Source organism: Accumulibacter sp. (assembly GCF_031732815.1).
In the GTDB taxonomy this organism is placed as follows: Bacteria; Pseudomonadota; Gammaproteobacteria; order Burkholderiales; family Rhodocyclaceae; genus Accumulibacter.
Genome location: NZ_JAVMKF010000045.1, coordinates 1 through 44,102 on the forward strand (window position 1 = coordinate 1; position 44,102 = coordinate 44,102).

Consider the following 44,102-nt stretch of genomic DNA (forward strand, 5'->3'; position numbering starts at 1 on the left):
ACTGGCCAGGCGCTATCTCGACGATCCGGCTCGATCGGTCACCGAAATCACCTTCCTGCTCGGTTTTTCGGAGCAGAGCGCGTTCACTCGCGCGTTCCGGCGCTGGAGCGGCATGACACCGTCGGCGTATCGCGGGCCAACAACAGGCTGAAGACTGCCGGCGGCGCGTCTCCGCCATCGCCGGACGCCAGTGGACTACCATTGCGATTTGCGGGCACCGCGGCCGACTGGCCGCCGCGCACGATCAGCGCCTGGTCATCGAGCTCCGACCTCAGACGTTGAGCGTGGAGTTCCGGAGCAAGCGTGCGCACGACTGTTCGCCCGTCTTGCCGGAGCGCCACCGCTGGCGACGACCGACGGGTCGTGCCGACTGGCAGGAAGCCGCGCGCCCGGTGCGTCGGCCAGGCAAATCGATCAACGTGAGGAGACAAGCATGCATAAGACGGTAACCGTGTTAGGCCTGATCAGCGCTTTGCTGAGCGCTGCGCTGCCCGTATCGGCGCAGGACTCGCAACGCATCGACAACCGTCAGGTAAATCAGCAGATGCGCATCGACCAGGGCGTCAACTCGGGCGCCCTGACCGGCCGCGAGGCAGCACGCCTGGAGCGCGGACAGCAACGCGTCGAGAACATGGAAAACCGGGCCGAGACCGATGGCCGGCTGACACACCGCGAGCGCCAGCGCATCGAGCGGGCTCAGAACGTGCAGAGTCGTCACATTGCCCGGCAGAAACATGACCGACAGCGTCGCTGAAGCGCCCGAGCGCGCCGCGCCTGGCCTTCGTCGGTTCAGTTCGGGTGGCCGCTGGTGCGCCGCCAGCGGGCCGCACTGAGTGCGCGACGGTATGTCTTCTGCCGGCTACCTGCTGACGCCCGAGTTGCACGATGCCTTGTCGGCCAGCATCGGTGCCGGTGTCACGCGTAACAGCCTGCGGCCGATCGCTGGCGGCTCGATCTCGCGCGCCTTGCGGCTCGCTGGCACCGACGGTCGACAGTGGTTCGTCAAACTGAACGAGGGCGGCCTGGCCGAGATGTTCGCCGCCGAAGCCGACGGTCTGCAGGCGCTTGCCGCCTGCCCGGCGCTGCGCGTTCCCGAGGTCTGCGGCTACGGCGTCGCTGGCACTCAGGCCTATCTCGTGCTCGCCTACCTCGACCTGCAGCCGCTGCGCGAGCACGCCGCAACGGCCGGCACGGCGCTTGCCGAACTGCACCGGATGAGCGCCCCGAACTTCGGTTGGCGGCGCGACAATTTCATTGGCAGCAGCCCGCAGGCGAATACCGCGAGCACCGATTGGCCGTATTTTTTCGCCCGTCGCCGTCTGCAACCGCAACTCGAACGCGCCGAGCGCCAGGGCTACGCCGGCCGCCTGCTTGCCGACGGCGAACGCCTGGTGGACTCCTTGGCCGTACTGTTCGCCGACGAGCAGCCGCCTCCCAGTCTGCTGCACGGCGACCTATGGTCGGGCAATGTGGCCTCAGACGCCGCCGGCCGGTTCGTTCTCTTCGACCCCGCCGTCTACTTCGGTGATCGTGAAGCCGATCTGGCAATGAGCGAACTCTTCGGTGGCTTCCCCGCCGCCTTTTACGCCGCCTATCGCGCTGCCTGGCCACTCGCCGCCGGCTACGCCGTGCGCAAGACGCTCTACAACCTCTATCACGTGCTCAACCACCTCAATCTGTTCGGTCGTGCCTACCTGGCGCAAGCCGAGGCGATGATCGGGCAACTGCTGGCCGAGATCAAGCGCTGAGACGCGCTTCCCGTGGGTGGCGACGAGCGGCCGCGGACAAGCGATTGCCCCGGCACCCTGAAGTCGACTCGCGCACGGCGGTAGCTGTCTTCCATTACGTTACTGCCGCCATTCGTAATCGTCGTCCAGTCTTCCTGCCGAAAGCAGGATGAGCTCGATTTCCTCGGTGATGTCTTCCTGGCGCTGGGCGTTGCAGGCCTGCTGCAGATGCTCGCTGTCTTCTTCCAGCTTTTTCAGCGATCGGTCCATATGGGCGTGCCGCTGCCGATTCTCGGCCATCAACGAACTGTAGAGCACTTCGGTCAGCGCCGCGTAGAGGTAATATCCGGTCAGGGCTGTGAGTAGCTCCCCGTCAGGCAGATTGGTTTCCGGCGGATAGGGAGAGGCATCCGGCGCCGGCAGGTCACGCAGTGGCAGCAGGTAGCGCAGGCGGATATCGCCGGTGGCATCGCAATGGTAGAGGACCGACAGACCACAACCGGCGCGTTCACCGGTGGTGAGCAGCCGATTCAGTTCGCGGGTCAGGCGCAACAGCACCGCCGGCACCTCGTCGGCAACGCTGGCGCCGGGGAGTCGCAGCACTGCGAGTTCGCTATCACCAACGAGCCGACTGGCCAGGCGATGGCCCAGGGTCAGGAGGTATCCGGGGGCTGCTTTGTTGTTGCAATGCGCTTCGCGGTAACGCAGCAACGCCTCGTTGAAGTCACCGCAAAAGCCCTGCTCCGAGCCGATCAGGATACATATTTCGCAAGCGGGCTCGGCAACCGGCAGCAGTTCTGGATGCCAGGCGAGGAAGGTGGCCGCTGTCGTTTCAATACTGGCCACCATCCTTCGTTGCGTCAGCAGAGACTCCTGCAGGATGTGCGTTTCCATCAGTGCGACGCCGCGCATGGCGGACATGATTCCAGAAATTTCCGCCAAGGCGTCCAGGCGTCTCGACAGTTCACGCCGCCGGCTCATCTCGCGTGCCTTGTAGCGCGGCACGAACCGCCTGCCGCCACTCCTCCCGGCTGTTTTCCAGGCGCAAAGACGAGAGCCGCGGGTCTGCGATCAGCGAGGAAAGGGTCGTCGCAAGCTGATCCCTCGCCAGTCCGTCGAACCAGCCCTCGTTGTAAGCAAGCAACCAGGCCATGTGCTGTTCGGGCGCCAGAGGGGCCAGGCGTTCCTGCTTCAGTAACTCCCGCAGCAAGCTGCCACGCCGGATCTTGGCTGCGACGCCGGCCTCCAGTCGCGAGCCGAAACGCGTAAAGATCTCCAGCTCCTGAAACTGCAGGTAGTCGAGTTTTATTCGCCCAGCCTCGGCCTTGATCGCCGGATGCTGGGCTTTGCCGCCAATACGCGAGACTGAACGGGTGATGTCGATCGCCGGCAGAAACCCTGCTGCAAACAAGCGCGGGTCGAGATAAACCTGGCCATCGGTAATCGAAATCAGGTTGGTGGGAATGTAGGCGGAGAGTTCCCCCTGCTCGGTTTCGATCAAGGGTAATGCCGTCATGCTGCCGCCGCCGCTAGCCGCGGCCAAACAGGTGGAGCGCTCAAGCAGGCGCGAATGCAGGTAGAAAATATCGCCCGGATAGGCTTCACGCCCGGGCGGGCGGCGCAAGAGCAACGACAGCTCGCGGTATGCCTTGGCGTGCGTCGTCAGATCGTCATAGACCACCAGCACATCCCGCCCGGCCGCCATCCAGCCTTCTGCGAGGGCGCAGCCGGCAAACGGCGCAATGTATTTGAGCCCCGGCATGGCAGTCGCTTCGGCGACCACCACACAGGTGTATTCCAGCGCGCTTGTCCGCCGCAGCGTTTCAATCGTCGCCACGACACTGGAGCGTTTCTGGCTGATCAGCACATAAACACACAGCACCTTGCGCCCCTTCTGGGCAATCACGGTATCCAGGGCGAGCGCGCTTTTTCCGACTCCCGCATCGCCGATGATCAGTTGGCGCTGCCCCTTGCCAATCGGAATCATCGTATCGATCATTTTGCAGCCGGAAACCAGCGGGCGTTCAACAAAATCCCGTGCCTGAATGGGTGGTGAAGGCGTCTCCAGCGGTCGACGTGAGGTCGCCGGTATCGGTGCTCCGCCATCGAGCGGACTACCCGTCGGGTCAACCACACGACCAAGGTAGGCATCGCCGACCCCGATATCCAGCGTTCGACCGGTCAAACAGGCGGCCGCCCCTGCCTTCAGTTCCAGCTCGCCACCACCCTGATTCAGCAGAATGGCGCCGATCCGTTTCGCCCCAAGATGAAAGACCAGGCCGCGGCTGCCATTCTCGAAACGCAACACATCCTCCATCGCGGCCGATGGCAAGCCGTCTACCCAGGCTATGCCATCGCCAACCGAGATGACCCGCCCCTGCTCGACCAGCCGCAATTGCGGGTCGTAAGCCTCAAGCCAGACAGCCTGACGCAGGAGCGGCGAAGTCAGCGACTCATCCGTCGACATGATTGGCAGCCGCCGCAAAGCTGGCTGACTCATCAGCGAAATTCAAATGGACTTGCCAGGCGCCCAGGGAGATTCGCAAGCCAGCCAGTAGCCCCGGAGCCACTGCAAAAGTCACGGCTACCGGCCGACCCAGACGCTGGCTCAAGGCCTCGACAACCCGGCCGCGCTGCGCCTCATCCAGCGCAAAGGCGCTGCTTACCTTGGCCTCGAGCGCCGAGTCCCCGGCCGCCGCCCGCAAACCGGAAAGCTGTTGATCGGGAAGCTTCGCCCAATCCGCGAGCAGCAGATCGAGCATGCGCGCTTCCAGCGCGGGGGTCGCCAAGCGGCCGAGCAAGGTCGTGACAAACTGCTGCGCCTGGGCCAGTGCTGCGGTTTCCATTTCGCGCCGCATTTCCTGTTGTCGATGCGCGTCGACCGCCGCATTTCGCGCCCGCTCATCGGCCAGATCCTGCGCCAAGGATTGCATCTGCCGCGAGCGCTCAAGCGCCAGCTCGGTTTCCAGTTCAGCTCTGGCTTGAGCTTTTTCCTTACCCCAGTCAGCCAGCCGACCCTCGTACTGCGCCTGCAGACTGTGTGCCCGCAGTTCGGCTGCATGCGCTTCGCGCAAGGTTTTCTCGATGCCGGCACGTCGCTGGTTCAGCGTCTCCAGCACCGGTTTGTAGAGAAAGCGCTTGAGTATCCAGAGCAGGACCAGGAAGTTGATGATTTCAAGCGCGAAAGTGGTCCAGTCGATGTGCATGACCGGTCCTATTTGAGCAGATATTCAAGAAGTGGATTGCGAAAGAGGATGATGAGGACGATCACGAGCACGTAGATGGCCAGCGACTCGATCATCGCCAGGCCAATGAATAAGGTTCGGGTAATGGACTTCTCCGCTTCCGGCTGCCTGGCAAGCGCCTCCAGCGCCTGGGTGATGGCCTTGCCCATGGCCATTGCCGGAAAAATGATGCCCAGCGCAATGGCCAGTCCGGCCACGATGGTGGATATCAGGGCAAACCAGTGCAGGTCGCTCATGGCTTGTTTCCTTCCTTGTTTGAATGGGTGGATGTCTGTTCGGCTTGGGACTGCATGCCGCCAGCGATGTAGATCAGCACCAGCATGCCGAAGATATAGGCCTGAACCAGCGCCTCGATGACGTGCAGCATCAGGACGGGCACAGGAACCAGCAGCCCGGCAACAAGCAGGACGAGCAGTGCGGCCATCTCCAGGCTCATGATGTTGCCGAAGAGGCGCACAGCGAGGGCCAGGGTGCGCGAGAACTCGCCGAGGATATGGAAGGGCAGAAGCACCGGACTGGGCGAGAGGTAATGGCGCAGATAGGCGCGCAGACCAGCGCTGCGAATACCATACCAATGGACCGACAGAAAGACCAGGACGGCCAGCGCCATCGTCGTCGACAGATCGCCGGTCGGCGCATGCAGCCCCGGGATCAGGCCGATCAGGTTGGCTACAGCAACGAAAATCCACAGCGTCCCGACGAAAGGCAGCAACAGAGTCGAACGTTCCGCCAGGACGGTCGCAATGGCCGAATCAATCGCCTGCACGACCCCCTCCAGCGCGCTCTGCATCATGCCCGGCTGTTCGACGGACAAGCGGCGGGTCGCCAGCCAGCAACCAGACCCGAGCACCAGCAGAATGCCCCAGGTGGTGACGACCGTTCGCGTGATGGCGAAAGGTCCGATGCTGAAAATGACGCTGAGCGCTTCCATCACCAGTTCTTCCGGATGAAGGCACAGACATTGAACACGCCGAACGCCAGACCGAGGACGATCAGATTGATCGTCCACCGCACCGAATACCCTTCGCTCAAGCCATCCAGCCAGCGTCCCAGGTAAGCCCCACCGATCAGCGGCGCCAGGAAGAGCACCGACAAGGTACCGAGAAAGACGCTCTGGGCGAGCAGCGAGCGGCGTTCGTGCTCGGCGCCCTTGAGCCGTTCGCTATCCCGGTGCACCATGCGACGCCACTTTTCGTCGTTCATACCGGCCACCGGTCCAGTTGATGCAAGCGCCGGAACAGCTCATGTTCGAGGCGCTGCAGGTTGTCCTTCACGGACTTGAGTTCAGCCTCTTCGGCGGCCAATTGCCCGGTCAGCAACTCGGACACCCGCTGGCAATCGTCGTCGCGCAGATAGCGGCGGGTGTTCAGAAAAAGCTGGTTATCGGCGAATGACAGCACAGCGCCGGGACAGGCCAGGTAATGCCACTTCCCGTTCGCCAGGCGGAAACGGGCGAGGCCGTAGGCGAGCACGGTGATGAAACGGGCTCGCCCGGACAGAATGCCAAAACTGCCGCTGGCGTCCTGGCCGACAAAACTGCCGACGCCTTCGATGCATTCGTAAAGCGCCGCACTTTGCAGATGCAGGGTAAACCCGCTGCTCACGCCACACCGCCTTTCCCCGCCAGACTACCCTGCATGTAGCAGGCGTCCTCGGGCAAGCCGTCGCAATCGCCACGCAGCAAGGCCTCGCAATCGCTCAGCGTGCGCTCGAGGGGAACCGAGGCACCGGCAATGCCGGTATGGTCAGCCACCACGAAGAAAGGCTGGGTCAGGTAACGTTCCAGCCGCCGCGCCCGGTGCACGATGCGCCGGTCGGCCTCGGACAGTGCTTCCAGGCCGAGCATGGCAATGATGTCTTCGAGGTTGCAGTAACGCGCCAGGTGTTCGCGCACCCTCTGCGCCACCCGGTAATGACGGTCGCCCAGGACGCTGCGATCCATGGCCCGACTGCCCGAGGCGAGCGGATCGACGGCCGGATAGATCCCCCTGGCCGCCTGCTTGCGCGAAAGGATCACTGTGGTATCGAGGTGCGCGAGGATGGCGCCGACCGCCGGGTCGGTCATATCATCGGCCGGCACATAAACGGCCTCGACCGCGGTAATGCTGCCGCGCCTGGTCGACAGGATGCGTTCCTGCAATTCGGCCACTTCGGAAAGCAGGGTCGGCTGATAGCCCACAGTCGCCGGCATCCGCCCGAGCAGGCCGGACAATTCGCTGCCTGCCTGGACAAAGCGAAAGGCGTTGTCCATCAGGAACAAAACCTCCTTGGCGACCGTGTCCCGCAGATACTCGGCATAGGTCAATGCCGATAAGCCAATGCGGAAACGGACGCCTGGCGACTCATCCATTTGCCCAAACACCATCAGCGTGCGCGGCATCACCCCGGCATCCTGCATGTCGTGCCACAGTTCATGGCCTTCCCGGATACGTTCCCCCACACCGGCAAAGACTGAAACCCCCTGGTGCAGACGCACGATGGCATTCATGAATTCCATGATCAGCACGGTCTTGCCCACCCCGGCGCCACCGAACAGGCCGGTCTTGCCACCGCGCACGAAGGGGCAGAGCAAGTCGATGACCTTGATCCCGGTAAGCAGCACGTCGCCGGCACCAGCGACTTCCGACAAAGGAACAGGTGCCGCCACAATCGGGCGCATGGCTTCGGGAACAAGCGGCGGGCCACCATCGAGCGGCCAGCCAAAAATATCCAGCAAGCGCCCGAGGCAATCCGGCGTGACGGGTATCTGCAAACCGCCGCCGCCATCGAAAACCGGCATCTGCCGCTTCAGGCCACTGGTACGGTGCAGTGCAATGGCCCGCACCCGATGTTCATCGAGATGGCGATGCACCTCAAAAGTGAAACGCTCCCCGTTCAGGCAGACATAGATTGCCCGGTGCAACGGTGGCAGGCGGGAACAGCGAACATCGACGACCGGCCCCTGCACCTCCTCGATGACACCCAGAGGCGGCCCAGCCGGCGCCGGGCAACCCGGCACCAGTTCCTCACAGGGAGACGATGGCTCGCATGTCTTCATGGTCAAGATGCTTTCGCCAAAGTCCCGATACGGTGTTTTCCCAGCAACTCGTCAGCATGAGGCGCATACGGAAGACCTTTGGTTAATACATTGTAGGCTTCCGTCGTTCCCTTGGCACAACAGGGCAAGTCAATGTCCGACGCAAAGGCAGCGCCGGCAGGTCGTTCCGCAGTCGGGCGCGCGGTTGTCTCACCACGTCTTGCCGACGGCTTTCGGCAACTGAAGCGCAATTGCCCGAATATGGTCAAGCCCCTTGCCGATGCTGGCGATCATGGCCTTGATCTGATCCCCGGCCGCAGAGGCGAGTATGAGCAGGAGGCGGGACTGGCGGGCGACTCTGGCGGCTTGTCCGACCAACCTGACTCGATTTGAGGCGCTTGCGCAGTACCACGACGCGCCGTTCGCTGTTCCAACCCATCAACCAGAGCTCACCTTCGACAGTGTCAAGACCTTGGCCGAAGCTCTGCCACTCACCTTGTTGCCAGAGCCGCTCGATCTTTCGCTTGACGCCAGGCGTTTGCTTGAGCTTGACGAGATAGCGCTGCCCAATCGCTTCCCTCGCGGCCATCACGCGTCCATTGCCGAAGGCGATGTGGCCGCGCACCAGGACGGGGCGTTCCGCTGGACTGAGCCCATCGCGCAGCTTCCGCAGACGAGCCAGGCCAGGTTTGGCTGCGTTGCCATCGCCGCCCCGGACTTCCACATCGAGCACCGGTCGCAGGTTACTCATCCAACAGGTATGCAGGTATGGCTGGAGCGTCCTGACCGGCTGGGGCTGCACCCGACCTTGGCACCTGCCTGGCGGCCGTCGAGCATCTTGACGCTGGTATCGACGCCAAGAATCCAGGGCCGTACACCGGGCCCCGCGCGTGCTCTCCGATAGCGCGCGGTATCCATCCAGGCCTGACTCCTGGCCGGCTGAGGCGTACGCGCCGCGTTCTGCCTTGCTTGGCAGGCCCGGCCCGCCCGCGCTATGCTTGACGCCAGGCTGAAACGCAGACGCGTGGCCACCGAAGCGAGCATCAACTGCGTCATCCACCTGGTAAAGGAGAGCGGGCGTGCCGAGTAGCCCATCGTTCTGGAACAAGCGACGTGTCCTGGTCACCGGCCATACCGGATTCAAAGGGAGTTGGCTGTCGCTCAGCTTGCAGATGCTCGGCGCCGAAGTCGTCGGCTATGCACTCGCGCCGCCGACGCAGCCTAACCACTTTTTCGTCGCCGACGTCGGCTGCGGCATGACTTCGCTGCTCGGCGACATCCGGAACGCCGACGCGCTGTCCGCCGTCTTCGCCCGCTATCGCCCCGAGGTGGTTTTCCACCTGGCTGCACAGGCGCTGGTCCTGCCCGCCTACGATGATCCGGCAACGACGTATTCGACCAATGTCATGGGAACGGTGAATCTGCTCGAGGCGGTTCGCCGCCAGGCCGACGTGCGTGCTGTGCTCGTCGTCACCAGTGACAAATGCTACGCCGACGGTGCTGCCGCTCGCCCCTGTCGCGAGGACGATCGCCTCGGGGGCAAGGATCCGTACAGCAGCAGCAAGGCCTGTGCCGAACTCGTCTGCGCCGCTTACCGCGCGTCGTACTTCGCTGGCGGCACCGCCGGCGAGCCGCCAACCGCGCTCGCCACGGCACGCGCCGGGAATGCGATCGGCGGCGGCGACTGGTCGGCCAATCGCCTGATCCCGGATGCGCTGCGCGCCTTCAGCGAAAACCGCCCGCTGGCCGTACGCCATCCGGCAGCGGTTCGACCCTGGCAGCACGTCCTCGACGCGCTGGCCGGCTACCTCGTGCTGGCCGAAGGACTGTATGCGCGCGGAGGCAAGCTGGCCGCTGCCTGGAACTTCGGTCCGGCCGAGGCAGCGACGCACAGCGTCGCCGATGTCCTGCACGAACTCGTCCGACTGTGGGGCGGAGCAGCGGCGTGGACGACTGACGCCAGACCTTCCCGGCACGAAGCCGCCGTCCTGCGCCTGGACGCCACGAAAGCCATTGGCCAGCTTGGCTGGCACCCGCGCTGGTCGCTCGGCGAGGCACTGGCGATGACCGTCGAATGGTCGCGTGCGTACGAGGAAGGCCGCGACATGGCGGCCGTTTCGCGTCAGCAGATCGCCCGCCATGGGCTGGTGTCGGACAACCCGATCCAGATTGCTCCAGTGAGTCTCCAATGAGCGCCGACCTGCTGCGCCGACAAATTATCGAGCTGGTCGAAACCTACGCCGCCGGTATGAGCACCGGCAACGCCTTTCGTCCGGGCAGCACGCCAATCCCGCCCGCCGGCAAGCGGATTGGCGCGAGCGAACTGTCCAACATGGTCGATGCCGTGCTCGACGGCTGGCTCACCGGCGGACGCTTCAACAGCGCTTTCGAGCGCGCGCTTGCCGACCATCTGGGGATTGAATACGTCCTCACGACCAACTCGGGTTCTTCAGCCAACCTGCTGGCGTTCAGTGCGCTGGCCTCGCCCAGCCTGGGCGAGCACGCCCTGCGACCTGGCGACGAAGTGATCACGGTCGCGGCGAGCTTTCCGACGACGGTCAACCCCATCCTGCAGAACGGCTGCGTGCCGGTTTTCGTCGATCTTGCGCTGCCCACCTACAACATCGCTGTCGAGCGCATCGCCGAGGCGATTTCTGATCGCACGCGCGCGATCATGCTGGCGCACACGCTGGGCAACCCCTTCGAGGTCGACGAAGTCTGCCGCCTCGCCCGCGAGCACGGCCTGTGGCTGATCGAAGACTGCTGCGACGCGCTCGGCTCGACCTACGACGGCCGTGCGGTCGGCGGCTTCGGCGACATCGGCACGCTCAGTTTCTATCCGGCGCATCATATTACGACCGGCGAGGGCGGCGCCGTATTCACGCGCAACGCCGAACTGAAGCGTATCCTTGAATCGCTGCGCGACTGGGGTCGAGATTGTTACTGCGCGACAGGCTGCGACAACACCTGCGGCCGGCGTTTCGCTCAGCAGCTTGGCGAACTGCCCTATGGCTATGACCACAAATACACCTACGCCCAGCTTGGCTACAATCTGAAAATCACCGACATCCAGGCCGCCTGCGGACTGGCACAGATCGACCGCCTGGCGGAATTCGTCGACGCCCGCCGGCATAACTTCGCGTATCTGGCCGCGCGCCTCGCTCCCTTGCAGGACTTTCTGCTCCTGCCGCAAGCTACGCCGCGCAGCCAACCCGCCTGGTTTGGCTTCCCACTGACCTTGCACGCAGCCGCCGCTTGCGATCGCGTCGACCTGTTGCGCTACCTCGACGAGCACAATATCGGCACCCGCCTGATCTTCGCCGGCAATCTGACCCGGCAACCCTACATGGCAGGACGTCGTTTCCGCGTCGCCGGTCCGCTTACCGCGACTGATCGCGTCATGAACGACAGCTTCTGGCTTGGCGTATGGCCGGGGCTGAGCGAATCAATGCTCGATTACGTTGTCGAGAAACTGGGCCACTTCATGGGGATCGGCTTGTGAGGCCGCCGGCGGCGCGCCGCGATGCCACTCGCCGCCCTGGTGCATCGCTGACCCATTGCCCGGCATCCGACGATCTCTCTCATCTGGGAAGCTCCTTTCCCAGATGGCGGCGCACGAAAGCGACGGTCAAGCGAAAGGCGTACCGCAGCCCCTGATAGCGCACCGCGAGGACAAATTCGCCCGCCAGGCAGTACGCTGCGCCAAGCGCATGGCTGACGTGTATCAGCCAGGACGACATGCCGATGTTGCGTAGATTGATGTACGCCTCAGTCACCACGACTGGCTTGCGCGCCTTGCGGAACTGCGCCGGGCACTTTTCGGGCGGCGGCGGCGGAAAGCGTCCGGTGGCGGGGTCACCGCCGACTACGTTCCGCTGCTGCAACAGGTCGAGCACGACCTGGGCAACAAGGTGTGGCGACGAGAAATTTCGACAATCGCTGCCGCCGTAGCGAACACAGCGATCCCAGCCGAGGCATGGGCAGCAGCGTTCGCCGTTCTGCAGCATGCGGTGCGGCAGCGTCGACGCGGTCCCCGAGTGTACGGGGTGCGTGCTTGAGAACAGGTGAATTGTCGGGATGCCGCGAATCTGCGCGGCGTAATGTGCCGGGAACGAATCCATTCCGACGACCACTTCGACCTCGGCGAGCAGGCTGTCGAAGCTGCGCAAGCTTTCGAAACGCACCGCGCGCGCGCGCGGGAACTCGGCTTTCGCGTCAAGCACGATGACGCGCACGCCCTGCTCGAGAAGCAGATCAACCAGTTGCTCCTGGTAAGGGCGCGGGTATACCTTGAGCGGCCAGCCGGCATCGAAATGGAGCAGGACGCCAGCCTGTCCAGGTTCGTCGCCGCGGCAGGCTGCCCGTGGGCGAACCGCGGGAACCCCGTTGCTCAGTTGCTCCAAGCCGGTCAGCGAATCCCCGAGGCAAAAGCGAAAATGGTCGACGTAGTGGTAGTTCGTAAAGTTGTAGTTGCGCGTCGTGCGGCAATACACGTACAAGCGGTCCGCCGGCAAGCTCGCAGCGACGTCAATGAAGTGGTGGCAATCCTCACGCCGGTAATCCCGGCGGAACGGTACCGGGCCATCGAGCGGCACCAGCGTCAGCGGTGGCGCGACGGCAAGCGCGATCGGCAGGTAATCGCGATGCACGACGAGTTGCTCGAACAGCGGTTCGGCGACCTTGCGTGCGGCGAGCGCCATGAAGAGCACATCACCCGCGTGATGCGGAAAAAACGCGGCCATCGCTGGAGCAGCATCTTCCGCGTCGCCATTCCTCGCCCGCGCACCGAGCACGCGTATGGCATGTGCCGCACACCACTCCATCGGTTGGCGGTAGTCGCCGGGCAGGAAGCCGTTGCCGGTTACCGTCGAGGCCGGGAAGGCGAGATCGTGCAGTTGAAATCGACCCGCGAAAGCGACCGTGAGCAGTTCGCAATCGAGTTTGGCTGACGAGCACGAGAGCAGCAGGAGATAGCGTGAATGCGAACGCCGGCGGTCGAGCACGTACGCCAGGGGGTAGTCGTTGCTGCTGCAGAATATCCCTTCGCCGGAGGCGTTGGCGGCGCCCGCCAGAACCAGGCGGACGAGGACGCGCGAGGGCCGCAAGAGAGGATTGAAAACCAGGACACGATCAAATGGATCAGCCGTATGGGCGGCAACCCGACGCATCAGCTCGAACACGTACCGGCTGGGTGTGGACACGAAGCTGTCCAGAATTTCGAGATCGGACGGGCTATCCTGAGCAATCGAGAAGGTTCCCGGAATGACGAAGCGACCGGTTTCATCGCCGGCCAGAAGCAGATGCGGAAAGGCCGCAGCGATTGCGATGCGCGGCGTAGCAAGCTGAGAGTCAGGCGGCATCTTGCACGTCAGTGTTGTTTGCGGGCAACGACCTGGATTTGGGCCAGGGCGTCGCCGAGCGTCTGGTCTACCAGGTAGCCCAAGCTGTGCAAAAGCACAAAGAGCTGACGCTGCACCTCCCTGCCGATGACTGGGAAGCCTCGCACGCAAATCATCAGACCGGTGACAAACCCCGCCAAGGGTCGGTGGTTCCGGCTGCCGAGCAGCGCGTGATCGTAACCGTTATCCTGGACGACCACCGATACGACTTGACAGCCGGGAAGTCCGGAAAACAGATCATCGATGTTAACTGATCGCGGCGACCAGCTTTTCTCGCTGGTTCGGCAGAAAGTCCACTTGTGATCACCGTTGAAAACGCTTGGCCAGTGATACTGCTCGTAGAGCGTTTCTTCCGGGACGACGATGACCATATGACCGCCGGGTTTGAGCAAGGCCCACCACTCACGCAGTGCTGCGGCTGGATCGTGCATATGTTCCAGGCAATGCGAACTGTGCACGGCGTCGTATGCGGCGCAACTGCGGAAACGCGTAATCACGTTTGCGTCACCATCGGCAAGATCGAAACCCTCTGCCCACGGGCAGACGAGATCATCGCCGGCACCGATATCAATGAGCCGGCCCTGGAGATAGGCTTCGGCGAACCACGCGGGTCGAATGGCATTTGTCTTTGAAGATTCGCGCATGTCCTGTGTCTTCGCGCCACTTTCCCGTTCAGTCTATCGGCAGCGTCGCCAAACGCTCGCGCACGACGCGGCGGTACTGCTGAATGTCGAACCGCGAGCGATTGAGCCTCCATTGTAGCGACGCCGGGACAAGCAGATTGCGCCAGCCGATCTGGCGGACAAGATCGCGCCATGATTCGTGCGGCAAATGCGCGACCGGCAGATATCCACCCCAGCGCCAGCCGATCGGTACGCCGACTTCCTCGGCGGTACGGTAGCGACTATCGACCGGCAAGAGGCAACAGCGCGTTCCCGCCATGAACGCCGGAATGGCAACGTGAATGCGTCCGGTGACCAGCAGCGGGCGGTGTGCAACATAGCGATAGATGCTTTCCCGATCTGCCAGTACGCTGACCTGCGCCAACGGCCGTCGCAGCGCTTTGGCCACCCACTCCGCTTCAGCCGGCAGAATACAGGCAACGTCGACGTTAGATGCGGCGGCGAAATCGATCTGTGCTGCAAGGTAGTCATCGACGAAAGCGCGCGGCAGCGCATCGCGCGAAATGCCGATTTGGGGGAGATAGACGACGATCGCTGGATTCCGTTCGGCGTGCTCCGCTTGCATCCGCGCTGCCATCCGCTCGCCGGCAACGACTGACGGGCAAGGCAGCGCCAAGGTTTCTACTCCGGCTGCGCGCAGAATGCTCCCCGCGAACGAGTCGCGCACCGTAATCAGCGCGAAAAGCCGCCACAGTTCGCGCAGGCGACACAGGGTTGATGGCGCACCGATCAGCAACGACGGATTGCTCATCAAGGGTAAGCACGCTCCGATGCCCAAGGCAATCTTCGTTGCTCTGGGCATGGCCTCGACCAGGTACGACAGGTCGGCGTACTTGCGCGATTCTTCGCAGCGATCCCACAACCACGGCGTGCCACAGACGATCAGCAGCGAGTAGCTGGCGAGCAGCGAACGATCAGCATGCGCCGCCAGGGCGCCATTTGCCGGCACACCGACGCACTCGATATAGTAGAGATCAAGGTCGATTCCGGGAAAACTCTCGTCAAGAAGCTGACGGACGCCGTCTTCGATGACCCCGTCGCCGGCATTCATCTCCGGCATGGGCACGACCAGCAAGCCTCTCATCCGACGCCGCAATCGTCTTCGAGATAGCGCTGCAACAGATTGGAGCTCGCCTCGGCGATTTCGGCAATCTGGCCTCGCCTTAACCAGGCCACGCGCTTGGCGATGCGGTGAAGCCGGGTCACGGAGTGCGAGACAACGATCATCGCAACCCCGTCTTGCAGTTGTCGCTGAAGACTTTGCAAGCACTTCTCTTGAAACTCGGCGTCGCCAACGGCGAGTACCTCGTCGATCAACAGGATGTCGGCTTCGACATGCGCGGCCACGGAATAGGCCAGCCTGACGTACATTCCGCTGGAGTAGTGTTTGACGGGCGTATCCAGGAAGCGCTCGATGCCGGAGAAGGCGACAATACGGTCGAAGCGGCGACTAATCAGCGAGCGGCTGCAACCGAGCATGGCACCGTTCAAGAAGATGTTCTCCCTGCCGGTCAGCTCGGGATGAAAACCGGTGCCGACCTCGAGCAGCGAAACCAGTCGTCCGCGTACGCGCGCCTGCCCTTGCGTCGGCGGAATGACGCGCGAAAGGATCTTGAGCAGCGTCGATTTTCCCGATCCATTTCGCCCAACCAGCGCCAGACACTCGCCTCGATGAAGCTGCAGAGATACATCGTGCAGGGCCCAGAAATCTTCTGTATCCGCGCTACTCGTGCCGCGCAATCCGGCGCGCATCAGATTGCGTGCCCACAGCTTGAGCGAATCCGCGCGTGTCTTGTGGCTCAAGCGATACCGCTTGCCAAGCCCGCTCGCGTCAATGACAATGTCGTCCATGGCGGATATCAGGCGAGGTCTACGAGAAAGCGCTCCACGGCGAGAAACTGGCGAACAGCCAGGACGCTGGCGAGCAGGGTGATTATCGTGGAAAGCGCCCAGGATACGAGCGGAAACCCGCTGGCGCCATCGAGCAGACTCCAGCGCAAACCTTCGATGATGCCGACCAACGGGTTCATTGAACAGAGCAGCTGCCATTCGCTGGGAATCTGGTTCAGCGTGTAGCCAACCGGCGTGACGAAAAAGGCGATTGTCATCAGGAAGGGAACGAGATTTCCCACGTCTCTGAATCGCACATTAAGGACGGACAGCCAGAGGCCGATGGACGCAACCAGCAGAAACAGCTGCAGACAGAGGACGGGGAAGAGGACGACTTGCCAACCGGGCAGGTACCCGTACCAGATACAACCGAGCACGAACAAGAGCCAGGCGACAAAAAACTCGATGCCATCCACGATAACGACCGCCAGGGGAATGATTGCACGAGGAAAATAGGTCTTCTGCATGATGTGCATCTGGCTCAGCAGGGAATTCATCGCGTCGGGTACGGCGTTGGTAAACAGATACCAGGGCAACACGCCGCAGAAGATGGTCAGCGGATAAGGTGCGGCAGAATTCCGATCAAAGCCGGCGAGAAAACCGAAGGCGAAGAACAACACCAGCATCAGCATCAATGGCTTGAACAGCAGCCACGCCAAGCCGAAGAACGTCTGCCGGAAGCGCACGATCAGGTCGCGCTGGATCAGCATGACGGCAACTTGGCGAAATTCCCACAACTCGCAGCAGTACGCGCCAAAACGAGGCGGCAGACCGTCAATCAGCGAAACGTGCGGCCGACCGGAGGTCATGCGCAGTTCGCCTGGACCAGGTAAGCGCTGCGCGCAGTCGTTGTCGCCCTGCGCATAAACAGATCGGGCAAAGTCCAGCCGACAGTGAACACGCTGCTACGCTTCATAGGCTGCGCGGACAAGAGCCGGCCCAGAGTAGAGTACGCCGCAAGGCGTCACGCAAGGGAATGGGATCGGGCAGGGCAAATTCAGCACGGATCTTGTCGATCGATGGCAGGTAAGCGACGGGCTGTGCTGGCGGGGAGCCGTCGGTGATCGTCACGCAGCCTGTGCCAGCAAGCGCAGCAAGCTCGCGCGCCAACTGGCCCAGACTGATCGCTTCAGCAGAACCGACATTGTAAGCCTCCGACGCTTTGCCGCGGACGAGGAGAACCAGCAACCAGAGGGCAAGGTCGGCCGCGTAGAGGTAACTGCGCAACTGCGAACCGTCGCTGCGGATCCGGATGGGCTGGCCAGCAAGCGCGTCGCCCATGAAGCTGCCGACCGCAAATTTGTCCGTCAACGGAAGATACGGCCCCACGAAGGAAAAGCCGCGGGCGATGACCGTTTCCACCGCGGGCGCGAGCGCGCACAGCAATTCGCACATGCGCTTGACCTCACCGTAGGCCGAGCTTGCGTAGCGTGGGTTGGGACTACCGACATAGTTCTCGTCGATTCTTTCGCGGCCCATTGCTGGCCAGCCATACACCGCACCCGAGCTGGCGAGAAGCACGCGGCCGGTCTTGGCGTGCCGCGCAAAATCGAGCAGCCGCTGCATGCCGAACAGGGTGTCTACGGCGAGTCGCGGGCCACCCTGGGCAAGCTCGGCAGCGGGCGGCGTAGCCAAATGGATGATCGCCTCGAACTTGCCGGCCGGAAATCGAAAGGACGCGCAGTCCCCTTGCAGCCATTCGAACTCCGCCCGATCGGCCAGGCGTGGCACCTGCTGCGCGAAGCGCTCGCGGTCGCGCGTCAGCAGCGTCGCCCGGACATTCGCCTTGAGCGAATCGTTCGCGACCGCGATGCTCTCCAGCAACCATTTGCCGAAGAACCCGGTCGCGCCAGTGATGAAGAGCCGCGTACCCCGAAGATCGCGCCACAGATCCTCGGAATGGGCAAGAATGTGCGCAAGATCCGCCGCAGCAGGCGGTGGCAAGGGATCGCTCATCGGCTCACGCCTGGGTATGCGCCGAACCCGAGTACTCGGCGGTCGGAGACATCCTCAAGCGGCAATCGCGCCGCCTGCCGCGCGAGGCGACGGGCTTCGGGCGTAAATGTCGAACCCGTCGACCACGGTCTGCGCCGAGACGATGGCGCGAGCTGCCTGCGAAGTCACCGCGGTGACCGGTCTCTGAACTAGTGTATCCAACGAAGCCTTCGGAAGCGAATTGCGCATGAGCGGGCCGGAATTCCCACCTCGGCGCGCAAGTGTATGAGCCCCCCAGATGGCCGTCAAGCTCGCTTTCAGCGCCCACCACGCTGGCTGCTCGAACGCGCGAGGTTCTTACTGTGGGTGCCGGCCGCTGCTCGACCATTCTGCCAGACACTGCGGACACCCCTGCCCTTGCGGCACCGACCACGCTGCATCGCGCACATCAGCAGGTACGGCGATAAAAAAATCTTATTTGGAAAACGCCAACAGATGTCGCAAGCTCCATCCGGTTTGGCAGGCTCCGCCTGGCCACCGCCGGCGACTCATTCGGGTCTGGATCGAGGAGGAAGATGGGCATGAGGATTCCCGCACCTGCAGCTAAGCTGGTCGAAGTCCGGCTGGCCAACGTGCTTGACCGCGACCGCTTCGGCGAGCGCTGGATGACCTGGCCGCTGGCCGCCAGCCCCGGTGGTTTCTGGGAACTTGATGTCGATCTGCTCGGCCTCGATGACGGAACCTACGAATACGAGTTCATCGTCGACGGCGACACTGCTTCGCCGATCGCCGATCCGTATGCACGCGAGATTACCCGCTTTGGCGGCTACCGCGGCGTTCTGCATGTGGTTGAGGGCGAGGAAGCCTGGCCCGAGTTCGACTGGAGCGACGAGTTGCCGGCCGATGTGACGCTACCGGCGAACAACCGGATCATCATCTACGAGATGCCCCTGCGCTGGATGGACGGCGACCTCTCGCGTCAGGTAGGTCTGGGAACGTTCGACAAGGCCATCTTCGAGCATCTGGATCATCTGGCAAGATCAGGCATCAACTGTATCGAGCTCTTGCCGATTCAGGATTCCCCCGACACGCTGAACTGGGGCTACGGAACGCGCTTCTTTTTTGCACCGGATTTCGACATGGGCGCGCCGGTCGATCTGAAGCTGTTCATCAAGCGCTGCCATCAGCGTGGCATCCGCGTCGTTCTCGACGTCGTCATGAACCACGCGCGCGACTGTCCGCTCGCCCGTCTCGCCGGCCAGCGCCATTTCATCACGAAAAGCGACGGCGAGGCGGGCGAGCGCGGCGAGGACTACGGCGGAACGATGTTCCGCTATCGTGACCGTATCGACGGACAGCACTGGGCACGCCTGTTCCATTTTGACATGGCAAGCTTCTGGATCGAGGAGTACCACGTCGACGGCTTCCGCATCGACGAATTCAAGGGAATCAACAACTGGGAGTTCATTCAAGAGTTTCGTGACAACGCCTGGGAGACGTTCGTCAGCGTTTTCCCTGACCGGCCTTTCATCGTCATCGCAGAGGATTCGTGGTCGCGCACGGTCGCGGTACGCGACGATGAGGCGAACCCGGGTGGCCGCAAGGTTGTTGATGCAATCTGGAATTTCAGCTATCGCGACGAGATACGTCGTTTGCTGCTCAACGAGATGCATACGACTTATGGCCAGCCGGCACGGCGCGAACGCATCGTCGGGATGATTTCTGGGCAGCGGCGCTGGGATGACTGGTCGAAACGTTTCGACGGCGGCTTCGGCGATCTGGCGCAGTCGATCATCTACATCACTTCACACGATGTGGAGAAGGATGGCGAACGCCGCTTCATGAACCACGTACTGTCGTCGCTGTTGCGCTACCACGGCTTGGGCGACGGGAGCTTTGCGCAGGTGCGCGACCTCGCGGACAGCTTGCAGCGTAATTCGGCACCAGTTCCCGAGCTGATACGCAGCTTGTATCGGCGCGCGCTGGCGCGCGTGCGCAGCGCCTACGCGTTGCTCACCACCTCGGTCGGCGTGCCCATGCTGCTGGCTGGCGAAGAGTTTGCCGACATTCACGACACCAACCATTACGACTGGCAGCTCAAGATGTCCGACCCGGTCGACTGGAATCGGCGCGAGCACGCCGGGCATCGCCAGACGGCGGCAGCGGTATCCGACCTCCTCTGGCTACGCGGCGGGCATCCGGCATTGCAGCGCAATGAGGTCGAGTTTCTGCACTTTCATCCGACGATAGACGACAATGACGGAACGCGGGTCTTTGTCTACTGCCGAACGGCAGGCAAGGCCTTGGGATCGGCTGGGCAGGTGGTGACGGTCGCCAACTGCGGGGCGCAGGACTTTCCCGTCTATGAGATCCCCTGGCCGTGGGCGGGGGGCTTCGTCGAGCGCGGCCGCGCGCCGACCGACGCGGCTGCCTGGCAGCGAACTGCCGGCGAACGCGCGGCGCTTGCCTTGCCGGCGTTCACCGTGCGCGTTTTCGAGACCTTCTGAGCAGCCGTTGCGCAACCGGCTGCGACCAGCACGCTGCGCCGCCGCTTGCCAGCAGAATGTCTTCAGGTCTTCGGGCGAGTATAAGGCGCCAGGAGCTCGCTACGCATCTGGTAACCCGAAACACCCATGCCCGTGTCGGCCCGATGTACTTTGAGCCGGCCGCTGACCCACATGGCGTCCATCGTCCGCATTCCCTCGACCGGCTTGTCGACAATGACGTGAATGATCTGATTGGCCGGCGGTGGCGGCACATGAATGCATGCGCCAAAGTACGGAACGAGGAGAAACTCGACGACCTGTTCGCCCTTTCGTTCAAGCGGAACGACGAAACCGGCAATGCGTACTTTCTGCCCGTCGAGCGAGGAGTTGACCGGTGCCTGGTTCCAGGCCGACTTCATCCTGTCGAGCGCTTCCATCGCCTTCGGGTCGCTATCCTGCAGACGCGCCAGGTCGATTCCCTTGAAAGCGGCCATCGGATCCCAGCCTTTCGGCGTGAGATCCTCCCACTCGATCTGGCGAAAGCTGGTCGCGCCGGCTTTCTCGCTCGCCAGGCGCTCGCCGACGCGGTACTTCGCGCTACTCGCTTCCTTGCTCTCGGCGTACGCGATCAGCGCTGGCAGGGCAAGTGCCAGGAGTGTAACGGCGGTGCGGAAAGCGGACATCGGTCGGCCTTTGACATTGAGTTGAAGCAGGTGCACGCGGAGCCGCCGACGATCAGCTTCCGCTTGCCGCGCAATGGTCCACTGGCGACACGAATCGCCCGCCGCTGCCGACCGTCCGCCGCGAGACGCCTAGACTGAGAAAGACGATCCGCAACCGCAGGTCGACGAGGCGTTCGGATTCTTGATGACGAACTGCGAGCCTTCGATGCCCTCGGTGTAGTCGATCTCGGCACCGACCAGATACTGGTAGCTCATCGGATCGATGAGCAGGGTCACGCCGTTCTTCTGCAAGGCAGTATCGTCTTCGCTGGCGACTTCGTCGAAGGTGAAGCCGTACTGGAAGCCGGAACACCCTCCACCGGTGACGAAAACGCGCAGCTTGAGCTCGGGGTTGCCCTCTTCCTCGATCAGCTCCCTTACCTTGTTGGCCGCACTGTCGGTAAAGACGAACGGCATCGGGATTTCATTTGCTGCATTCATTCTGTAATCCTCCGGCAACTTGCTGAAGTTGAGTAATCGATCACACCGACTCGGCTCGAAGCAAGCTGGTTCGAGGCAAGGAGCGTGTTTGCCAAAAAGTTTGTCATGGTGAATCCACCCCGTCTGACCCATGGCCGGGAGCCGAGTTCCAGCACGCCGAGCACACAGCTTTCGTCGTCAGGCGGTCGCCCACGGCCAGCCACTCAGGGCAGGATGGCAGCCTGCCACAGACCTTCCGTTTCGCGCAAGCCGAACATGATATTCATGTTCTGGATCGCCTGTCCGGCAGCGCCCTTGACCAGGTTGTCGATGACCGCGAGAACCACCAGCACGTTTCCCTGTTGTGGTTGATGTACGGCAATGCGGCAGACATTCGCCGCCCGCACCGAGCGCGTGTCCGGATGCGAACCAGCCGGCAGGACATCGACAAACGGCTCGTCGGCGTAGCGTTGTTCGTACAGCGCCTGAAAATCGGCTGCACTGCGGATGCGCGCGTAAAGCGTGGCATGAATGCCACGAATCATCGGCGTCAGATGCGGAACGAAAGTGAGGCCGACCGGCTGGCGGGCCATGCTTGCCAGGCCCTGCCGAATCTCGGGCAGGTGCCGGTGGCCAGGGACGGCATACGCCTTGAAGTTATCGGCGGCTTCCGAGAAGAGCGTGTGGACCTCCGCCTTTCGTCCGGCGCCGGAGACGCCCGACTTGGCGTCGGCGATCAGACTGTCGGGGTCAACCAGCCCGGCTTCCAGCAGAGGCATCAGGCCAAGCTGCACGGCGGTCGGGTAGCAACCGGGGTTGGCTACCAGCAGCGCGTTGCGAATCGCCGAGCGATTGCACTCGGGCAGCCCATAGACGGCCTGTTCAACCCACTGCGGGCTCGCGTGCGGCTGGCCATACCAGTGCTCCCATTCAGCGATATCCTTGAGACGAAAATCGGCCGCCAGGTCGATGACGCGCACACCGGACGCGAGCAGAGCGGGTGCCTGCTCCATCGCCACGCCGTTCGGCGTGGCGAAAAAGACCACATCACAGACGCGCAGGTTGGCGTTCCCGGGATCCTCGAACTTCAGCCTGACGCGTCGTCGCAAGCTGGGGAACATACTGGCGACCGGTGTTCCAGCGTCGGCCCGCGAGGTGATAACGGCAATCTGCGCTTCGGGGTGCTGCGCCAGCAGACGCAGAAGTTCGACCCCGGTGTAGCCGGTGCCGCCGACAATTCCGACCTTGATCATGAAAGCCCTCCGCGTATGCCCGAATTGATGGCCGGCGCTGCGAGGAAACACAAAAGCCGCCCGCAGGCGGCCCTCGCATGGCGCAGATACGCCGTGCTCAGCGTTTCGAGAACTGCTTGCGCCGACGTGCCTTGTGGAAGCCGACCTTCTTACGTTCGACTTCGCGCGCATCGCGCGTGACGAAACCAGCCTTCGACAGCGTTGGCTTGAGCGCCGCGTCGTATTCGATCAGCGCGCGCGTGATACCGTGACGCACCGCGCCGGCTTGACCGGACTCGCCACCGCCACCGACGTTGACCATGATGTCGAAAGCGTTCAACTGGTCGAGTAGCTGCAGAGGCTGGCGGACCACCATGCGCCCAGTGACGCGCGTGAAGAATTCGTCCACCGGCTTGCCGTTGACGACGAAGCTGCCACTGCCGCGCTTCATGAAGACGCGGGCGACGGCGCTCTTGCGCCGGCCCGTGCCATAGAAGTAATTGTCAGCCATGGTGATCCCTTAGAGTTCCAGAACTTTCGGCTGCTGCGCGGCGTGCGGGTGCGCGCTGCCGGCATAGCATTTCAACTTCTTCAGCATGGCGTAGCCCAGAGGACCTTTCGGCAACATACCCTTGACCGCAAGCTCAAGAATACGGGCCGGAAAACGCTGCTGCATCTTGGTGAAGTTGGTTTCGTAGATTCCCCCCGGATAACCCGAGTGGCGGTAATATTTCTTGTCCTGCGCCTTGTTGCCCGTTACGCGCAGACGTTCCACGTTGGTAACGACGATGTAATCGCCCGTGTCGACATGCGGCGTGAACTCGGGCTTGTGCTTACCACGCAGGCGGCGAGCGATCTCGCTCGCCAGGCGACCCAGTACCTTGTCCGTGGCATCGACCACGAGCCACGCGCGCTGAACCTCGTGCGGTTTGGCAGAAAAAGTCTTCATCGGAAACGCCGTCCTTTTTATGGCCTGATCACGGAAAGCCCAGCATGATATTGGATCAAGGCAATGCCTGTCAATCGCCGCGTTGACCAATGTCGCAAGCCAGCGCGCCGCAACCTGGTCGCGGGTACCTGTCGGGTGTCCAGGGTGAACCGTCAGCAACGCGATTGCACTGCCATCGGCGGGCCTGCGACAACGCCGAGCCTGTCTCCTGGCGCCTAGCTCGACCGACCGAGCGGCAGGGCTGGAGTGGCGTTGCGCGCATGGCAGATTTCCGGGCGTCCGCCGCAACAGTTGTCGGTCAGGAAGCCGACGAGGGCGTTGATCCGCGCCATTTCGGCATGGCAGCGCACGAAGCGCCCTTCCTGCACCGTGCTGACCAGCCCGGCGTGCGTCAGTGTTTTCAGGTGGAACGATAGCGTTGGCGCGGGCAGATCGAGTTGTTCGGCGATGAGCCCGACGGTCAGGCCGGCGGGAGCATGCTGCACGAGCAGGCGGAAGATGGCCAGACGACTGTCTTGGGCCAGCGCAGCCAGGGCGGTCACGGCATCGGTCTTGTTCATCCTGCCAACAATACCGAAATAGCGGCCGGGCTGCAAAGCGTTTCAGGTCGTCAAGGCAGCCGGCCAGGGTATTCGCCGCAGCTGCCGGCGGAATTGACGCAGGCCGCAAGCTGCGCTGGCGCAGCCGCGACCGCTGGCATAGGCACACGCCTGCGGTGCCTATGCCGCTTTGCCGGCAAATCAGCCTAGAAGCCAGCCCCCTTGATCGACTTGAGACCCTTATACGCGGCTTTCTTACCCAGTTGCTCTTCGATGCGCAGCAACTGGTTGTACTTGCAGATTCGGTCGGTACGCGAGAGCGAACCGGTCTTGATCTGTCCGGCGCCCGTACCCACCGCCAGATCGGCAATGAACGAGTCCTCGGTTTCGCCGGAGCGGTGCGAAGAGATGACGCCGTAGCCTGCCTGTTGCGCCATCTTGATCGCATCGAGGGTTTCGGTCACCGTACCGATCTGATTGACCTTGATCAGAATGGCGTTTGCCGCCTTCATTTCGATGCCCTGCTTCAGGCGCGTCGGGTTGGTCACGAAGAAGTCGTCGCCGACGATCTGCACCTTGGCGCCGAGCGCCTTGGTGAGCTTGACGTAACCTTCCCAGTCGCTCTGGTCGAGACCATCCTCAATCGACACGATCGGATACTTGGCACACCATTCCGTGTACTTGGCGATCATCTCGTCGTCGGTGAACAGCTTGTCGGGATTCGACTTCCAGAATTTGTAGCCTTTGCGGCCACCTTCGTCGAAGAGTTCGGATGACGCGCAGTCGAGCGCAATGGCAATCTGTTTGCCCGGCTTGTAACCGGCGGCTGCGATCGCCTGCATGACGACTTCCAAGGACTCGTCGTTGGTCAGGTTGGGGGCAAAACCGCCTTCGTCGCCGACCGCGGTGACATGTCCTCCCTTCTTGAGGATCGCTTTCAGCGCGTGAAACACCTCGGTAATCCAGCGCAGACCTTCGGAGAAGGATTCGGCGCCGACTGGCATGATCATGAACTCCTGAAAGTCGATCAGATTGTCAGCGTGCTTGCCGCCGTTGATGATGTTCGCCATCGGCGTCGGCAGGGAGAAATTGCGATTCTTGTGGATCTTGCCGATGTACTTCCAGAGCGGCATCTTGCTGACGTTGGCGCCCGCCATGGTGATCGCCATCGACGCGCCGAGAATGGCGTTGGCGCCCAGGGCGGACTTGTTCGGCGTGCCATCGAGCGCGATCATCGCTTCGTCGAGAGCCCGCTGATCGAGCGGATTCTTGCCCTTCAGCAATTTGGCAATCCTGGTATTGACGGCGTCGACCGCCTTCAGCACGCCCTTGCCCAAGTAGACCTTCTTGTCACCGTCGCGCAGTTCGCAAGCCTCGAACTCGCCGGTCGAGGCACCTGATGGAACGGCCGCACGGGCCATGTAACCGTTGTCAAGCACGATATCGACTTCAACCGTCGGATTGCCGCGTGAATCCAGGATCTGCCGGCCGACCACCTTGGTGATCGCAACGAATTCAGCCGGCGCAACAGGCGCGGCCTCCTCGCTTGTTGCTGCTTTTTGTGACTTCTTGACTTTCTCGGGTTTTGCCATGATGGAACTCCGTAGGAGTGGTTTGGAGGAAACGTCGGCGGTAAGGTCTCAGACCGATCATACCGAATTCGGATGAGCGGGTGCAATCCTTGCAGGCAGGGAAAGCACGGATTTCTCGAGACAAAAAAAAGGGCTCCTGGTGAAGCCCATCTTCCTGCCGGTCTGCCCAGATCGATCAGTAGGTGATCGCCTGTGTACGATTTGTCGCGTTGCCTTCCAGTTGCGGATTCTGGCTGAACCCTTTCTTCATCTGGGCCCGCATCTTGCTGATGACCTGTTTGCGCGACAGCTTGTTTTGCGTTTCGCGCATGACCTTTATAAGATAGTAGGTAAAGGCTCCGTTGTAGCGTCCACTGAAATAGGCATCCGCGCTCGTTTCGTTGGCTTTGCAGCCGGTCCACAAGACATGGTTGGCACCGGCGACCGCCGCCTTTTCTGCGCTTGCTGCGTCCTTCTTGCCGCCAGCGCCGAGGGTGAAGCCACGCATTTTGGCGGTCTTTTTGCTGAACTCGTGGTCGGGTGGGGCCACATAGCGTGGCCGGGGTGCGTGCAGACCGAATTCTGCTCCGCGCAGTCCGCTGCCGCTGTGGCAGGTATCGAGATAGACCTCGAGCAATACGTTGGCCGGCAACTGAACGAAGAGGTCGTGCAGTTCGTCGTCGCTGATGATGTGCGCCGGGTCCCAGGCACCGGCCTTTTCGGCGATATCGTAGGGAACGAAAGCTTCGTCCTTGCCGTCCGGCTCGTCACCACTGGTATCGTTCATCTGCGTTCCGTGCGAGGAAAGGCTGAACACCAGATAGTTGAGCTTGCCGGCTTTGGCCTCGGCGACCATTGCGTTGAGCTTCTCCATGATGTTGGCCTTGGTTGCCTGAGAATCGGTCAGGGTGCTCATTTCGGTCGCCTTGAACCCCAGCAGATCCTTGTACAGCGCGGCCATATCCTTGGCATCATTGACGCAGCCGTTCAGTGCAAACTGCGGGTAGTTGGCAAATTTATTGATGCCCACGAACAGTGCTTTCTTGTTAGCCATATTCTGTCTCCTTCCAGGGCCGCAGGGAAAAGATCCGCGATGGTGCGGCATCCATCGTGCACGCATTATGCGGCGATCATCAAACCGTCGCAACAAGCGCGGGCAAGCAGGGGAAAGCGAAAATCGCTCCGGCAGAGGTGCGCCGCCGGACCGATCGCCAAGCTCACGCCCGCCGCGGTGGACGCGCGACGGCAGGCGCAAGCCTCCGTTCAGTTGGGCGCGGCGCTGGGCAGTGTCCGCGCAGCTCCCGGCAGGCTGTCGCGCGGGCCACTCGCCGAGTGGCAGGCCTGCCCATCGAAAACGTTGAAACGGTGCTTGCCGGCCAGCTTGGCCTGGTACATGGCACGGTCGGCCTGGCGCAACAGTTTCTCGCCGTCGACGTCGTCTACCTGTGGGTAGAACGTCGCACCGACGCTGGCCGATATCTGCAGGCACAGCCGTTCAACCTGTACCGGCTGTGCGGCAGCCAGGATCAGGCGGTTGAGAATGGGCAAACTGGCCGCCACATCGGGCAGGTCGAGGAGAAGCGCGACGAATTCGTCACCGCCCAGGCGAGCCAGCGTATCGCCATCGCGCAGGATCACCTTCATCCGACCGGCCAGCGCAACCAGCAAATGGTCGCCGACCTCGTGGCCATGCGTATCGTTGATCGCCTTGAACCCGTCGAGGTCGATGAAAGCGACCGTCAGCCCGTCGCCGCGCCGTTGCGCCTGACTCATTGCCTGGCGCAGCCGATCACCGAGCAGACTGCGGTTCGGCAGACCGGTCAGCGCGTCGTAGTGGGCACGGAATTCGAGCTCCTGTTCATACTCCTTCAGGCCGGTGATGTCCGAGAACAGGCCGACATACTGCCGCGTCCTTCCATCCTCGTCACGTACCGCGCTGATCGTGAGCCGCGCTGCGAACGGTCGCCCGTCCTTGCGACGATTCCAGATCTCACCGCACCACTGTCCGCGCTCCAGCAGCTCGCGCCACATCGTGCGATAGAACTCTACGCCTTGTCGACCGGAAGCCAGGAAACGCGGGTTGCGTCCGATGGATTCATCGCGCGAGAAACCGGTCATGGCGACAAACGCTTCGTTCACGTCGATGATCGTCGCCTCGACCGACGTGATCATGATGCCTTCGCGCGCGTTGGTGAATACGCTTGCCGCGTTGATCCGCTGCAGACGATCGGACTGCGCACGCTCCTCGGCCAGCTGCAACTGCCGGCGATAATAGGCCAGGGCGAGCAGAGTGATTGCCAGCAAGGCCGGGACGAGGACCCCCAGCAGCGAATGCGCGCCACTTCGCCAAGGCTGCAGGATGTAGGCGCGGTCAAGATGCGTAAGAACGATGAACGGATAAAGGCGTGAGGCGCGAAAGGCGGTCAGCAGACGCGGCTCGCCGCCCATTTCGCTGGTGTATTGCCCAAACTCCCGCTCCTCCAGACGCAAGTCGGCCAGGGTTCGCCGATTGACCGTTCCCGGTTGCACGCTCGGCCTGCTGTGCATGAGCAGCGTTCCGTCGTAACGCAGGACCTCGACCCAGCCTTCATCGCTCTGCAGCTTCTGCTGAACGTGACCGACGAAGTGGTCGGGATTCAAGGCGACGAGGACCGTGAACGCCTTCCTGCCATTGAGTACGACACTACGCATCAGCGGAATGAAATACGCTTCAGTGGCAGCAACCGGGTGATCGGCGGTGGACGGACGGCCGTCGGCGAAATCGCGTCCGGCCCAGGGGGCGCCGACGCGTAGACTGCCGACCTCACGGCTGGCGAGCGGCAAATAGCTCTGCGTTGTCACACGCAGGCCGACGTTACCCAGATTCGAACTGACCGTGATGCGGCCATCTTCGTCGAGCAGCGACAGCGAGCGCAGGAAAGGTGCATGGCGCAATGTGGTGACGAAGCGATCAGCCAGCGCGTGCCGGCTCGCGCTGTCCGGTGCGCCGGCCAGGGTGCTCACGGCGACCAGATCGGTCAGGTGCAGGCTCTGCGTCAATAGATCCTCGAAGCCGCGCGAATGCATCGCCGACATGCTCAGACCGTTGCTGATCGCGTCGCTGCGCAGGCGAACGAGCGTGAACGCAGCCAGCGCACTCATCCCGCCGACGAAAAGGGCCAGAGCGATCAGGTAGGTTCGTCGCAGAGGCTGCGTGCGCAAGCTCATTGCGCGACGATGGTCTCAAGTTTGTGTCGCCTGGCGGCAGCGAGCAGGCGTCCGTCGCGTTTGATGTCGGCCACGAAGCGGTCAAGCCGGGCGTGCCACCGATCGTCGCCGGGCTTCATGGCGTAGGCATATGGGGTCACATGATAGGTCGCCGGCGGTGCGATCAGGCGCGCCCACTCGGCGCTGGCCAGGAAGCGCTGGCTATACGGGTAGTCAGTCATGAACACGTCGGCTCGCCCCGACTGCACTTCCTGCTCACGGGCAAACGGCGTATCGAGCACGACAAGCTGCGCCGACCTGAGCTTGCCTTTCATGACCTGTTCGTGCAAGGTGCCCTTTGCCACAGCGACAATCGAACCCGCCTGGTCGATCTGCTGCCAGTCAGTGATTCGCCGGTTGGTACGGCTGGTGACGGCGTAGATGTCGCTCGCCAGATAAGGACTCGTAAAGCGCAACTGTGCGGCGCGCGAGGCAGTGATGCCGACAGCGAACATGGCGACATCGCAACGATCCTGGAGCACATCGTCAACGAGTCGGGCGAACGAGCTGTCGACGAAGTCGACGCTTACCCCGAGGTCCTTGCCCAGTTCGCCGGCGAGATCAATGTCGATGCCCGCGAGAAGCTGCGTCTTGGGGTTGCGGTAGGTGATGCTGTAGTAATCGGGCCAGATGCAGACGCGCATGCGTCCGCCCGCCTTGATCCGCTCAAGCCGACTGGCGAGCGGCTCGGCGAGCAATCCGCGGTCGGGCAGTGCGCAGCCAGCAACCATGGTGATGAGCATCGTAAGCAGTCTGAGTACACGCATCGGAGCCTCCGGGGAACGGGCCAATGGCTTTCCTGCGAACTGCCGACCGCGCGGCGATCCGCGACTGCCGGTCAGCACGCCGGCACGCGATGGCCCCCTGAGCGGCCGACATCGTTTGCCGTTCTGCTTGCCGAATTGTAGGGCAATTGCTGCGCTGACCGCAAAACTCGTGCGCGCTCGCCGGCACGTGTATATCATGCCAGCCATCCGCGATCTGTGGACGGCCGTCTGCAGTACCGCCGAAAATGGGATAATTCCCCCCCAGCCAAAAAAAGGACAGGAAATGGAAGACAACAAGGCGAAAGCGCTGGCAGCAGCGTTGGCTCAGATCGAAAAGCAGTTCGGCAAGGGTTCGATCATGAAGATGGGCGAGGGCAACGTGGTTAACGATGTCCCGGTGGTGTCCACCGGTTCGCTCGGACTTGACATTGCCCTTGGCATCGGCGGCTTGCCGCGCGGGCGCGTTGTCGAGATCTATGGGCCTGAATCGTCAGGCAAGACCACACTGACTCTGCAAGTCATTGCCGAAATGCAGAAGCTCGGAGGAACGGCCGCGTTCATCGACGCCGAGCACGCGCTGGACCCGGCGTACGCTCAGAAGCTCGGCGTAAACCTGGACGAACTCCTCATCTCACAGCCGGATACCGGCGAACAGGCGCTGGAAATCGCCGACATGCTGGTCCGCTCGGCGAGCGTCGACGTCGTCGTGATCGATTCGGTCGCCGCGCTCGTGCCGAAAGCTGAGATTGAAGGCGAGATGGGCGATTCGCTACCTGGCCTGCAAGCCCGTCTGATGAGCCAGGCGCTACGCAAGTTGACAGCGAACATCAATCGTACCAACACGCTGGTCGTCTTCATCAACCAGATTCGCATGAAGATCGGCGTCATGTTCGGCAGTCCGGAAACGACGACCGGGGGCAACGCCCTGAAGTTCTACGCTTCCGTGCGGCTGGATATCCGACGCATCGGAAGTATCAAGAAAGGTGACGAGGTCATCGGCAGCGAAACCCGGGTGAAGGTGGTCAAGAACAAGGTGGCGCCGCCGTTTCGGGAAGCAATCTTCGACATTCTCTATGGGGAGGGAACGTCGCGCGAAGGCGAGATCGTCGAACTTGGCGTGCAGCACAAGCTGATCGACAAGTCGGGCTCCTGGTACGCGTACAATGGCGAGAAGATCGGCCAAGGCAAGGACAACGCGCGCGAGTTCCTGAAGAGCAAGCCGCAGATTGCGCAGGAGATCGAATCCAGGATCCGCGCTGCGGTCAAGGTGCCAGCGCCGCTGGCCGCAACGACGACCTGAATTTTCAGGACAGATGACCCAGCCCTTGCGTGCGCGTGCCTTGCGATTGTTGGCGCAGCGCGAGCACGCGCGTAGCGAGTTGGCGCGCAAGCTTCTGGCGGCCGATGCCGAGTCGAGATCGTCGCTTGACGCGTTGCTCGACGAGTTGACCGCGGAAGGTCTGTTGTCGGATCAGCGATACTGCGAGAACCGCGTCAAGCTGCGCGGCAGGAAGTATGGTGACGCGCGCCTGGCTGGCGAACTGCGCGCCCAAGGGCTGGCCGATGACCTGGTGGAGGCCGCACTGGCGGCCGGCGAAGACGAAGCAAGCAGGGCAGAACGCATCTGCCGGCGAAAATTTGCCGGGCAATCGGCGGCATCGGCCGACCCGGCGGAAACTGCACGACAGATTCGCTTTCTCGCCGCGCGCGGTTTTTCCGGCGAAACGATTCGGCGCGTATTGCGCGGCAACCTGGAAGACGACTGAGAGATGTCCGACACACAGAGCAAGTTGTCCACACGGCACATCAAGAAGCGGTACAAGTCGCGTACTGTCGTACACGATGTTTCCTTTGAAGTAGCCAGCGGCGAGGTCGTCGGTCTGCTCGGCCCGAACGGCGCCGGCAAGACCACCTGTTTCTACATGGTCGTCGGCCTCGCGGCGTGTGACGGCGGCGACGTGTACCTCGACGAAACACAACTAACCCACCTGCCGATTCACCGACGTGCGCGCCTGGGCCTGTCCTACTTGCCGCAGGAGGCTTCCGTTTTTCGCAAGCTGACGGTCGGACAAAACATCCAGGCGGTGCTCGAGCTGCAGAACCTGTCCGCCAGCGATGTCGAGTCGCGTAGTGAAGACCTGCTCGACGAACTGCACATCGGCCATCTGCGCAACAGTCCGGCGACCTCGCTTTCTGGCGGCGAACGCCGGCGCGTCGAGATTGCCCGCGCCTTGGCAACTTCACCGCGCTTCATTCTGCTCGACGAGCCTTTTGCCGGTGTTGACCCGATTGCTGTTCTCGACATCCAGAAGATCATTCGCTTCCTGAAAGATCGCGGCATCGGCGTCCTGATCACCGATCACAACGTGCGTGAAACCTTGGGGATTTGCCACCACGCGTACATCATCAACGAAGGCTGCGTGCTTGCGGCTGGCCGGCCCGAGGAAATCATTTATAATGAAAACGTCCGGAAAGTTTATCTGGGCGAGAACTTCCGCCTCTGAACCTGACGGCGCCGCAGCCACGATGCGCGAACCATATGGGCAGTTCCCCAGGGCAATCCCGCGGCTTACCCGGTTCCGTTAATGAAACCATCCCTCCAGCTCAAGCTTTCTCAGCATCTCGCACTGACGCCTCAGTTGCAGCAGTCGATCCGGCTGCTCCAATTGTCGACAGTCGAGCTTGAACAGGAACTTGAGCGTTACCTCCTGGACAATCCGCTGCTCGAACGCGCCGAGGATTACGCACTCGCCGCCGCTTCGCCGACCGCCGGCGAAGGCGCGATGACGCCGGCCGACGACGCGCCGGCGCAGACCAGCGTAGATGCTTCGCCCGACGAGGAAAGCTGGCTGGGGGAAGACACCGCTTCTCTCAGATCGCCGGGCTCGTTCGACGAGGATGACGAAGACTATCACGACGTGCAGGCGGCGAGTGTTTCCTTGCGCGAGCATCTGCTCTCGCAGCTCGGCCTGATGACCCTGCCCGCGCGCGACCGTGTGCTGGTCCGCTGCCTGGTCGAAGCGCTTGACGACGACGGCTACCTCACCCAGCCGCTGGACGAGCTTGCCGAAAACATGCCGGCCGAACTCGACATCGCCAGCGAAGAACTGCAGATCGCGCTCATCCATCTGCAGCATCTGGATCCGATTGGCATCGGTGCGCGCGGCTTGCAGGAATGCCTGGCTCTGCAGCTACAGGCATTGGCGCCTGACGCGACGCGCAACCTGGCGCTTGACATCGTCCACAAGCACCTCGAACTTCTCGGCAACCGCGATTTTCAAAAGATCAAAAGGCTCACCGGCTGCGATGATGAAGCCTTGCGCGCAGCCCAAATGCTGATCTGCAGCCTCAATCCGCGGCCGGGGGCACAGTACGCGGCGGCTGACATCCGCTACATCATGCCTGACGTCGTGGTTCGCAAGCTGCGCGGACAATGGACCGTGAACATCAACTCGGATGCCTTTCCCCGCCTTAAAATCAACAGCCTGTACGCGCAGATCCTGGCGCGACAACGCGGTTCCGGGCTCGCCGGACAGCTCCAGGAGGCGCGCTGGCTGATTCGCAACGTGCAGCAAAGGTTTGACACCATCCTGCGCGTGGCGCAGGCTATCGTCGACCGGCAGCGTCAGTTCCTGGATCACGGCGATGTCGCCATGCGCCCGCTCGTTCTCCGGGAGATCGCGGAAACACTCGGCCTGCACGAGTCCACCATCTCGCGCGTGACGACCCAGAAATACATGGCGACACCGCGGGGAATATTCGAACTGAAGTATTTTTTTGGCAGTCACGTCAACACCGAGGCGGGTGGAGCGTGTTCGGCAACGGCGATCCGGGCGCTGATCAAGCAGTTGATCAGCAACGAGGAACCGACAAAACCCCTTTCGGACAGTCAGATATCCGAGATTCTTGGCCAGCAGGGCATTGTGGTTGCCCGCCGCACGATCGCAAAGTACCGTGAGGCGCTCAGTATCCCGCCGGTCAATCTACGCAAGTCCATTTAAGAAGAAGGAGCCACATCATGAACCTGCAAGTCAGTGGACACCACCTCGAGATTACCCCGGCGCTGCGCGACTATGTCGCGAACAAGCTCGAGCGGATCACTCGCCACTTCGACAACGTGATCGACGTGAACGTGATCTTGTCGGTGGACAAACTGAAGCAGAAGGCCGAAGTCACGGTTCACCTGGCGGGCAAGGACGTCTACGTCGAAACCGATGACGAGGACCTTTATGCCGCAGTCGACGCTCTGGCAGACAAGCTCGAACGCCAGGTTCAGAAATACAAGCAGAAGCTGCAGGATCACCATCGCGGCAACAAGATTACCGACCATATTGTTGCCGACTAGGTTTGGTTTGGCGCGCGCGAGGTTGCCGGAAGGTGGCTTCGCGCACTTCCTGAGCTGTAACCCATCCACCTCTGTTCTTTTCGGGTCTTTGTCGCATGAGCCAAATTACCCAGCTACTCCCTCTCGAAAACATCCTTCTCGACCTGGACGCGAGCAGCAAGAAGCGCGTCTTCGAGCACGTCGGGCTCTTGTTCGAAAACTATCTCGGCATCGCACGCGCCAGCGTTTTCGACAGCCTGTTCGCGCGCGAAAAGCTGGGGTCGACCGGCCTTGGGCAGGGAGTAGCAATCCCGCACGGACGAATCCGCGGCCTCAAGGAGGCGACCGCGGCGTTTATCCGACTGGCTAATCCGGTTCCCTTCGATTCGCCGGATGGCAAGCCGGTTTCATTGCTTTTCGTTCTTCTCGTACCAGAGGTCGCCACCGAGCAGCATCTGCAGATCCTCTCCGAACTGGCGCAGCATTTCTCCGATCGCAGTTGCCGCGAGGCACTGAGCAAGGCAGTTGATGGCGAGACGGTCCGCCGAATATTTGCCGGCTAGAAATGAACGCACTGCGCCAGTTCAGCGTGGCCCAGATGTACGAGGACCACCGGGACAAACTGAAGCTTTCGTGGGTCATCGCGATTGGCGTCGATCGCAAGATTGAACTCAAGGAACAGGGACATTATGGCGCCGATGTCGTTGGTCACCTCAACCTGATTCACCCCGAGCGCTTGCAGGTCATCGGGCGAGCCGAGCATGCCTGGGCGGCGCGCGTTACCGCCGAACGCCTGCGCAGCCAGATCAGGGAGTTGATGGTAGCCCGGCCGCCGGCGCTGATGGTGGCCGACGGCCTGGAGGTCCTGCCGGAAATCCGCGAGGCGTGCGAATCCACCCAGACGCCGCTGTTTACCAGCCCCAAGCCCTGCTCGGCAGTGATCGAGCTGCTGCGCATCTACCTGTCGCGTCGACTGGCGGGCTCGACCTCGGTGCACGGCGTGCTGATGGATGTCTTCGGAATGGGCGTCCTGATTACCGGTGATTCCGGAGTCGGCAAGAGCGAACTTGCCCTGGAACTCATTTCGCGCGGACACGGCCTGGTGGCCGATGATGTCGTCGAACTGGCCTGCATCGCGCCGACGACCATCGAAGGACGCTGCCCGAGCATGCTGCGCGATTTCCTGGAAGTGCGCGGACTCGGCTTGCTGAACATCCGGACGATCTTTGGTGAAACGGCTTCGCGCCGGAAGATGAAACTGAAGCTGATTGCCCACCTGCAGCGGCCGATCATCGGAGCAGACGGACCCCGGCTGCCGCTCGATGCGCAAACGCACGAGATTCTCGGTGTTCCGGTGCGCAAGGTCGTCATTCCCGTTGCCGCGGGGCGGAACATCGCCGTGTTGCTCGAAGCCGCCGTGCGCAACAGCATTCTCCAGTTGCGCGGCATCGACAGCATGGGCGATTTCATTACCCGGCAACAACAGGCTTTGTTTGACGAAGATCTCTAGCACATGTGCCAACCCGGGCGACCGTCGCCATTGCCAACAACTGCAAGCCGAAAATGCACGCCGAGCGTTTCGACCTAGCCATCCTGGGTGGCGGTCTGGCCGGTCTGGCGCTCGCCTGCGCGTTGCGCCAGACGCGCCTGAAGATTGCCTTGGTCGAACAGCGCGCACCCGCTCGGCTGCCCGGCTGGGATGCCCGCATCTACGCGGTGTCGCCGGCCAACGCCGGTTTCCTCCAGGAGCTTGGCGTCTGGAAGCACCTGCCGATTGAACGTCTGGCAACCGTCCAGACGATGAAGATCTGCGGCGACGCGGGTGCCCGTCTGGTGTTCTCCGCCTATGAGTCGGGCGTGTCGGAGCTTGCCTGGATCGTCGAATCGTCGCTGATGGCGTGCGAACTGTGGGAAAGCGTCAAGCGACAGGCCAACCTGACATTGCTTTGTCCAGCCCAGCCCAAGGCGGTCGAGATCAGTGAAGATCACGCGCATCTCCTGCTGAGTGACGGCAGCGCGCTCAGCGCACGCCTCGTCGTCGGTGCCGACGGGCGCGATTCATGGCTGCGCCAGGCGGTCGGTCTGTCGGCGATCAATTTTGATTACGGCGACATGGGCGTCGTGGCAAACTTTTCCTGTGAGTTGCCGCACCGCTCGATCGCGCGACAGTGGTTCCTTGGCGCCAGTGTCCTGGCCTGGTTACCGATGGCCGGCGAACGAGTGTCGCTGGTCTGGTCGCTTCCCGACGATCAAGCGAGCGACCTGCTGACTCTCGGGGCCGAAGAATTCTGCCGCCGGGTAGCCGCAGCGGGCGGCAATGAACTCGGCAAGCTTGCCCTATTGACGCCACCTGCCGCGTTCCCTTTGCGCTTGCTGCAGGTTCCGCAGACGGTCGCCTTTCGCCTCGCCCTGCTCGGCGACGCAGCGCATGGAATTCACCCATTGTCCGGTCATGGCATCAATCTCGGTTTTCAGGACGCCCGAGTGCTTGCCCAACTGCTCGCGACGACGCCGGAGTGGCAGGATATCGGTAGCCAGCGCCTGCTGCGCCGTTACCAGCGCGCGCGCCGCGAAGAAACCCTGGTCATGCAAGGGGCGACGCATGCGCTGCGCCAGCTTTTCCGCCACACGCTCCCCGCTCTGCGACCGTTGCGCAACGTGGGAATGAACCTGACGAACGCGCTGCCAGTCATAAAGAATTTGCTTGTGCGCTATGCTGTCGGCCCTTTTTGAAGACTCGCCACCTCACTCCGGAGAACATCGATGTACAAGATCCTCTTGCCGCTCATCGCTACGGCGTCCTTCAGCCTGTCGACCTTGGCCGACGAGGCCTCCGTCAAGAAAGCCGTCGAAGGGAAGCTTGGTGGTTCTGTAAACAGCGTCAGTCGCACGCCCTATCTCGGGCTGTATGAACTGTATGTCGACGGCCAGATCGTTTATACCGACGAAAAGGTATCGGCGCTGATCGTCGGCTCGCTCATCGACGGCAAGACGATGAAGAACGTCACTGCCGAGCGAATGCAGAAACTGAGCGCGGTCAAGTTCTCCGAATTGCCGCTGGCGCTTGCCGTGAAACAGGTGCGCGGCGACGGAAAGCGCGTCTTCGCCACCTTCGAGGATCCCAACTGCGGCTACTGCAAGCGGCTGGCGAAAGACCTCGTGAAGCTCGACAACGTCACGATCTACACTTTCCTCTACCCGATACTCTCGCCCGACTCGCTTGAAAAGTCGAATCAGATCTGGTGTGCGCCGGATCGGGTCAAGGCCTGGAACGAATGGATGATCGAGGGCAAGGCGCCAAGCGGACGCGGCGATTGCGACACCACAGCGGTGAAAAAATCCGTCGAGGCAGGCCGCAAGCTGGCCATCAATGGCACGCCGACGATCTTCTTTGCCGACGGCGAGCGCGTACCGGGTGCGATGCCCCTGGCCAAGATCGAGGAGAAGCTTGCTCATCAAGGCGGGCGCTAGCCGGGCAGACCTCCGTCGTCGCGCGAAGGGCGGCAACCGGGCGCAACGCCAAGCGCTCTGCATGCCAGCTTTCCGCTGGGCGGCGCTTTCCTGCTGCGGGCGGGAAAAGCGTGTATAGTCCAGGCCTATCGTAGTCTGAGGGCGTTTCTGCTCAGCGGGTCGCTGGCCTTTTCTGCTCCTTGGCAGGCCTCGCCCGCCAGATGAAGGCGATAGCTGCTCGTCCGGCAAACTGCATCCTGGCCCGTCTGAGTGGCCTTTCTGTTCGGAAACTGGCAATGAATATCTTTGTGGACAATCTCTCGCCGGCCACCGCGGAAGAGGAAGGGGGCGATCCGAGCAAGATTTTCGCTCGGGGCGCAGCGGGCGAGGTATTGGATACCCGCTCCCGGCGTCGCTTGCCGCAGCCCTCCGGCTTCGACCAGATGCCAAGCACGGCGCAGATCAATGGCGGCATGCGCCGTCGCTAGGCCGGAAGCGCCCGACTCGCTTCTTCGCCGGCCATCCACACCAGTCAGATTATCGATGTTGTCGCTCCGTTGCGTCCTGGCAGTCTCCGCCGGTTTGCTGGTCTTGCTCGCCGGCTGCGCAAACACCGACCAGGCGATCCACGAAAGTCGTCCGGCGGCCAGTGTCGTGACCGATCAGCCGACGCGTAGCACCACGCTGACCGTCGGGCGTGGTTCGCTGAAGCCGACGCCTTTTGCCGGCGAGCCCGACAAGCGGACAGTGTATTTTGCTTTTGGCGAAGCGGCGATCGACGAAGAGGGCGGTGAGGTGCTGCGTCAGAATGCTCAGAAGCTGAAAGAGGACTCCCAGTTGGTCGTTACGCTGGTAGGCCACACGGACAACCTGGGAAGCCCAGCCTACAACCTGGCCGTCGCCGACAAACGCGTTGAGGCGGTCAGCGAGCGCCTCCGATCGCTGGGCGTGGCGCGAAGCCAGATTCGCCGCTTGCCGGTGGGCAGCGAACACAGTAGCAAGATTCGCTGTGATGGCGAGGCGTGCCGGCGGACGATGCGGCGGGTCGAACTGGTCTACGACCGGCGCTGACTGGTCGCCGGCCGGCATGGCCCGTTCATGCCGGCTGCCAGATGTTTCGGCAGCCGGTTTCGCGTGTCCACCACGCGGCCAAGGCGCCAAAAAGCGCGGTTCCCGCCAGCAGGAGCAGGCCTGCCCGATAGTCGTCTACGCTGTAGAGGCGGGTACCGGCACTGCTCATCGCGCCGCGCCAGGTCTGGTCCATCACCCAGCCAACCAGCGGCTGCAGAATGGCAGCGGCGAGAAAACCGCCCATGTTGGTGACACTGGTTGACATGCCGGAAAGCAATGGCGGGTTGACTTCCTTCGCGCACGCCCAGGTCAAGGTGAAACTGGCGGTGAGCACCCCCATCAAGGCAAACAGCGCATAACTTGCGGCCAGCGGCACGCGCTCGCCGCTCAGCCAGAAAAGCCAGAGCAAGGCATACAGATGACTGCCGACGACAAGTAGCGGTTTGCGCCGGCCGAGACGATCGGACAGCGCGCCGATGAACAGGCAACCGAGGGCGAAGCCGCCGAAATAAAGGCTTGCATGTTGCGCCGCAGTGCTGCGCTCCATCGCGTGCACCTGGGTCAGGTAAGGTGTGGCCCATACTCCGGCAAAGGCGAAAAAGCTCCCGCAGATGCCGAAATTGGCGCAGACCACCGGCCAGGTGTCGCGGTTGCGCAAGACGCTCAGTAAGCCCGAAACGACCACCGTACGGTCGAATCGCGGCCGCATCGGCAGGCCGTCCGCGACCGGGCGCTCGCGCAGCAGGACCCAGCAGGCAAGACCAAGCGCCACCGAGACGCCGGCGAGCCCGACGAAGACACTGCGCCAGCCAGTCGCCTGAGCCAACCACGACAGTGGCGCGCCGGCGAGGACCGAACCGAGGTTGCCGACCAGCATGCTCACTCCGACCAGGCTGGCGAAACGCCGCTCCTCGAATGACAAGGCGATGATCTTCAGCATCGCGATGAAAGTCACCGAAACACCGAGGCCGATCAGCGTTCGACCGAGGAAAGCGACTTCCAGGTTTGCCGCGAGACCGAAAAGCAGACTGCCGACACCGCCGACCAGGCCACCGAGCAGCAGAATGAGGCGCGGACCAAGCGTGTCGACGAGAATTCCGGTCGGCACCTGCATGACCGTATAAACATAGAAGTACGTTGCCGCCAGCACGCCGAGCGAGGCGGCGCTCGTGTGGAATGCGGCAATCAGGTCCTGCGCAATGCCGACGGGAGCAAAACGTTGAAAGAACGACAGGACATAGGCAGCGACGACGACACTCAGGGCGAGCACGGCCGGCCGATGTCCGCCGGGTTCGCTGACCGGCGTCGACGCCGCATGCGCAGCACCCTGGCTGCGCTCGCTGACGCCGCCAACTGGCATGTCGCCGGTCTGGCTGGCGCTGGCAGCGCCCCCGCCACGCGTGCTCACACCAGGCCTCGGCGCGCCAGATCATTGGCCAGCGCCCGATCGACCTTCAGAATGTGGTTGACCAGCCAGTCGCGAATGAAGCCCAACAACTCGATGGAAACGGCAGCGCCGTTTTCGTATTGCGCCTTGAAACGCGAGACCTGCTCGATCAGCTTGCGATGCTCGGCCATGTGCGCCGGACGTTGCGCGTACTCGTGCTTTTCCATCAGCTTTTCCTCGAAGGAGAAGTGCGTCAGGGTATAGTTCACCAATTCATCGAGAATCGCGCCGCAGGCCGCGCGGCCCGCTCCGGAACGCATCGCGCCGTTCAAGCGGTTGGCGATTTCGATCAGCACCTGATGCTGACGATCAATCTCGGGATGCCCGACAGCCAGCGCCGTTGACCAGTCCATCAGTGGCTTTACCGGCCCGCTGGTCGCGCTGACAGGCGCTTGATCGTCCTTGCCATCGAGCTTGAAGCGCTTGACCATGGCGAACATCTGGGTGGATGCCAGCTCGAGGTCGGCTGCCGTCTGCAAGGACTGCCTGATGACGTTCTCGGTCTGCCCGGAAGCCTTCATCACTTCGTCGACATCGCCGACGATCTCTTCGATTCGCCTCGTCTGGTCGCGCGTGGCTTGCGACAAGGCGGTCATCTTATCCAGTGTATCCTGCGCCCGTACCTCGATCGCGCGCAATGTTTCCGCCGCACCATTGGCGGCAGTAACGCCATCGGCAATCACTGGAGCGGCATCCTTCATCCCGTCAACCGCAGTTTCCGTATCGGCGCGGATGTCCTGCAGCACCTTGCCGATTTCATTCGTCGCCTTGCCCGTGCGCTCGGCGAGCTTGCGCACCTCGTCGGCAACAACCGCGAAACCGCGGCCCTGTTCTCCGGCACGCGCTGCTTCGATCGCTGCGTTCAACGCCAAGAGATTGGTCTGGTCGGCGATCTCCTTGATTACGCGGGCCATCTGGTCGATTTCGGCGGTACTTTCCAGCAAATGCGCGACCCGTTCCGAAGAGGCGGCAACGGTCGCGGCAATCGTCTGCATTTCGCTCGCCACCTGGCTGGCGGAAAGCGCACCGTCGCGCGCACGCTGGGCGACTTCGTGCGCACCGTCCTCGGTCTCACGGACCAGTGTCTTGATGCCGTCGACGCTGGCCGAAACGCCATTGATCGCCGACCGGGTATGCTGGACAGCCGCCGCCTGTACTTGCGTTGCCAGATTGATTTCGCCTGACTCGGCGGAAAGCCGCTCGATACTCGAATGCACCTTGCCCGCATTGTCAAACAGCGCGCGCAACATCTCCTGCAAGCGGCTCTGCATCTGTGCGAGCACGAAGAGCAGGCTGTCGCGATCGCCAGCCTGCAGGCGAATCTGCTGCGTCAGGTCGCCGTCGGCCATCTTGCTCGTCACACTGCGCGCGAAGCGTGGCTCTCCGCCGAAATCGCTGACGATACTTCGGCGTACGATCCAGGTGCCGATCAGCATCAACACGGTCGCCGCAGCGACCATGAGCAGGCTGTTCGTCGCCTCTCTGCGAAAGACTGCATCGACATCATCTATATAGATGCCAGATCCGACGACCCAGCCCCAGGGCTCGAACTTCTTGACGTAGGACAGCTTCCGGAACAGCTCGGTGCTGGCACCGCCACCCGGCAGTGGTTTTGGCCAAAGGTACTCGACGTAACCTTCGCCAGCCTGCTCGACGACCTCGTTGAAAGCCAGAAAGAGGTTCTTGTTGTCGAGTTTGATCCTGTCACCGTTGGCCCCCGCCTGTTGCTGGACGGCTTTGTTGAAACGCGTTTCGTCGAGCACCTTGCCGTCAAGCGCGGGAACCGTCGGGTGCATCACCATTTTTGGGACCGGCTTGCCGAGATCATTGATCCAGAAGTACTCGGTGTTCTCGTAGCGCAGTTGCCGAATTGACGCAATGGCCTGCTGGCGGGCGTCCGCATCGTTCAGAGCGCCCGTCTTCTGCAGGCTGTGAAAATGACCTAACACACCAATTGCCACCTCGACCAGGTGGCGAGTCTTGATCTGGCGGTCTTCGTAAAGTTTGCCATGCAGTGACCACAATGCTTCCCACGTCATCAGGAGCATCACCAGCCATGCGAGCAAAGGCATCAGAGCAAGCCGCGTCATCAGGCGACGGCGGCGGAGGAACGCGGCAAGCATCTCGATCTCCCTTTCGCAAATCAGCAGGAAGATGCGATGCTGGACTAACACGACGAAAGATGCAACGCCTGTGACGGCTTCATCTTGGTGAATTAATGCGCGCTTGCGCCGTCGCTGCGGGGCGCCCTGCGGCTCAGGCCGGCCGCTCCGAACGATGAACCTCGTCCGGAGCGTGGCCAGAGGATCCTCTACATGCTGCGTCGATACTGCCCGCCAACGGCGTACAAGGCGTTGGTAATCTGCCCGAGCGAGCAGACACGAACCGCATCGATGAGCACGGCAAAAACGTTGCCATTGTCGATCACCGTCTGCTGCAGACGTTCCAGCATGGCGGCGCTGGCCGTCTGGTTGCGTTTCTGGAACTCCTGCAGACGGGTCAGTTGCGATTGCTTTTCCTCCTCGGTCGAGCGTGCGAGTTCAATCTCGATCTGTGCGTCCCCTTGCGGGTTGCGGAACGTGTTGACGCCGACGATGGGATAGGAGCCGTCGTGCTTCTTGTGCTCGTAGTAGAGCGATTCCTCCTGGATCTTGCCGCGCTGGTAGCCCGTTTCCATGGCACCGAGGACGCCACCGCGCGCGGCGATCGCTTCGAATTCCTTGAGCACGGCTTCCTCGACCAGATCGGTCAGTTCGTCGATGATGAACGCCCCCTGATTCGGATTTTCGTTCATCGCCAGGCCCCACTCGCGATTGATGATCAACTGGATGGCCATTGCCCGACGAACCGATTCCTCGGTCGGCGTGGTAATTGCCTCATCGTACGCATTGGTGTGCAGCGAGTTGCAATTGTCGTAAATCGCGATCAGCGCCTGGAGCGTCGTGCGGATGTCATTGAACGCCATCTCCTGCGCGTGCAGCGAACGTCCGGACGTCTGGATGTGGTATTTCAGCTTCTGGCTGCGCTCGTTGCCGCCGTACTTGTTCTTCATGGCGATCGCCCAGATGCGCCGCGCAACGCGCCCGATGACCGAGTATTCGGGGTCCATGCCGTTGCTGAAGAAGAACGAAAGGTTCGGTGCGAAGTCGTCGATGTGCATGCCGCGTGCCAGGTACGCTTCGACATAGGTAAAGCCGTTGGCCAAGGTGAAGGCCAGTTGCGAAATCGGATTGGCTCCGGCTTCGGCGATGTGGTAGCCCGAAATCGAGACCGAGTAGAAGTTGCTGATATGGTTGTGGACGAAGAACTCCTGAATGTCACCCATCATCTTGAGCGCGAACTCGGTCGAGAAGATGCAGGTATTTTGTCCCTGGTCTTCCTTCAGGATGTCGGCCTGTACCGTGCCGCGCAGGTTGCTGAGCACCCAGGCGCGGATCTTCTGGGTCTCGTCCTCGGTCGGCTCGCGCTCGTTGTCAGCGCGGAACTTCTGAATCTGTTGATCGATCGCCGTATTGAAGAACATCGACAGGATGATCGGCGCCGGACCATTGATCGTCAGCGAGACCGATGTGGTCGGCGCGCAAAGCTCGAAACCGCTGAACAAGACCTTCATGTCGTCGAGCGTGGCGATCGAAACGCCGGAGTTGCCGACCTTGCCGTAGATGTCCGGGCGCGCATCGGGGTCGCAGCCGTAAAGCGTTACCGAATCGAAGGCGGTCGACAAGCGCTTTGCCGGCATGCCTTCGGAAACCCGCTTGAAGCGGCGGTTGGTCCGGAAGGCATCGCCTTCGCCGGCGAACATGCGCGTTGGATCCTCGTTTTCGCGCTTGAAAGCGAAGACGCCGGCGGTGAAGGGGAATGAGCCGGGCACGTTTTCCTTCATCAGGAAACGCAGAACCTCGCCGTCGTCCTGGTACGTCGGCAGCGAGACCTTGCGGATGCGTGAACCGGAAAGCGAGGTATTGGTCAGCCGGGTGCGAATC

At 62.2% G+C, this 44,102-nt stretch carries 45 protein-coding genes; 18 read left to right on the forward strand and 27 right to left on the reverse strand.

Going from position 1 to position 44,102, the window contains the following annotated elements; genetic code table 11:
- The first annotated feature begins 1 nt into the window (after position 1).
- The 3 genes from RKP46_RS03765 (at position 2) to RKP46_RS03775 (ending at position 1,748) form a co-directional block, all read left to right on the forward strand.
- Entirely contained in the window at positions 2–151 is a 150-nt protein-coding gene (locus RKP46_RS03765) for a helix-turn-helix domain-containing protein (protein WP_311105424.1), read from the forward strand.
- A 282-nt stretch (positions 152–433) separates the two neighbouring features.
- Positions 434–754 carry a hypothetical protein gene (locus RKP46_RS03770; RefSeq protein ID WP_311105385.1) on the forward strand — a complete coding sequence of 107 codons (321 nt, stop codon included), beginning with the start codon at positions 434–436 and terminating at the stop codon, positions 752–754.
- A gap of 91 nt (positions 755–845) precedes the next feature.
- Positions 846–1,748 (forward strand): fructosamine kinase family protein, encoded by a 903-nt coding sequence (locus RKP46_RS03775; protein WP_311105386.1) that lies wholly within the window; start codon positions 846–848, stop codon positions 1,746–1,748.
- Between the two features lie 99 nt (positions 1,749–1,847).
- Here the strand turns inward: RKP46_RS03775 and RKP46_RS03780 are convergent, their stop codons facing one another.
- Genes RKP46_RS03780 through atpD form a run of 8 tightly spaced genes read right to left on the reverse strand, consistent with a single transcriptional unit; the run spans position 1,848 to position 8,009 of the window.
- The gene (locus RKP46_RS03780) at positions 1,848–2,648 is read right to left on the reverse strand and encodes a F0F1 ATP synthase subunit gamma (protein ID WP_311105387.1); all 801 of its coding nucleotides are present in this window, start codon (positions 2,646–2,648) and stop codon (positions 1,848–1,850) included.
- Between the two features lie 43 nt (positions 2,649–2,691).
- Complete coding sequence (locus tag RKP46_RS03785; RefSeq protein WP_311105388.1) at positions 2,692–4,194, reverse strand: F0F1 ATP synthase subunit alpha; 1,503 nt, start codon at positions 4,192–4,194, stop codon at positions 2,692–2,694.
- Complete coding sequence (locus RKP46_RS03790) at positions 4,181–4,933, reverse strand: F0F1 ATP synthase subunit delta (RefSeq protein ID WP_311105389.1); 753 nt, start codon at positions 4,931–4,933, stop codon at positions 4,181–4,183. The genes RKP46_RS03785 and RKP46_RS03790 overlap by 14 nt, the downstream gene beginning before the upstream one ends.
- An 8-nt stretch (positions 4,934–4,941) precedes the next feature.
- Positions 4,942–5,208 (reverse strand): ATP synthase F0 subunit C, encoded by a 267-nt coding sequence (gene atpE / locus RKP46_RS03795; protein WP_300330333.1) that lies wholly within the window; start codon positions 5,206–5,208, stop codon positions 4,942–4,944.
- Positions 5,205–5,903, reverse strand: coding sequence for a F0F1 ATP synthase subunit A (locus tag RKP46_RS03800; protein WP_311105425.1), 699 nt, complete (start codon positions 5,901–5,903; stop codon positions 5,205–5,207). The genes atpE and RKP46_RS03800 overlap by 4 nt, the downstream gene beginning before the upstream one ends.
- A complete protein-coding gene (locus RKP46_RS03805; RefSeq protein ID WP_311105390.1) occupies positions 5,903–6,175 on the reverse strand; it encodes an AtpZ/AtpI family protein in 273 nt (90 codons plus the stop codon). The genes RKP46_RS03800 and RKP46_RS03805 overlap by 1 nt, the downstream gene beginning before the upstream one ends.
- Complete coding sequence (locus RKP46_RS03810; protein ID WP_311105391.1) at positions 6,172–6,576, reverse strand: F0F1 ATP synthase subunit epsilon; 405 nt, start codon at positions 6,574–6,576, stop codon at positions 6,172–6,174. The genes RKP46_RS03805 and RKP46_RS03810 overlap by 4 nt, the downstream gene beginning before the upstream one ends.
- On the reverse strand, positions 6,573–8,009 hold the full coding sequence (atpD, locus tag RKP46_RS03815; protein WP_311105392.1) for a F0F1 ATP synthase subunit beta: 1,437 nt from the start codon (positions 8,007–8,009) through the stop codon (positions 6,573–6,575). Before atpD ends, RKP46_RS03810 begins: the two co-directional genes overlap by 4 nt.
- A gap of 307 nt (positions 8,010–8,316) precedes the next feature.
- On the opposite strand from atpD, the gene RKP46_RS03820 reads away from it, so the two are divergent.
- The 3 genes from RKP46_RS03820 to rfbH all read left to right on the forward strand — a co-directional run bounded on the left by RKP46_RS03820 (position 8,317) and on the right by rfbH (position 11,490).
- Positions 8,317–8,892, forward strand: a complete 576-nt coding sequence (locus RKP46_RS03820) for a hypothetical protein (protein WP_311105393.1) — start codon at positions 8,317–8,319, stop codon at positions 8,890–8,892.
- A 175-nt stretch (positions 8,893–9,067) separates the two neighbouring features.
- Positions 9,068–10,180, forward strand: a complete 1,113-nt coding sequence (gene rfbG / locus RKP46_RS03825; RefSeq protein ID WP_311105394.1) for a CDP-glucose 4,6-dehydratase — start codon at positions 9,068–9,070, stop codon at positions 10,178–10,180.
- A complete protein-coding gene (rfbH, locus tag RKP46_RS03830; RefSeq protein ID WP_311105395.1) occupies positions 10,177–11,490 on the forward strand; it encodes a lipopolysaccharide biosynthesis protein RfbH in 1,314 nt (437 codons plus the stop codon). Before rfbG ends, rfbH begins: the two co-directional genes overlap by 4 nt.
- A 79-nt stretch (positions 11,491–11,569) precedes the next feature.
- Here the strand turns inward: rfbH and RKP46_RS03835 are convergent, their stop codons facing one another.
- From RKP46_RS03835 to RKP46_RS03860, 6 genes are all read right to left on the reverse strand, one after another.
- Positions 11,570–13,348: a hypothetical protein gene (locus RKP46_RS03835; protein ID WP_311105396.1), complete on the reverse strand. Its 1,779-nt coding sequence runs from the start codon at positions 13,346–13,348 to the stop codon at positions 11,570–11,572.
- 8 nt (positions 13,349–13,356) lie between these two features.
- Positions 13,357–14,031 carry a class I SAM-dependent methyltransferase gene (locus RKP46_RS03840; RefSeq protein ID WP_311105397.1) on the reverse strand — a complete coding sequence of 225 codons (675 nt, stop codon included), beginning with the start codon at positions 14,029–14,031 and terminating at the stop codon, positions 13,357–13,359.
- 28 nt (positions 14,032–14,059) lie between these two features.
- Entirely contained in the window at positions 14,060–15,154 is a 1,095-nt protein-coding gene (locus RKP46_RS03845; RefSeq protein ID WP_311105398.1) for a polysaccharide pyruvyl transferase family protein, read from the reverse strand.
- Complete coding sequence (locus RKP46_RS03850) at positions 15,151–15,921, reverse strand: ABC transporter ATP-binding protein (RefSeq protein WP_311105399.1); 771 nt, start codon at positions 15,919–15,921, stop codon at positions 15,151–15,153. Before RKP46_RS03850 ends, RKP46_RS03845 begins: the two co-directional genes overlap by 4 nt.
- Before the next feature lie 8 nt (positions 15,922–15,929).
- Positions 15,930–16,670 (reverse strand): ABC transporter permease, encoded by a 741-nt coding sequence (locus RKP46_RS03855; protein WP_311105400.1) that lies wholly within the window; start codon positions 16,668–16,670, stop codon positions 15,930–15,932.
- Between the two features lie 202 nt (positions 16,671–16,872).
- Positions 16,873–17,916 (reverse strand): NAD-dependent epimerase/dehydratase family protein, encoded by a 1,044-nt coding sequence (locus RKP46_RS03860; protein ID WP_311105401.1) that lies wholly within the window; start codon positions 17,914–17,916, stop codon positions 16,873–16,875.
- A 560-nt stretch (positions 17,917–18,476) separates the two neighbouring features.
- On the opposite strand from RKP46_RS03860, the gene RKP46_RS03865 reads away from it, so the two are divergent.
- On the forward strand, positions 18,477–20,402 hold the full coding sequence (locus RKP46_RS03865; RefSeq protein ID WP_311105402.1) for an alpha-amylase family glycosyl hydrolase: 1,926 nt from the start codon (positions 18,477–18,479) through the stop codon (positions 20,400–20,402).
- 62 nt (positions 20,403–20,464) lie between these two features.
- Here the strand turns inward: RKP46_RS03865 and RKP46_RS03870 are convergent, their stop codons facing one another.
- The 10 genes from RKP46_RS03870 to RKP46_RS03915 form a co-directional block, all read right to left on the reverse strand.
- Positions 20,465–21,100, reverse strand: a complete 636-nt coding sequence (locus RKP46_RS03870) for a DUF3299 domain-containing protein (protein ID WP_311105403.1) — start codon at positions 21,098–21,100, stop codon at positions 20,465–20,467.
- Between the two features lie 93 nt (positions 21,101–21,193).
- Positions 21,194–21,544 (reverse strand): iron-sulfur cluster insertion protein ErpA, encoded by a 351-nt coding sequence (erpA, locus tag RKP46_RS03875; RefSeq protein ID WP_311105404.1) that lies wholly within the window; start codon positions 21,542–21,544, stop codon positions 21,194–21,196.
- A 203-nt stretch (positions 21,545–21,747) separates the two neighbouring features.
- Positions 21,748–22,776: an N-acetyl-gamma-glutamyl-phosphate reductase gene (gene argC, locus RKP46_RS03880; RefSeq protein ID WP_311105405.1), complete on the reverse strand. Its 1,029-nt coding sequence runs from the start codon at positions 22,774–22,776 to the stop codon at positions 21,748–21,750.
- A gap of 97 nt (positions 22,777–22,873) precedes the next feature.
- Positions 22,874–23,266 carry a 30S ribosomal protein S9 gene (gene rpsI, locus RKP46_RS03885; RefSeq protein WP_311105406.1) on the reverse strand — a complete coding sequence of 131 codons (393 nt, stop codon included), beginning with the start codon at positions 23,264–23,266 and terminating at the stop codon, positions 22,874–22,876.
- Positions 23,267–23,275: 9 nt separating this feature from the next.
- Positions 23,276–23,704, reverse strand: a complete 429-nt coding sequence (rplM, locus tag RKP46_RS03890; RefSeq protein ID WP_311105407.1) for a 50S ribosomal protein L13 — start codon at positions 23,702–23,704, stop codon at positions 23,276–23,278.
- A 215-nt stretch (positions 23,705–23,919) separates the two neighbouring features.
- Positions 23,920–24,264, reverse strand: a complete 345-nt coding sequence (locus RKP46_RS03895) for a metalloregulator ArsR/SmtB family transcription factor (protein WP_311105408.1) — start codon at positions 24,262–24,264, stop codon at positions 23,920–23,922.
- A 185-nt stretch (positions 24,265–24,449) separates the two neighbouring features.
- Positions 24,450–25,835 (reverse strand): phosphopyruvate hydratase, encoded by a 1,386-nt coding sequence (eno, locus tag RKP46_RS03900; protein ID WP_311105409.1) that lies wholly within the window; start codon positions 25,833–25,835, stop codon positions 24,450–24,452.
- A gap of 175 nt (positions 25,836–26,010) precedes the next feature.
- The gene (locus RKP46_RS03905) at positions 26,011–27,069 is read right to left on the reverse strand and encodes a caspase family protein (protein ID WP_311105410.1); all 1,059 of its coding nucleotides are present in this window, start codon (positions 27,067–27,069) and stop codon (positions 26,011–26,013) included.
- An 8-nt stretch (positions 27,070–27,077) separates the two neighbouring features.
- Positions 27,078–29,021, reverse strand: a complete 1,944-nt coding sequence (locus RKP46_RS03910; RefSeq protein ID WP_311105411.1) for a diguanylate cyclase domain-containing protein — start codon at positions 29,019–29,021, stop codon at positions 27,078–27,080.
- Positions 29,018–29,827, reverse strand: a complete 810-nt coding sequence (locus RKP46_RS03915; RefSeq protein ID WP_409194099.1) for an ABC transporter substrate-binding protein — start codon at positions 29,825–29,827, stop codon at positions 29,018–29,020. The genes RKP46_RS03910 and RKP46_RS03915 overlap by 4 nt, the downstream gene beginning before the upstream one ends.
- 283 nt (positions 29,828–30,110) lie before the next feature.
- Between RKP46_RS03915 and recA the strand changes: the two genes are divergently transcribed.
- The 11 genes from recA (at position 30,111) to RKP46_RS03970 (ending at position 38,672) form a co-directional block, all read left to right on the forward strand.
- The gene (gene recA, locus RKP46_RS03920; protein WP_311105412.1) at positions 30,111–31,127 is read left to right on the forward strand and encodes a recombinase RecA; all 1,017 of its coding nucleotides are present in this window, start codon (positions 30,111–30,113) and stop codon (positions 31,125–31,127) included.
- Positions 31,128–31,140: 13 nt separating this feature from the next.
- Positions 31,141–31,593: a regulatory protein RecX gene (locus RKP46_RS03925; RefSeq protein ID WP_311105413.1), complete on the forward strand. Its 453-nt coding sequence runs from the start codon at positions 31,141–31,143 to the stop codon at positions 31,591–31,593.
- A 3-nt stretch (positions 31,594–31,596) separates the two neighbouring features.
- Positions 31,597–32,331 (forward strand): LPS export ABC transporter ATP-binding protein, encoded by a 735-nt coding sequence (gene lptB / locus RKP46_RS03930; protein ID WP_311105414.1) that lies wholly within the window; start codon positions 31,597–31,599, stop codon positions 32,329–32,331.
- Positions 32,332–32,412: 81 nt separating this feature from the next.
- A complete protein-coding gene (locus tag RKP46_RS03935; protein ID WP_311105415.1) occupies positions 32,413–33,828 on the forward strand; it encodes an RNA polymerase factor sigma-54 in 1,416 nt (471 codons plus the stop codon).
- Between the two features lie 17 nt (positions 33,829–33,845).
- Positions 33,846–34,172 carry a ribosome hibernation-promoting factor, HPF/YfiA family gene (hpf, locus tag RKP46_RS03940; protein WP_311105416.1) on the forward strand — a complete coding sequence of 109 codons (327 nt, stop codon included), beginning with the start codon at positions 33,846–33,848 and terminating at the stop codon, positions 34,170–34,172.
- 95 nt (positions 34,173–34,267) lie between these two features.
- On the forward strand, positions 34,268–34,714 hold the full coding sequence (gene ptsN / locus RKP46_RS03945) for a PTS IIA-like nitrogen regulatory protein PtsN (RefSeq protein ID WP_311105417.1): 447 nt from the start codon (positions 34,268–34,270) through the stop codon (positions 34,712–34,714).
- Positions 34,715–34,725: 11 nt separating this feature from the next.
- Positions 34,726–35,661, forward strand: coding sequence for an HPr(Ser) kinase/phosphatase (gene hprK / locus RKP46_RS03950; RefSeq protein WP_311105427.1), 936 nt, complete (start codon positions 34,726–34,728; stop codon positions 35,659–35,661).
- Positions 35,662–35,714: 53 nt separating this feature from the next.
- The gene (locus RKP46_RS03955; RefSeq protein ID WP_311105428.1) at positions 35,715–36,884 is read left to right on the forward strand and encodes a UbiH/UbiF family hydroxylase; all 1,170 of its coding nucleotides are present in this window, start codon (positions 35,715–35,717) and stop codon (positions 36,882–36,884) included.
- A gap of 30 nt (positions 36,885–36,914) precedes the next feature.
- Complete coding sequence (locus RKP46_RS03960) at positions 36,915–37,622, forward strand: DsbC family protein (RefSeq protein WP_311105418.1); 708 nt, start codon at positions 36,915–36,917, stop codon at positions 37,620–37,622.
- Positions 37,623–37,822: 200 nt separating this feature from the next.
- Positions 37,823–38,089 carry a hypothetical protein gene (locus tag RKP46_RS03965; protein WP_311105419.1) on the forward strand — a complete coding sequence of 89 codons (267 nt, stop codon included), beginning with the start codon at positions 37,823–37,825 and terminating at the stop codon, positions 38,087–38,089.
- Positions 38,090–38,144: 55 nt separating this feature from the next.
- On the forward strand, positions 38,145–38,672 hold the full coding sequence (locus RKP46_RS03970) for an OmpA family protein (RefSeq protein WP_311105420.1): 528 nt from the start codon (positions 38,145–38,147) through the stop codon (positions 38,670–38,672).
- 25 nt (positions 38,673–38,697) lie between these two features.
- Here the strand turns inward: RKP46_RS03970 and RKP46_RS03975 are convergent, their stop codons facing one another.
- The 3 genes from RKP46_RS03975 to RKP46_RS03985 all read right to left on the reverse strand — a co-directional run.
- Positions 38,698–40,080, reverse strand: coding sequence for an MFS transporter (locus tag RKP46_RS03975; RefSeq protein ID WP_311105421.1), 1,383 nt, complete (start codon positions 40,078–40,080; stop codon positions 38,698–38,700).
- Positions 40,077–42,293 carry a bacteriohemerythrin gene (locus RKP46_RS03980; protein ID WP_311105422.1) on the reverse strand — a complete coding sequence of 739 codons (2,217 nt, stop codon included), beginning with the start codon at positions 42,291–42,293 and terminating at the stop codon, positions 40,077–40,079. The genes RKP46_RS03975 and RKP46_RS03980 overlap by 4 nt, the downstream gene beginning before the upstream one ends.
- Positions 42,294–42,430: 137 nt before the next feature.
- Positions 42,431–44,102, reverse strand: a 1,672-nt coding sequence (locus RKP46_RS03985) for a methylmalonyl-CoA mutase family protein (RefSeq protein WP_311105423.1), incomplete at its 5' end; no start/stop codon positions are given.

Excerpts from the sequence above, each read along its gene's own strand:
- atpD (WP_311105392.1), bottom strand. The coding sequence starts at position 8,009 with ATGAAGACATGCGAGCCATCGTCTCCCTGTGAGGAACTGGTGCCGGGT.
- RKP46_RS03935 (WP_311105415.1), top strand. The coding sequence starts at position 32,413 with ATGAAACCATCCCTCCAGCTCAAGCTTTCTCAGCATCTCGCACTGACG.
- RKP46_RS03895 (WP_311105408.1), bottom strand. The coding sequence starts at position 24,264 with ATGAACAAGACCGATGCCGTGACCGCCCTGGCTGCGCTGGCCCAAGAC.
- RKP46_RS03820 (WP_311105393.1), top strand. The coding sequence starts at position 8,317 with ATGAGCAGGAGGCGGGACTGGCGGGCGACTCTGGCGGCTTGTCCGACC.
- erpA (WP_311105404.1), bottom strand. The coding sequence starts at position 21,544 with ATGAATGCAGCAAATGAAATCCCGATGCCGTTCGTCTTTACCGACAGT.
- lptB (WP_311105414.1), top strand. The coding sequence starts at position 31,597 with ATGTCCGACACACAGAGCAAGTTGTCCACACGGCACATCAAGAAGCGG.
- RKP46_RS03915 (WP_409194099.1), bottom strand. The coding sequence starts at position 29,827 with ATGCGTGTACTCAGACTGCTTACGATGCTCATCACCATGGTTGCTGGC.
- RKP46_RS03860 (WP_311105401.1), bottom strand. The coding sequence starts at position 17,916 with ATGAGCGATCCCTTGCCACCGCCTGCTGCGGCGGATCTTGCGCACATT.
- RKP46_RS03805 (WP_311105390.1), bottom strand. The coding sequence starts at position 6,175 with ATGAACGACGAAAAGTGGCGTCGCATGGTGCACCGGGATAGCGAACGG.
- rfbH (WP_311105395.1), top strand. The coding sequence starts at position 10,177 with ATGAGCGCCGACCTGCTGCGCCGACAAATTATCGAGCTGGTCGAAACC.
- recA (WP_311105412.1), top strand. The coding sequence starts at position 30,111 with ATGGAAGACAACAAGGCGAAAGCGCTGGCAGCAGCGTTGGCTCAGATC.
- RKP46_RS03845 (WP_311105398.1), bottom strand. The coding sequence starts at position 15,154 with ATGAGAGGCTTGCTGGTCGTGCCCATGCCGGAGATGAATGCCGGCGAC.
- RKP46_RS03775 (WP_311105386.1), top strand. The coding sequence starts at position 846 with ATGTCTTCTGCCGGCTACCTGCTGACGCCCGAGTTGCACGATGCCTTG.
- rplM (WP_311105407.1), bottom strand. The coding sequence starts at position 23,704 with ATGAAGACTTTTTCTGCCAAACCGCACGAGGTTCAGCGCGCGTGGCTC.
- RKP46_RS03790 (WP_311105389.1), bottom strand. The coding sequence starts at position 4,933 with ATGCACATCGACTGGACCACTTTCGCGCTTGAAATCATCAACTTCCTG.
- RKP46_RS03840 (WP_311105397.1), bottom strand. The coding sequence starts at position 14,031 with ATGCGCGAATCTTCAAAGACAAATGCCATTCGACCCGCGTGGTTCGCC.
- RKP46_RS03785 (WP_311105388.1), bottom strand. The coding sequence starts at position 4,194 with ATGTCGACGGATGAGTCGCTGACTTCGCCGCTCCTGCGTCAGGCTGTC.
- rpsI (WP_311105406.1), bottom strand. The coding sequence starts at position 23,266 with ATGGCTGACAATTACTTCTATGGCACGGGCCGGCGCAAGAGCGCCGTC.
- RKP46_RS03770 (WP_311105385.1), top strand. The coding sequence starts at position 434 with ATGCATAAGACGGTAACCGTGTTAGGCCTGATCAGCGCTTTGCTGAGC.
- atpE (WP_300330333.1), bottom strand. The coding sequence starts at position 5,208 with ATGAGCGACCTGCACTGGTTTGCCCTGATATCCACCATCGTGGCCGGA.
- RKP46_RS03965 (WP_311105419.1), top strand. The coding sequence starts at position 37,823 with ATGAAGGCGATAGCTGCTCGTCCGGCAAACTGCATCCTGGCCCGTCTG.
- RKP46_RS03955 (WP_311105428.1), top strand. The coding sequence starts at position 35,715 with ATGCACGCCGAGCGTTTCGACCTAGCCATCCTGGGTGGCGGTCTGGCC.
- eno (WP_311105409.1), bottom strand. The coding sequence starts at position 25,835 with ATGGCAAAACCCGAGAAAGTCAAGAAGTCACAAAAAGCAGCAACAAGC.
- argC (WP_311105405.1), bottom strand. The coding sequence starts at position 22,776 with ATGATCAAGGTCGGAATTGTCGGCGGCACCGGCTACACCGGGGTCGAA.
- RKP46_RS03850 (WP_311105399.1), bottom strand. The coding sequence starts at position 15,921 with ATGGACGACATTGTCATTGACGCGAGCGGGCTTGGCAAGCGGTATCGC.
- RKP46_RS03865 (WP_311105402.1), top strand. The coding sequence starts at position 18,477 with ATGAGGATTCCCGCACCTGCAGCTAAGCTGGTCGAAGTCCGGCTGGCC.
- ptsN (WP_311105417.1), top strand. The coding sequence starts at position 34,268 with ATGAGCCAAATTACCCAGCTACTCCCTCTCGAAAACATCCTTCTCGAC.
- hpf (WP_311105416.1), top strand. The coding sequence starts at position 33,846 with ATGAACCTGCAAGTCAGTGGACACCACCTCGAGATTACCCCGGCGCTG.
- RKP46_RS03780 (WP_311105387.1), bottom strand. The coding sequence starts at position 2,648 with ATGTCCGCCATGCGCGGCGTCGCACTGATGGAAACGCACATCCTGCAG.
- RKP46_RS03925 (WP_311105413.1), top strand. The coding sequence starts at position 31,141 with ATGACCCAGCCCTTGCGTGCGCGTGCCTTGCGATTGTTGGCGCAGCGC.
- RKP46_RS03970 (WP_311105420.1), top strand. The coding sequence starts at position 38,145 with ATGTTGTCGCTCCGTTGCGTCCTGGCAGTCTCCGCCGGTTTGCTGGTC.
- RKP46_RS03910 (WP_311105411.1), bottom strand. The coding sequence starts at position 29,021 with ATGAGCTTGCGCACGCAGCCTCTGCGACGAACCTACCTGATCGCTCTG.
- RKP46_RS03800 (WP_311105425.1), bottom strand. The coding sequence starts at position 5,903 with ATGGAAGCGCTCAGCGTCATTTTCAGCATCGGACCTTTCGCCATCACG.
- RKP46_RS03960 (WP_311105418.1), top strand. The coding sequence starts at position 36,915 with ATGTACAAGATCCTCTTGCCGCTCATCGCTACGGCGTCCTTCAGCCTG.
- RKP46_RS03855 (WP_311105400.1), bottom strand. The coding sequence starts at position 16,670 with ATGCTGATCCAGCGCGACCTGATCGTGCGCTTCCGGCAGACGTTCTTC.
- RKP46_RS03835 (WP_311105396.1), bottom strand. The coding sequence starts at position 13,348 with ATGCCGCCTGACTCTCAGCTTGCTACGCCGCGCATCGCAATCGCTGCG.